The organism is Nocardiopsis salina YIM 90010, from assembly GCF_000341025.1.
GTDB classification, from domain to species: domain Bacteria; phylum Actinomycetota; class Actinomycetes; order Streptosporangiales; family Streptosporangiaceae; genus Nocardiopsis; species Nocardiopsis salina.
Map to the genome: position 1 here is coordinate 1 of NZ_ANBF01000035.1, position 54,854 is coordinate 54,854.

The 54,854-nt window shown below is 71.2% G+C and carries 46 protein-coding genes; 28 read left to right on the forward strand and 18 right to left on the reverse strand.

Annotated elements, in window-relative coordinates; genetic code table 11:
• From D474_RS0103930 to hisS, 3 genes are all read right to left on the reverse strand, one after another.
• Positions 1-1,980 (reverse strand): ATP-binding protein (locus D474_RS0103930; protein ID WP_193373965.1); only part of this gene is annotated, 1,980 nt, incomplete at its 3' end.
• Positions 1,981-2,128: 148 nt separating this feature from the next.
• Positions 2,129-4,588 (reverse strand): LuxR C-terminal-related transcriptional regulator, encoded by a 2,460-nt coding sequence (locus tag D474_RS0103935; RefSeq protein ID WP_017612298.1) that lies wholly within the window; start codon positions 4,586-4,588, stop codon positions 2,129-2,131.
• Positions 4,589-4,817: 229 nt separating this feature from the next.
• Positions 4,818-6,131, reverse strand: a complete 1,314-nt coding sequence (gene hisS / locus D474_RS0103940; RefSeq protein WP_017612299.1) for a histidine--tRNA ligase — start codon at positions 6,129-6,131, stop codon at positions 4,818-4,820.
• Between the two features lie 730 nt (positions 6,132-6,861).
• On the opposite strand from hisS, the gene D474_RS0103945 reads away from it, so the two are divergent.
• From D474_RS0103945 to D474_RS0103960, 4 genes are all read left to right on the forward strand, one after another.
• The gene (locus tag D474_RS0103945; RefSeq protein WP_017612300.1) at positions 6,862-7,479 is read left to right on the forward strand and encodes a GTP-binding protein; all 618 of its coding nucleotides are present in this window, start codon (positions 6,862-6,864) and stop codon (positions 7,477-7,479) included.
• A 127-nt stretch (positions 7,480-7,606) separates the two neighbouring features.
• Positions 7,607-10,207, forward strand: coding sequence for an accessory Sec system translocase SecA2 (gene secA2, locus D474_RS27570; RefSeq protein ID WP_026118141.1), 2,601 nt, complete (start codon positions 7,607-7,609; stop codon positions 10,205-10,207).
• A 184-nt stretch (positions 10,208-10,391) separates the two neighbouring features.
• Positions 10,392-10,661 carry a DUF6406 domain-containing protein gene (locus tag D474_RS0103955; RefSeq protein WP_026118142.1) on the forward strand — a complete coding sequence of 90 codons (270 nt, stop codon included), beginning with the start codon at positions 10,392-10,394 and terminating at the stop codon, positions 10,659-10,661.
• Between the two features lie 422 nt (positions 10,662-11,083).
• The gene (locus tag D474_RS0103960; RefSeq protein ID WP_026118143.1) at positions 11,084-11,383 is read left to right on the forward strand and encodes a Dabb family protein; all 300 of its coding nucleotides are present in this window, start codon (positions 11,084-11,086) and stop codon (positions 11,381-11,383) included.
• A gap of 401 nt (positions 11,384-11,784) precedes the next feature.
• Here D474_RS0103960 and D474_RS0103965 read toward each other — a convergent pair whose 3' ends face one another.
• The 3 genes from D474_RS0103965 to D474_RS0103975 form a co-directional block, all read right to left on the reverse strand.
• A complete protein-coding gene (locus tag D474_RS0103965; protein ID WP_026118144.1) occupies positions 11,785-12,111 on the reverse strand; it encodes a hypothetical protein in 327 nt (108 codons plus the stop codon).
• 417 nt (positions 12,112-12,528) lie between these two features.
• A complete protein-coding gene (locus D474_RS33155; protein ID WP_017612305.1) occupies positions 12,529-12,870 on the reverse strand; it encodes a hypothetical protein in 342 nt (113 codons plus the stop codon).
• A gap of 253 nt (positions 12,871-13,123) precedes the next feature.
• Positions 13,124-13,981 carry a spermidine synthase gene (locus tag D474_RS0103975; protein WP_017612306.1) on the reverse strand — a complete coding sequence of 286 codons (858 nt, stop codon included), beginning with the start codon at positions 13,979-13,981 and terminating at the stop codon, positions 13,124-13,126.
• A 373-nt stretch (positions 13,982-14,354) separates the two neighbouring features.
• Between D474_RS0103975 and D474_RS0103980 the strand changes: the two genes are divergently transcribed.
• Complete coding sequence (locus D474_RS0103980) at positions 14,355-16,091, forward strand: proline--tRNA ligase (protein WP_017612307.1); 1,737 nt, start codon at positions 14,355-14,357, stop codon at positions 16,089-16,091.
• Positions 16,092-16,141: 50 nt separating this feature from the next.
• On the opposite strand, the gene D474_RS0103985 is transcribed toward D474_RS0103980, so the two are convergent.
• Both D474_RS0103985 and D474_RS0103990 read right to left on the reverse strand, forming a co-directional pair.
• Positions 16,142-16,546 (reverse strand): ferritin-like domain-containing protein, encoded by a 405-nt coding sequence (locus tag D474_RS0103985; RefSeq protein ID WP_017612308.1) that lies wholly within the window; start codon positions 16,544-16,546, stop codon positions 16,142-16,144.
• Between the two features lie 89 nt (positions 16,547-16,635).
• Positions 16,636-17,148 carry a hypothetical protein gene (locus D474_RS0103990; protein ID WP_017612309.1) on the reverse strand — a complete coding sequence of 171 codons (513 nt, stop codon included), beginning with the start codon at positions 17,146-17,148 and terminating at the stop codon, positions 16,636-16,638.
• 321 nt (positions 17,149-17,469) lie between these two features.
• Between D474_RS0103990 and rimP the strand changes: the two genes are divergently transcribed.
• The 11 genes from rimP to D474_RS0104040 all read left to right on the forward strand — a co-directional run bounded on the left by rimP (position 17,470) and on the right by D474_RS0104040 (position 30,116).
• Entirely contained in the window at positions 17,470-17,946 is a 477-nt protein-coding gene (gene rimP, locus D474_RS0103995) for a ribosome maturation factor RimP (protein ID WP_017612310.1), read from the forward strand.
• A 24-nt stretch (positions 17,947-17,970) separates the two neighbouring features.
• Positions 17,971-18,984: a transcription termination factor NusA gene (gene nusA, locus D474_RS0104000; protein ID WP_017612311.1), complete on the forward strand. Its 1,014-nt coding sequence runs from the start codon at positions 17,971-17,973 to the stop codon at positions 18,982-18,984.
• Positions 18,985-19,012: 28 nt separating this feature from the next.
• Positions 19,013-19,327 carry a YlxR family protein gene (locus D474_RS30840; protein WP_193373966.1) on the forward strand — a complete coding sequence of 105 codons (315 nt, stop codon included), beginning with the start codon at positions 19,013-19,015 and terminating at the stop codon, positions 19,325-19,327.
• A gap of 214 nt (positions 19,328-19,541) precedes the next feature.
• Entirely contained in the window at positions 19,542-22,496 is a 2,955-nt protein-coding gene (gene infB / locus D474_RS30845; protein WP_026118145.1) for a translation initiation factor IF-2, read from the forward strand.
• A 103-nt stretch (positions 22,497-22,599) separates the two neighbouring features.
• Entirely contained in the window at positions 22,600-22,896 is a 297-nt protein-coding gene (locus D474_RS0104010) for a DUF503 domain-containing protein (protein WP_026118146.1), read from the forward strand.
• 2 nt (positions 22,897-22,898) lie between these two features.
• Positions 22,899-23,339 carry a 30S ribosome-binding factor RbfA gene (gene rbfA, locus D474_RS0104015; RefSeq protein ID WP_017612314.1) on the forward strand — a complete coding sequence of 147 codons (441 nt, stop codon included), beginning with the start codon at positions 22,899-22,901 and terminating at the stop codon, positions 23,337-23,339.
• A gap of 48 nt (positions 23,340-23,387) precedes the next feature.
• On the forward strand, positions 23,388-24,275 hold the full coding sequence (gene truB / locus D474_RS0104020; protein ID WP_017612315.1) for a tRNA pseudouridine(55) synthase TruB: 888 nt from the start codon (positions 23,388-23,390) through the stop codon (positions 24,273-24,275).
• A gap of 270 nt (positions 24,276-24,545) precedes the next feature.
• The gene (locus tag D474_RS0104025; RefSeq protein WP_017612316.1) at positions 24,546-25,496 is read left to right on the forward strand and encodes a bifunctional riboflavin kinase/FAD synthetase; all 951 of its coding nucleotides are present in this window, start codon (positions 24,546-24,548) and stop codon (positions 25,494-25,496) included.
• A 267-nt stretch (positions 25,497-25,763) separates the two neighbouring features.
• On the forward strand, positions 25,764-26,033 hold the full coding sequence (rpsO, locus tag D474_RS0104030) for a 30S ribosomal protein S15 (RefSeq protein WP_017612317.1): 270 nt from the start codon (positions 25,764-25,766) through the stop codon (positions 26,031-26,033).
• Between the two features lie 335 nt (positions 26,034-26,368).
• Positions 26,369-28,651 (forward strand): polyribonucleotide nucleotidyltransferase, encoded by a 2,283-nt coding sequence (locus D474_RS0104035; protein ID WP_017612318.1) that lies wholly within the window; start codon positions 26,369-26,371, stop codon positions 28,649-28,651.
• A gap of 130 nt (positions 28,652-28,781) precedes the next feature.
• Entirely contained in the window at positions 28,782-30,116 is a 1,335-nt protein-coding gene (locus D474_RS0104040) for a M16 family metallopeptidase (RefSeq protein ID WP_026118147.1), read from the forward strand.
• 109 nt (positions 30,117-30,225) lie between these two features.
• On the opposite strand, the gene D474_RS0104045 is transcribed toward D474_RS0104040, so the two are convergent.
• From D474_RS0104045 to D474_RS0104055, 3 genes are all read right to left on the reverse strand, one after another.
• A complete protein-coding gene (locus tag D474_RS0104045; protein ID WP_017612320.1) occupies positions 30,226-30,690 on the reverse strand; it encodes an Hsp20/alpha crystallin family protein in 465 nt (154 codons plus the stop codon).
• Positions 30,691-30,748: 58 nt separating this feature from the next.
• Positions 30,749-32,296, reverse strand: a complete 1,548-nt coding sequence (locus D474_RS27585) for a BCCT family transporter (RefSeq protein WP_083931730.1) — start codon at positions 32,294-32,296, stop codon at positions 30,749-30,751.
• 591 nt (positions 32,297-32,887) lie between these two features.
• Positions 32,888-33,679: an aminotransferase class IV family protein gene (locus tag D474_RS0104055; RefSeq protein ID WP_017612322.1), complete on the reverse strand. Its 792-nt coding sequence runs from the start codon at positions 33,677-33,679 to the stop codon at positions 32,888-32,890.
• Between the two features lie 243 nt (positions 33,680-33,922).
• Here D474_RS0104055 and D474_RS0104060 point away from each other — a divergent pair, with 243 nt between their 5' ends.
• The 5 genes from D474_RS0104060 to D474_RS27600 all read left to right on the forward strand — a co-directional run bounded on the left by D474_RS0104060 (position 33,923) and on the right by D474_RS27600 (position 39,032).
• Positions 33,923-35,173, forward strand: a complete 1,251-nt coding sequence (locus D474_RS0104060; protein ID WP_017612323.1) for an NRAMP family divalent metal transporter — start codon at positions 33,923-33,925, stop codon at positions 35,171-35,173.
• A 229-nt stretch (positions 35,174-35,402) separates the two neighbouring features.
• Positions 35,403-36,173, forward strand: a complete 771-nt coding sequence (locus D474_RS0104065; RefSeq protein WP_017612324.1) for a LamB/YcsF family protein — start codon at positions 35,403-35,405, stop codon at positions 36,171-36,173.
• Positions 36,173-36,811 carry a 5-oxoprolinase subunit B family protein gene (locus D474_RS0104070; RefSeq protein ID WP_017612325.1) on the forward strand — a complete coding sequence of 213 codons (639 nt, stop codon included), beginning with the start codon at positions 36,173-36,175 and terminating at the stop codon, positions 36,809-36,811. The genes D474_RS0104065 and D474_RS0104070 overlap by 1 nt, the downstream gene beginning before the upstream one ends.
• On the forward strand, positions 36,808-37,680 hold the full coding sequence (locus D474_RS27590; protein WP_017612326.1) for a 5-oxoprolinase subunit C family protein: 873 nt from the start codon (positions 36,808-36,810) through the stop codon (positions 37,678-37,680). The genes D474_RS0104070 and D474_RS27590 overlap by 4 nt, the downstream gene beginning before the upstream one ends.
• A gap of 71 nt (positions 37,681-37,751) precedes the next feature.
• Complete coding sequence (locus tag D474_RS27600; RefSeq protein ID WP_017612327.1) at positions 37,752-39,032, forward strand: endonuclease/exonuclease/phosphatase family protein; 1,281 nt, start codon at positions 37,752-37,754, stop codon at positions 39,030-39,032.
• An 88-nt stretch (positions 39,033-39,120) separates the two neighbouring features.
• Here the strand turns inward: D474_RS27600 and D474_RS0104085 are convergent, their stop codons facing one another.
• On the reverse strand, positions 39,121-39,801 hold the full coding sequence (locus D474_RS0104085; protein WP_017612328.1) for an ABC transporter ATP-binding protein: 681 nt from the start codon (positions 39,799-39,801) through the stop codon (positions 39,121-39,123).
• Positions 39,798-40,889 (reverse strand): ABC transporter permease, encoded by a 1,092-nt coding sequence (locus D474_RS0104090; RefSeq protein ID WP_017612329.1) that lies wholly within the window; start codon positions 40,887-40,889, stop codon positions 39,798-39,800. The genes D474_RS0104085 and D474_RS0104090 overlap by 4 nt, the downstream gene beginning before the upstream one ends.
• A 162-nt stretch (positions 40,890-41,051) precedes the next feature.
• Here D474_RS0104090 and D474_RS0104095 point away from each other — a divergent pair, with 162 nt between their 5' ends.
• A complete protein-coding gene (locus D474_RS0104095) occupies positions 41,052-42,326 on the forward strand; it encodes a sensor histidine kinase (RefSeq protein WP_026118149.1) in 1,275 nt (424 codons plus the stop codon).
• Positions 42,323-43,012, forward strand: a complete 690-nt coding sequence (locus D474_RS0104100) for a response regulator (protein ID WP_017612331.1) — start codon at positions 42,323-42,325, stop codon at positions 43,010-43,012. Before D474_RS0104095 ends, D474_RS0104100 begins: the two co-directional genes overlap by 4 nt.
• 45 nt (positions 43,013-43,057) lie before the next feature.
• Here D474_RS0104100 and D474_RS0104105 read toward each other — a convergent pair whose 3' ends face one another.
• Positions 43,058-44,038, reverse strand: coding sequence for a GlxA family transcriptional regulator (locus tag D474_RS0104105; protein WP_017612332.1), 981 nt, complete (start codon positions 44,036-44,038; stop codon positions 43,058-43,060).
• Between the two features lie 71 nt (positions 44,039-44,109).
• On the opposite strand from D474_RS0104105, the gene D474_RS0104110 reads away from it, so the two are divergent.
• From D474_RS0104110 to D474_RS0104120, 3 genes are read left to right on the forward strand one after another with little or no spacing between them, the layout of a single operon-like run.
• Positions 44,110-45,423 carry an MFS transporter gene (locus tag D474_RS0104110; protein ID WP_017612333.1) on the forward strand — a complete coding sequence of 438 codons (1,314 nt, stop codon included), beginning with the start codon at positions 44,110-44,112 and terminating at the stop codon, positions 45,421-45,423.
• Complete coding sequence (locus D474_RS0104115; RefSeq protein ID WP_239646997.1) at positions 45,423-45,926, forward strand: hypothetical protein; 504 nt, start codon at positions 45,423-45,425, stop codon at positions 45,924-45,926. Before D474_RS0104110 ends, D474_RS0104115 begins: the two co-directional genes overlap by 1 nt.
• Before the next feature lie 37 nt (positions 45,927-45,963).
• Entirely contained in the window at positions 45,964-46,833 is an 870-nt protein-coding gene (locus D474_RS0104120) for a class I SAM-dependent methyltransferase (protein ID WP_017612335.1), read from the forward strand.
• A 55-nt stretch (positions 46,834-46,888) separates the two neighbouring features.
• Here the strand turns inward: D474_RS0104120 and D474_RS0104125 are convergent, their stop codons facing one another.
• Both D474_RS0104125 and D474_RS33160 read right to left on the reverse strand, forming a co-directional pair.
• Positions 46,889-47,527: a TetR/AcrR family transcriptional regulator gene (locus D474_RS0104125; RefSeq protein ID WP_017612336.1), complete on the reverse strand. Its 639-nt coding sequence runs from the start codon at positions 47,525-47,527 to the stop codon at positions 46,889-46,891.
• A 1-nt stretch (position 47,528) separates the two neighbouring features.
• Complete coding sequence (locus D474_RS33160; protein ID WP_017612337.1) at positions 47,529-51,656, reverse strand: MFS transporter; 4,128 nt, start codon at positions 51,654-51,656, stop codon at positions 47,529-47,531.
• 245 nt (positions 51,657-51,901) lie between these two features.
• Between D474_RS33160 and D474_RS0104140 the strand changes: the two genes are divergently transcribed.
• Positions 51,902-52,384, forward strand: coding sequence for a DUF1269 domain-containing protein (locus D474_RS0104140; RefSeq protein WP_017612338.1), 483 nt, complete (start codon positions 51,902-51,904; stop codon positions 52,382-52,384).
• 218 nt (positions 52,385-52,602) lie between these two features.
• A complete protein-coding gene (locus D474_RS0104145; protein WP_017612339.1) occupies positions 52,603-54,348 on the forward strand; it encodes an alkyl/aryl-sulfatase in 1,746 nt (581 codons plus the stop codon).
• On the opposite strand, the gene D474_RS32575 is transcribed toward D474_RS0104145, so the two are convergent.
• Complete coding sequence (locus D474_RS32575) at positions 54,338-54,490, reverse strand: hypothetical protein (RefSeq protein ID WP_017612340.1); 153 nt, start codon at positions 54,488-54,490, stop codon at positions 54,338-54,340. The two genes, D474_RS0104145 and D474_RS32575, sit on opposite strands and share 11 nt — an antisense overlap.
• Before the next feature lie 120 nt (positions 54,491-54,610).
• Positions 54,611-54,854: HAD-IA family hydrolase (locus D474_RS0104160; protein WP_017612342.1), on the reverse strand; the 244-nt coding region annotated here is incomplete at its 5' end.

The following is a 54,854-nucleotide window of genomic DNA, read 5'->3' on the forward strand; positions in this document are numbered from 1 at the left end:
CAGCCCCTGGCTGAAGGCAACCCGCGCGATCGAGGTCAGCGAGCGCAGCGCTGCCCAGCGCTGGCCCGTGCCCAGGCCCAGCACCAGCCCCTCGGAGAGGTAGTCGTAGGCCTGGCCGGTGTGGCCCTGCGCCTGCGCGACCCGGCCGATCCCCGCCAGGCAGCGGGCCTCCTCACCGGTCGCGCCGATCAGCCGCTGGGTGTCCAGGGCCTCGCGGTAACAGCGGTCCGCGGTCATGAGGTCGGCCGCGGCCTCGGCCGCACTGGCCTGGCCGATGAGCGTGACTCCCACGCCCCACCGGTGGTCCATGCCGCGCAGCAGGGTCAGGGCCGCGTTGTAGTGCTGTTCGGCTGTGGGGAAGTCGCCCTGCTGCGCCACCAGCGCCGCACGGGTCCCCAGTGAGATCGCTTCGCCCCAGTGGTCGCCGGTCTCCCGGCACAGGCGCAGAGCCTCCTCCACGTGCACGGACGCACGCTCGGGCAGATGCTCACGCACTTCCACCAGGGCCAGGAGGTTCAGGGCCGTGCGTACGAAGACGTCGTCGCCGGACTCCCGCGAGAGGCGCAGGCCCTCCTCACCCAGCGCCACAGCCTGCTCGTGGTCGCGCTGCACGCGCGCCAACTGCGCCCGTGCCACGAGTGCCCGCGCCAGGGACGGGGCCTTGGCCGCCTCGTCCAGTGCCAGGAGCCCGTCCATCCAGTGCGCACCCTCGGCATAGCTGTTGTGGCTGACCCAGTGCGCGACCAGGTTCACGCACAGGCGCATGCCGTCCTCGGCCGCTCCGGTGTCCAGCGCACGGCTGATCAGGGCGCGGACGGTGTCGTACTCGGTCAGCACCCGCTGCCGGCCCTCGTCGCGCTCGGACCACGGCATCGTGCGGCTGGACTCCAGCTGCCGCGCCAGGTGCTCGACCAGGTCCAGCATCCGGTCCATGAGGCGGCGCTGCAACAGGTCGCTCTCCCCGGCCTCCGCCAGACGTCCAGAGGCGAACGCGCGCACCGCGTCCGGCAGCCGGTACCGCACCCGGCCCTCGTACTCGCCGGTGACCGTGATCAGGGCCCGGTTCAGCAGCGATGTGAGCAGGTCCAGGACCGCACCCTCCGACAAGAGGTCGTCGGCGCACACCCGCTCGGCCAGTTCCAGGTCCCACCCCCGGAAGACCGACAGTCGGCGCAACAGCACCTGCTCGGGCTCGGAGAGGCCCAGATAGGCGTGTTCCAGGACCAGCGGCAGCACCTGGCTGCGCGAGACCGCCTGTCCGGGGCCGGGGCGGGCCGAGGGCGAGGACAGGTGGGCCCGCAGGTTCTCGGCCAGGCGCTGGGGACCGGTCTCCGGGGCGCTCGCCCCCAGGACCTCCACGCCCAGTGGCACCCCGCCGGCCATGTCGCACAGCAACGCGATCTCCTCCAGATCCTCCGGGGAGGCGGAAAAACGCGGGTCGCGGGTGCGGGCGCGGTCCAGGAACAGGCGCACGGCCTCGGCCCGGGCCGGGTCCGGCGGGGGAGCGTTGCGCGCCGCGACCGGCAGCGCCATCGGCGNNCTGGTCAGCAGCAACGAAACCTGAGGGCAGGACGCCAACAACGCCCGGCCGACCTCGTCCACGGCATCCTCGATGTGCCCGCACCCGTCCAGCACGAGCAGCAGGCGGCGGTGGCGCAGGGCCTCGGTGACGGTCGTGGCCAGCGCCTGTCCAGGTTCCTCAACCACACCCACGGCGGCGGCGATCCGGGCGAACACGTCCAACGCGGTACGGGTGTCACCGAGGTCGGCGAACCACACCCCGTCGGGGAAGGACACCGTGGACTGCTCGGCCACACGCAGGGCGAGACGGGTCTTGCCCATCCCGTCCGGGCCGCACAGGGTCACGGAGCGGCTGGAGTCGAGGAGGCGGAGCAGGTCGCTCAGGTCCCGCTCGCGACCGACGAAACCCGTATTGGGTCTCGGGAGGTTGTGTCGCGCCGGGGCGGTCAGAGGTGCCATGGCCTTCACATGTCTTCAGGGGCAGGTGGGGGTCCACACCCGCACGGGGGTGTGCGGGCGGCCGGTCACGTCGGGGATGGGTGGAGGGGCTGGGATTCCTGTCTTAGCGGGTGCACGCGCACTGTGCAAGTGCTACAGCGGGTTGCGGTCACGGTGGTCCCGCCTCTCCGCGGGACACCCAGCCGGTCAGCTGCCTCCTCGAGGAGATCGAGAGCTTGCGGAAGATGTTCGCGATGTGGCGCGCCGCCGTGGACTGACTGATGCTCAGGCGGGAACCGATCTCACGGTTGGACAACCCCTGGCCGGCCAGCTCGGCGATCTCGCTCTCGCGCCGGGTCAGCTCCTCGACCCGGGGCTCGTCCTCGCCGGCGACGGGGAAGGCCAGCGCCCGGTCGCGCACCTGTTCCAGGGGCAGGGAACGCCAGGCCTCCCACCCCTCGGCCGCGCGCGTGTGCCCGACCGCGCGCTCGACCGCCGACCGCAGGCGCACGGTCTCGGCGGACGGGCGCTGCAGGGACGCCCGCAGCTCGGCGGCGGACCCCACCAGGGCGGCGGCGCGCTCGGCCTCCTCCTCGGCCAGGGCCAGCTCCGCGAGAGCCTCCAGCGCGCGGGCCACTGCGATGCGCTGACCCGAGGCGAAGCTCACCCGAAGCGACGTCGCCAAGGGCTCGCGTGCATCCACCGGCCGGCCCTCCGACAGGTGCAGGCGTCCCAGGGCCCGCGAGCACCGCGCCGCTGCAGGGTTGGCCTCCAGGTGCGTGAATATCTCCAGGCCCTCCTCCATGAGAGTGCGGGCGGGACCGAATTCGCGCCGCTCGGCCGCGAGCACGCCGAGCAGATGCAGGCCCCGGGCCCGGCTCCACTGGTCGTCGAGCTCCTCGGCGCGGGCGGTGCGGCGTTTGAGGTGGAGCAGGGCGGTGTCGCCGTCGCCGCGCCTCCGGGCCAGGAGCGCGGAGACCTCGAGGGCCGCCCCCTCGGTGACCGGGTCGCGGGAACGCTCCGCCCACGCCCAGGCCGCTGTGGCGTGTCGCTCGCTCTCGTCGAGCTCGCCGCTGCGCAGGGCCAGCTGCGCAAGGATCGTCAGCGCCGTGGCGGCGGCCTCCGGTGCCCGGCAGGCGCGTGCGGACTCCAGCGCGCAGCGGGCCAGAGCGGTGACCTGCGTCGGCGGGTCCAGGTCGAGGCGCAGCTCGGCGTGCAGGGCAAGGGCCAGGGCACGCAGGTGCGGGTCCTGGTCGTCCGCACCGGTGTCCAGACAGCGTTCGATGAGCCAGCTGCCCTCGGCGGCCAGGCCGCGCACGTTCCAATGGGTGCGCAGACCGGTGACCAGGCGCAGGGCGTCGTCGGGGCGGCCGTGGGACAGCGCCCATCCGACCAGGCGGCCGATGTTGTCGCGGTGGTGGTCGTACAGGCGCAGGCGCCCGACCCGTTCGGGCCAGGGCTGGGGATCGCGCACGCGTCGCACGTCCCGTTGGACCTGTCCGACGGCGTAGTCGAGGTAGCGCCCCCAGTAGAGCTCGGCGTCGCCCTCGGCGGCCAGCTGTTCGGCCGCGTAGGCGCGCACGGTCTCCGGCAGACGGTAGTGGGTGCGCCCGTCCAGCTCCACGTCCATGACGATGAGCGACTTGTCGAGGAGCGAGAAGTGCAGGGGAAGCACCTCGGTGGGGTCCACGCCCTCACCCGAGCACACCTCCTCGGCCGCCTCGAGGTACCAGGTCGTGAAGGCCGACAACCGGTGCAGCAGCAGGCGTTCGGGTTCGCTCAGCAGCTCGTGGCTCCACGACAGAACGGCGCGCAGGGTGCGCTGGCGGGGCGGGAGCGCGTCGGATCCGTCACTGGTCAGGAGCTGGAACCGGTCGTCGAGGCGGCGCAGGATCTGCTGCACCGAAAGCACGCGCACCCGGGCAGCGGCCAGTTCGATCGCCAGCGGCATACCGTCGAGCATCCGACAGATCTCAGCGACGTACCCGGAGTTCTCGCGTGTCATCTCGAAGCCCGACCGTGCCGCGTGCGCGCGTGTGACGAACAGGCGCACCGACTCGTAGCGCTGGATGTCGCGGCGTGGGAGCGGGGCGGGTGAGGACGCGTACGGGTCGGTGGGGGTGGGGCGGGTGGGCAGCGACAGCGGCGGCACCCGCCAGATGTTCTCCTCGGGCACGTGCAGGGGCTGGCGGCTCGTGACCAGGATGCGCACCCTGGGGCAGTCGCGCAGGATCGCCTGGCACAGCTGGGCCATCGGACCGATCGCGTATTCGCAGGTGTCCAGTAGCAGGAGTGTGTTCTGTGTGCGCAGGGCGGTGATGATCGACTCGGTGACCGTACGGGCGTCGTCCTCCACGGCCTGGAGACCGTTGGCGACCGTGCGCAGGGCCTGTTCGTGACAGGTGGACTCGCTGAGGTCGATGAAGCGGGTTCCGTCGGGGAACCGGCGCAGCAGGCGTTCGGCCACGTGCAGGGCCAGGCGGGTCTTGCCGATGCCGCCGGTACCGGTGAGCGTGACCAGCCGTGCGGTGCCGAGGAGTCGGCACAGGTCGACGATGTCGCGTTCACGGCCGACGAAGCGGAGGAACTCGCCGGTGGACAGCGGCAGGGTGTGGCGGGGGTGGGACATGGCCTCGTTCGCTTGGACGCCGGGACGGGGCGCCCCGTCGTCCGTGGTCGGGGACGGGGTGAATCCTTGGGGAAGTGTCCCACCCGAAGGGCGCGTTGTCTCGGGAATGGCCGGTTCCGGCAGCGGGGTACCTGGTTCCACTGTGTCCTCGGGCCCGGGTCGGGGGATGCGGGGGAGCGGGAAGAGAACGCGGGGCCCCGGGCGCCGGGACCCCGCGCAGGGCGTCGTGTCAGGCCTGCGGGCTCCAGGAAGCCGGGTCGGCCGGACCCTGCTCCCCGGCGGCCATGTCCTTGACCTCGTGGGTGCCCTCGTCGTCGAAGGGCGGGAACCACACGAACGGAATCCCCTTCTTCGACGCGTACTGGATCTGCTTTCCCACCTTCGAGGTGGAGTGGAAGACCTCGGTGTTGAACCCGCGCGCACGCAGCTCCTCACCGGTGCGCAGGGCCGCCGCACGCCGCTCGGCGCTGGGCACGACGACCATCACGTCGGTGGGGCACTTGGGGCCCTCCTCGATGCGGCCCTCGGCTGCCAGCTTGGCGAAGATGCGTGTCAGGCCGATGGAGATACCGACACCGGGCAGCTTGCGGCGGATGAACTGGCCGGCCAGGTTCTCGTACCGGCCGCCCGCGCAGATGCTGCCGTACCCGGGGTCGTCGTCGAAGGAGGCTTCGTAGACGGTGCCGGTGTAGTAGTCCAGACCGCGCGCGATGGACAGGTCCGCGACCACGTTCGGCACGTCGGCGAGGTCCTCCAGGACGAAGGTCAGCTCGTCGAGCCCCTCCTCGAGCAGTTCCGAGGTGACCCCGAGCTCGCGCACCTGATCGGCCACGCCGGTACCGGTGCTCTTGATGCGGGCCAGGCGCAGGCACGCGTCGGCTTGCTCGCTGTCCAGGCCCTCGGAGAGGAGGATCTCGCGCACCCCGTCGTCACCGATCTTGTGCAGCTTGTCGACGGCACGGATGACCGCGATCGGCTCCTTGATGCCCAGGCCCTCGTAGAAGCCCTGCAAGACCTTGCGGTTGTTGAGGTTGAGTGTCCAGGCGGGGATGTCCAGCGGCGCGAGCACCCGGTGCACGATGCGCGGGAGCTCGGCGTCGAAGTGCAGGGGCACCGAGTCCACGTTGATGACGTCGATGTCGCACTGCGTGAACTCCCGGAAACGGCCCTCCTGCGGCCGCTCGCCCCGCCACACGCGCTGCATCTGGTAGCGCTTGAACGGGAACGTGAGCTCGTTGAAGTGCTGCGCGACGTAACGCGCGAACGGCACCGTGAGGTCGAAGTGCAGACCCAGCTTCGCGTCGGAGTCGTCATCGGCGTCGTCCTGGAGACGGTGAAGGGTGTAGACCTCCTGCGAGGTCTCGCCCTTTGCCATGAGCACGTCCAGGTTCTCCACCGACGGCGTCTCCACCGAGGCGAAACCGAAGGACTCGAAACCCGCGCGGATATGGTCCAGCCAGCGCTGCTCCACGGCCCGGACCTGAGGGGTCCACTCGGGGAAACCGCTGATCGGAGTGGGGCGGACGACGCGCTGATCGGACATGGGTGGTTCTCGGCTCCCTCGGGAGAGGTACGGCGTTCGGTCGCTCCCCGCCGTGCGCCGCAGCAGCACGCGCCGCGGCCGGTCGGACTCGGGGAGAACCACCATCCTAGGCCCTCCGCAACGGGGGCAGAGGGTGCCATGACGAACTCCACCGGCCCACGTGGACGGGAGTGGGCCGGTGGGGTCCGGTCGACGGCCCCGCGCTCGCGGTGCCGACGCCGAAGAGCGAGACGTCGGCGCTCCGGGGCGCGCGGGTGGGCCGTCAGGGCCCCGCGGCGCTCGCGTCCTCGTGCCAGGAGTCCGTTGTGCGGTCGAAGCGGTGCCCTGTCTCCACCGTAGGCTTCCGTGTCCTCGGCGGACAGAGATCGGCGCGGCCGAAAGCGGCCGAAAACGGTCACTCACAATGTCGTAAAATCGCCCTCCGAGGGTAGTGCTCTGTGCTTACCTGGTCACGGTGCGTCCCGCAGTGGGGCAAATCCCACCATTCGGTGGCCGCAGGCGCCCCCTCCGTTCCATGCCTGGTCGCCGCAGCGCACCGATGCGTCCGCGCCCCGTGCCGACCACCGGCCCGGGGGCTAGTCTCCGGCAACCGCTCTCCCGAACCGCCTTCCGGTGTTAGGTTCCAGAAGCGGCCGCTCCCGGGGTGGTTCGGCACCGGGGCCGCCGCGCCCCTCCCGTCCGGGCCGAGCGACCACGCCAGTGAGGCCCGGCACTCCCGCTAGGACTAACTGTGATCGATCCAGCCAACAGCACGCCCAATCTTCAGGCGCCCTCCGAACTGTCCACCAAGATCATCGTCGCCGGCGGGTTCGGGGTCGGGAAGACCACGTTCGTCGGTGCCGTCTCGGAGATCCCCCCGGTCCGTACCGAGGCGGCAGTGACCTCGGCCAGTGCCGGGGTCGACGACCTCAGCCACACCCCGGACAAGACGAGCACGACCGTGGCGATGGACTTCGGCCGCATCTCGCTGGAGACCGACCTGACCCTGTTCCTGTTCGGCACCCCGGGACAGCAGCGCTTCTGGTTCATGTGGGACGACCTCGTGCGCGGCGCTCTCGGGGCGGTCGTCCTCGCCGACGTGCGCCGTCTGGAGGACACCTTCCAGGCCCTGGACTACTTCGAGCGCCAGTACCGCATGCCGTTCGTCGTGGCGGTCAACGAGTTCGACCCGGATCCGCCCTACGGCACAGAGGAACTGCGCGACGCCCTCGACCTGCCCGGCGAGGTACCCATCGTGCACTGCGACGCCCGAGACAAGTCGTCGGTGGTCCGCGTCCTGGTCACGCTGGTCAAGCACGCCATGGCCATGGAGGCCCGCCAGCGCGGGGGGAATCGCGTCGCCCAGTGACCCGCACCGGGGTCCGGAGCTCCGGACCCCGAAAGACCCCCTGCGCTCGTGCAGAGGGAACGCTGTGCCCCTGCACGGGGAACGAACGGGTTGTGTCCGGCGTTACTCTGGCGTGGTGTTCGGACGAATGGCGGAAAGCGTCCGCCGCCTCCTGGGCAAGCCCGGTGCGGTGGACCTGCGGCCCTATACCAAGCTCCTGTCGGCGATCGAGGCCGAGGAGGATGGTCTTCGCGAGCTCAGCGACGCCGAGCTGAACGAGAAGGCCATCGAACTCGGCAACGCGGAACTCCCCTACGAGCGTGGCGACCTCGTCATGCTGTGCGCGGTCGGCCGCGAGGCCGCACGGCGCACCCTGGACGAGCGTCCCTACGACGTCCAGCTGCTCGGCGTCATGGCCCTGCTCGACAGCCACGTGGCCGAGATGGCCACCGGTGAGGGCAAGACGCTCTCCGGCGCACTGGCCGCGGCCGGGTTCGCGCTGCGCGGCCAACGCGTGCACCTGCTGAGCGTCAACGACTACCTGGCCAAACGTGACGCCGAGTGGATGCGCCCCCTGTACGACCTGCTCGGCGTGACCGTCGGGTGGATCAACGAGGACTCCACCCCCGATGAGCGCCGCGAGGCCTACTCCCAGGACATCACCTACGCGGCCGTGAGCGAGCTCGGGTTCGACGTGCTGCGCGACCGTATGGTCACCGATGCCGCGGACCGCGTGGTGCCCCCGCCCGCGGTCGCGATCATCGACGAGGCGGACTCCGTGCTGGTCGACGAGGCGCGTGTGCCGCTGGTGCTGGCCGGCGCCGCCGAGAGCGCCGCGGCCGACATGGAGATGGCCGACATCGTGCGCACCCTCAAACCGCGCCTCGACTACGAGGTCGACGGGGAGGGGCGCAACGTCCAGCTGACCGACGCCGGCATCGACCGGGTCGAGAAGGCCCTGGGAGGGGTCGACCTGTACGCGGAGGACGAGGAGTCCCGTCTGCCCGAGGTCAACCTCGCCCTGCACGCGCACGTGCTGCTCCAGCGCGACATCCATTACGTGGTCCGCGACGGCGAGGTGCGCATCATCAACGAGTCGCGGGGCCGCATCGCCCTCCTCCAGCGCTGGCCCGACGGCCTCCAGGCCGCCGTGGAGGCCAAGGAGAAGCTCGACGTCAGCGAGACCGGCGAGGTCCTCGACTCGATCACCGTGCAGTCGCTGGTACTGCGCTACCCGACCCTGGCCGGCATGACCGGTACGGCGATGGCGGTGGCAGAGCAGCTGCGCGAGTTCTACGAGCTCGAGGTCGCGGTCGTGCCCTCCAACAAGCCGGACATCCGCGAGGACCACGGCACCCGCCTGTACGCCACGCGGGAGGAGAAGGAGGACGCGCTCGTCGCCGAGGTCGAGGAGGTGCACGAGACCGGCCGCCCGGTACTGATCGGCACGCAGGACGTCGCCGAGTCCGAGCTCCTGGCCGAGCGTCTGCGCAAGGCCGGCCTGGAGTGCGTGGTCCTCAACGCCAAGAACGACGCCGACGAGGCCGCGATCATCGCCGAGGCGGGGACGCACGGCGCCATCACCGTCTCCACGCAGATGGCCGGCCGCGGAACCGACATCCGGCTGGGCGGCAGCGACATGTCCGACCGCGAGCGCGTGGTCGACAGCGGTGGCCTGTTCGTCATGGGCTTCGGCCGTTACCCCAGCAGCCGCCTGGACGGCCAGCTGCGCGGCCGGGCCGGGCGCCAGGGCGACCCGGGCGACTCCCTGTTCTTCGTGAGCATGGACGACGACCTGCTCGTCAACAATGCCCCCGAGACCACCGGTTACCAGGCGGGCGACGACGGCGAGATCACCGAGGAGAGCTGGCTGGCGATGGTCGGCCACGCCCAGCGTGTGGCCGAGGGCCAGCTGCTGGAGGTGCACCGCAACACCTGGCGCTACAACCAGCTCATCGACGTGCAGCGCGAAGTGGTCCTGGAACACCGGGAGCTCGTGCTGACCGGTGACGAGGGCGACCGCCACATCCGCAAGGACCGCCCGAGCCGGCACGGCGAACTCGTCGAGCAGGTCGCCCGCGATTTGGCCGCGATCGAGGCCGGGGTCGAACCGCCCTCCGCCGCCCGCGCGGCCGCGGAGGCCGCCGAGCGGGACGCAGAGGAGAAGGCCCTTGCGGCGAGCTCCGAGGGCGAGGACACCGGGTCCGAGGACGAGGGTGGCGCCGCCGAGGAGAAGCCGGAGGAGGACGCCGACGCGAAGGACGCGAGGCCGGCGGACGGGGCGGGCGAGGAGACGGACACGGACTCCGGCTCCGACGACGAGGCCGACGAGGTGCCCGAGTACGAGGGCCCCGAGCCCACCGAGGAACACGAGGAACAGGCGCGTGAGCAGGTGCGCAAGGCCGCCCGGCTCATCACCCTGTACCACCTCGACCGCGGCTGGACCGACCACAATGCGTTCCTGTCGGAGCTGCGCGAGGGCATCCACCTGCGATTCCTGGGTCGGCGCGACCCGCTGGACGAGTTCAACCGCGAGGCGGTCCCGGTCTTCAAGGGCTTCCTCGACGAGGCGCGCTCGCGCGCGGCCGAGACCTTCGAGGAGGTCCGGGTGCACGACGGGCAGATCGACGTCGGCGAGGTCGGGGTCAAGCGCCCGTCCATGACGTGGACGTACATGGTGCACGACCACCCGTTCAGTTCTCCGATCGAGACACTCGCCGGGAAACTCAAGGGCAGCAAGAACGACTGACCGGTAAATCCTCTGGTGAGATCCTTGCGCGGGTCGGGACTTTGGTCCCGGCTCGCGCATTACTTTTGTCCGGACGTCAGAAATGGCATTGATCGGGCGGCCGAGTCCCCGGTGTAATGGTCGCGGCGGCGTTACGATGGCTGCGTTTTCCGTTGTCGGCGACATACATGGGGATGAAAAAACGGTGGTTCACGAAGTGGGCGCTGAGGAGAAGATCACGTACGGGCGCAACGACCGGTTCCACGGCGGGCCGGTGGGTGGAGGGCACTTCTGGATCGACGACGGCGGGGCGCCCGTCGCGAAGATCGGAGGTCCCAAGGAGTGGCGTCCCCGCCCCATGATCGACGTCCGTCAGGGTGACACCTTCAGTGTCGGCGGACAGGTCTGGAGGGTTACCGAGATCATCGGGGCCGACACCCCGGACGCATATCTGCTCGCCACGCGGGTGAGCTGACTCCCTTTTCGAATGGTCAGGGGGCTTTCCGGGTGCATCGGTGATTGCAACCCACGGCAACCTTTTGCGTCGAAGTGCCGGTGTTTCTTTTCGGGGTGGGACTTCCGTCTGCCGCTCATGTTCGGCAGCGGGGTCCCGCCGTTGTTGTGTCGGGGCTCACTGCAGGAATGGGAACTGTGTTGATCGAGATCCTCCGGTTACCCGTTCGGGGGTACCGGCGTTACCGCCGCTTCGTTAGCGTCGTACTCGGCGGTACGCGCCCCGGGCTGTGGGGGAGGGGCTCACTCTCGTTTCGAGAGCCACGGGACGCTGCGTACCGAGCCCCGAGGTCGGACCCAGGGGCTGTCCCCCGCCCCTGGGCCCGGTCGCCGTGTGTGCCGGCGGCCGTGGTGACCATCCTCGGAGGCCAGTAGCGTCGTGCCATGACACTTCGACACATTGCACTCTTCCGCTGGCAGGACGGCGTGGACGACGCCCGGATCGCAGAGGTCGAGCGGCTGCTCGGCGCTCTCCCCGGCGTCGTCCCCGAACTGCGTTCCTACAGCTTCGGCCGGGACGCCGGCGTGAGTGAGGGCGCCTTCGACTTCGCCGTGGTCGCCGACGTCGACGACGAGGCCGGGTTCGCCGCCTATCGTGACCACCCCGACCACCAGGCCGCGCTCGCGGTGATCCGTCCGCTGCTGGCCGACCGTGCCGCGCTCCAGTACCGGCTTCCCGGCTAGGGCCTGTTCGGCGAACACCGATTACCTGCTGCGCGGTGCCCCAGCGGCACTCTCGCTGCGTTCTCATCGGTCGACGGCACATCCGGGCCGACTCCTTCTTCGGCCTTGCGACAGCACCACTGGCTGCGCCGCTCGCAACGGAAGGCGTCCACCGATAGGCCTGGATAGATCGTGTTTCAGGGGGCGTGCGCGCGTGTTGGCTCCCGTTCAGAAAGGGAGAACTGGGTCACACCGACCCTTGCGGTAGAACGCGTTCCACAACTACAGTCCCTGTATGCCTGAACGGGCCGGGGCACCCGACAGTTCGGCCGTGGGGTGCTTTCGGGCCGCAGGTGAGAGATGAACGCCGCCCGTTGGAGCCGGATCGCGCCCCGGCTCCGGCGGGCGGCGTGCCTTCTGGTTCAGGAGAGCAGTCGGGCGATCTCGGTGAAGGTCGCGCACGGCCAAGGTCCGGAGCAACTCGCGCAGTGCTCCTCGCGGTCGGGGTGGTGCAGGCGCACCAGGTGCGCGCACACGGCGGCCAGGGCCGAGACCTCGTCGCGGGCGTGCGCGTAGAAGGCCACGTCGTTGATACGGGAGAGCGCGCTGGGGGAAGTGGGGTCGGGCAGCCCGACGGTGTCGGGTTCCCAGGGGGCCGCCCGGCTGCAGCGTTCCTGGATGCCCTGGACACACCGCAGCAACCTCGTGTGTTCGGACAATTGTGCGGTGGAACGGGCGCTCGAGGGCATCGCTGATCCCCCAATGGGTCGATACGCAGCACGTGATCACATAGCGTATACCCATCGTCGCAGAATGTCGCGACACACGAGCCTCGTGGTGGGAAGCGGGCTGCCCCCAAGGGGAGGGGCAGCCCGCGCGGAAGGGGAAGGGCTCGGGTTCCCGGGGTCGGCGGGCCCGGGACGCGGCCCTGCGCCGGTCAGCTGCAGTTGCCCCCGCAGCTGCAGGAGCCGCCGCTCTGGCANTGGTCAGGTGGGTCACGGTCCCTCCTCAGGGCTCGGTGCGACGCCCGCCTGCGATCGGCGCCGAGGAGCCTCCCGGGGGAGCGGCGCGGCGGGCGAGTTTCCCGAACCATGACCTGCCCGGCCCCCGGCTTTCCGAACCCGGGGAACGCAGCTTACCCTACAGTTACTCACCGTGAGGGGTGGTCAGGGCCCGGACTCCCCCTTGGTGACCTGGGGTTCTTCCGGTCGGCGCCACGCGAAGAAAGTCACCGGACCCGCCGGGCGCCGGGTCATTCGGTAGAGCCGAACCTGTCCCGGGAGCATGACCGGAACGCACGGGAAGAGGCTCGTCCATACGAAGACGCTGGTCGTCGCAGGGGCCGGGCCACCGGAAGTTCCGCCACCAGCGCCACGGGGCTCACCCACCAGGTGCTCGGCGATCTCCTCGTTCGGCATGCCCGCCTGTGCAGCCCGCTCGTGCTGGTCGCCGGCCAGGTACAGCGCGGTCCCGGGCTGCACTTCGACGAGGGAGGTGCTGGGCGCCACGGTCTCCGCCCGGGATCCAGCTGAATGGGGACTCGGGCATGCACCTACTCCGGCCGGAGCAGGGAAGTGCCCGACGGGATGAGGTCCGGGGCGCCCGGCTGGGGGTCCGGGCGCCCGGTACCAATGGGGGTGGCGCGCACGAGCACCACGGTAGAGGTTCCGGGGCCCGCTCGGGGGAGAATGTCCACTTCCGGCCACGCCCTTGTCTCCGGCGTACGTCACACCCGGACGCGGGCGGACTGTCGCGGGGCGCTCAGAACACACCCACCGGCGGTTCGGGGGAGTCCTCGGCGTCGGCGTCATGCACCGGGGCGGCACCGTCGGCGAACCGGTCGAGTTCCTCGCCGGAGAGCATACGCGCCATCTCCAGGTCCCGGTGGGCCAGCCGCCCGAGTTCGTCCTCCGGGAGCGTGTGGTGGCCGGCCACCAGCACCAGGTTCCCGAACCGGCGTCCGCGCATGATCCCCGGCTCCGCGGTGAGTACCACGTGCGGCAACACCGACCGCAACGTCGCCACCTGCCTGCGTGTGTGCCGCAGCGCGTACCCGTCCCCGATGTTGACGACCAGGAACCCGCCCGGTCGCAGCACCCGGGCCGCCTCGGCATAGAACTCCACCGACGTGAGCGAGGCCGGGGTGCGCGCACCCGCGAACACGTCGCTCACCACCAGATCGGAGCTGTCGGTGTGCCGGTCGCCGATCCATTCGCGCGCGTGCCCGATGCCCACCCGCAGCTGTGCCCTGCGATCCCACGGAAGGTGGCGCCGGACCAGCTCCACCAGCGCCGCATCCGAGTCCACCGCCCGCTGGCGCGAACCCGGACGCGTGTGCGCCACGTACCGCGCCAGCGACAGCGCGCCGGCGCCCAGGTGCAGGGCCTCGATCGGCCGGCGCTCGGGCGCCACCAGGTCGGCGGCGTGCGCGATCCGGCGCATGTACGAGAAGTCCAGGTAGGAGGGGTCGGCCAGGTCCACGTGCGACTGCGGGGTGCCCTCCACGACCAGGAACCAGGAATCGGCCCGGTCGGCGTCGGCCAACAGTTCCACACCCGGGACCCGTGCCTCGTCGAGCACGTCCTCGCCCCGTTCGCGCGCCCCGCGCCGTCGTCCCATGGCTCTGCCCCCGTCCGTCGATCGTCCCAAGGGTAAGCTGCGTTTTCGGGCCTCGCTCCGCTCGGCCGCCACCAACCCTCGACGGACGCCTCCGGCGCAGCACTTCCGGATGCGCCCCGAGGAGGCAGGAACCTTCGGCCCACTCCGGCGCCGCCTCGTTCCTCGGCTGGTGCCCACGGGGCCTCCAGAACCCTGCCCGTGGCCCTGCGCCCGAACCCCCTCGAGCACGGGCAGAGCTTATGAACAGGGCGGGACCCCTGCCGACACGAACCCTGGGCGAAGGCCCTCCCACAGCCGTTAGCCTGGGGTTCCCCGAATATGACGACCGCGCCCCCACGGGCGCATGCACCGAGGAGTGGCCGTGCTACTGCGGATGTCGACCCTGTTCCTGCGCACCCTGCGTGAGGACCCGGCGGACGCCGAGGTGCCGAGCCACAAGCTCATGGTGCGCGGCGGATACGTGCGCCGTGCCGCGCCCGGCATCTACTCCTGGCTCCCCCTGGGCAAGATCGTGCTGGAGAACGTCTCCGGCATCGTGCGCGAGGAGATGAACGCGATCGGCGGTCAGGAGCTCCTCCTCCCGGCTCTGCTGCCCCGCGAGTACTACGAGGCGACAGGCCGCTGGGAGGACTACGGCGACACCCTCTTCCGCCTCCAGGACCGCAAGGGCGCCGACTACCTGCTCGGCCCCACGCACGAGGAGGTCTTCGCCGGCCTCGTCAAGGGCGAGTACACCTCCTACAAGGACTTCCCGGTCTGGCTGTACCAGATCCAGGAGAAGTTCCGCGACGAGGCCCGACCCCGCGCGGGCGTGCTGCGCGGGCGCGAGTTCCACATGAAGGACGCCTACTCCTTCGACATCGACGACGAGGGCCTGGCCGCCTCCTACGAGCGATTCCGCGCCGCCTACGTACGCATCTTCGAGCGCCTGGGCCTGGATTACGTCGTCGTCTCGGCGACCGCCGGCGCGATGGGCGGGTCCAAGTCCGAGGAGTTCCTGGCCGTGGCCCCCTCGGGCGAGGACACCTTCGTGCGCAGCACCGGGTCGGACTACGCCGCCAACGTCGAGGCCGTGGAGGTGCCCGCCCCCGAGGCGCTGCCGATCGAGGGGCTGCCCGAGGCCGTGGACCACCACACCCCGGACACGGCCACGATCCGCACCCTCGTGGACTTCCTGAACGCCGCCGGCCTGGGGCGCGACTTCAGTGAGGCCGACACCCTCAAGAACGTGATGGTCAAGACCCGTGAACCCGGCGCGAAGGACTGGGAGCTCCTCGCGGTCGGCGTGCCCGGCGACCGCGAGGTCGACATGAAGCGCCTGGAGGCCGCGCTGGAGCCGGCCGAGGTCGCCGTCGTCGACGAGAAGGACTTCGAGGCCAACCCGTTCCTGGTCAAGGGCTACATCGGCCCGCGCGCCCTGCTCGACAACAAGGTGCGCTACCTCGTCGACCCGCGTGTGGTCACCGGGACCCGTTGGGTGACCGGGGCCGACCGACCCGATCACCACGTCGTCGACCTCGTCGCCGGGCGCGACTTCACACCGGACGGCACCATCGACGTGGCCGACGTGCGCGACGGCGACCCCTCGCCCGATGGTCAGGGCACGCTCTACACCGCGCGCGGTATCGAGATCGGCCACGTCTTCCAGCTCGGCCGCAAGTACACCGACGCGATCGAGCTCGACGCCCTGGGGCCCGACGGCAAGCCCAAGCGCGTGACCATGGGCTCCTACGGCATCGGCGTCTCGCGTGTGGTGGCCTCGATCGTGGAGCAGTCGCACGACGACAAGGGCATCGTGTGGCCGCGCGCCGTCGCGCCCGCCGACGTGCACGTGGTCGGCACCGGCAAGGGCGACCAGATCGAGGAGGCCCTGCGCATCGCCGACGAGCTCGAGGAACGCGGCCTGCGGGTGCTGGTCGACGACCGCAAGGGTGTGTCCCCGGGTGTGAAGTTCACCGACGCCGAGCTGTTGGGTATCCCCACGACCGTCATCGTGGGCCGTGGCCTCAAGGACGGCGTCGTGGAGCTGCGCGACCGGGCTGACGGCGCGCGCGACGAGGTCGCGCTGGCCGACGTCGTCGAGCGCACCGTACAGGCCTGCACCGCCTGACGCCGCGGGGTCCGGGCCGAGCCCCGGGCCCCGCCCACGGCCCGGGCGGGTCAGCGGGTCTCGTGGCCCGGGAGGGCGTCCAGCTCTCCGCCCCACTCCAGAGCGCGGACGGTGGCCTGCTGCAGCAGGCGCGCGCCGGTCAGGCGCAGGTCCGTGTCATCGGCGGCCGTCAACCACAGGGCCGCGTGCGCGCACGTGTTCTCCACACCGACCGCGAAGTCGTCGAGTGTCTCCCCGTCCCGCCCGGACGGCAGGGGATAGGTGGGCTCCACCGCCGGGGGACTGCCCTCCCGGTCGAGGATCGCCTGCCGCAGCTCCGCCCGCGTCACCTTGTGTTCGCTCGCCAGCGCCAGGCCGTGCTCGCTCCGATCGTCGTCAACGGCCGCCCCGGCCACGAACTCGTACGCGTACACCGCCGCGTTCTCGGCCCGCAGCGCCTCCGCCAGCGCCGACATCCCGTCACCGGCGGCCTCCGGCTNCCTCGCTCCCGCTCGGTGCCTCGCTCACCCGTCACAGCTCCTCGCCATTCGTGGTCCGTCGGTGTTCACGCGTCGTCGAGCTGGTGCGCGTGCCCCGCCTCGCAAGCCCCGATCGACCCGATCAGCTGGGCCAGTCCCCGGTCGGTGACGGCCGCCGCCTGCTCCGGGCGCATCCCCGCGGCGGAGGCCTCCAGTGCCCGCAGCGCCGACGGCGACGGCATCTCGGCGAGATCGGGGTCCTCGTCCGCCGCGACAGGCGAAGACCCGTCCTCTTCCGGCGGGGTGGGCTCGGCGTCCTCGGGGAGGGCGTCCAACAGCGCATCCAGGTGGGTGCGGTGGTTCTCCAACACCCGCTCCAACAGGTCCGAGGGGCCCGACCCGTCCGCGAGCGCGTTCTCGTACCGAACGACGGTTCGCTCCTTCTCCTGCAGGAGCGAACGCAGCACGTGCTCGTCCGGTGTGGTGTCCGAGGGATACCAGTCGACGGTTCCGCACCCCGCCAGGGCGGTGACCGAAGCACCGGCCACCGTCGCCCCCAGGAGCGCACGCCTGCTGACACCATCCGCTGCCTGGCCCACGCGGTCTCCTCCCCGTCGTCCCCGTCCCATCTTTCCACGCCCGCACTCCGGGACGATCCACCGCTGGCCCCGCCACGCGGGCGATCGAGGCCCTCCCGGAGCACGCGCCGACGCGCCCCGGCCACGGACGGCGACCTGGGCAGCTCTCAGAAGTGGATACCCTTGCTGCACAGCCGCCGTCGTACGCGACGCGCGGCGGGTTCGCGTCCCCCCTGGGAAGCGGGCCGATTCGTCGAATTACGTACAGAGCTGGACCGCCCCGATCACAGGCCACAAGGCCTTCGCGGGCGGAATTTCGCCGTTGTGAGGGGCAAACACGACATGGGAGCGCAGGAGCGTGACGAGCGCATCGTCGAGCTGCTGGAGCCGGTCCTGGCACAGTCCGGGCTGGACCTCGAAGGCATCGAACTCACCCCGGCCGGCAAACGCCGGGTCCTGCGCGTGACCGTCGACTCCGACAACGGGGTCGACCTGGACACCATCGGTGACGTCACCCAGGAGATCTCCAACGTCCTGGACTCCTCCGACGTCATGGGACAGACGCCCTACGTCCTCGAGGTCACCTCGCCGGGAGCCGAGCGCTTGCTGACCCTGCCCAGGCACTGGCGTCGTTCCCAGGGCCGTCTGGTCAAGGTCGACCTCGCCGAGGGCGGGAAGGTCAACGGCCGTGTCGTCGACTCCGACGAACAGGGCGCCACCCTGGACGTCAAGGGTCGGTCCCGGACCATCGCCTACGCAGACATCGCCAAGGCCAAGGTCCAGGTGGAATTCCGCCGCGACAACGACGCGGCGGACTAGAGGGGGAGCCCCGTGGACATTGACATGAGCGTCCTGCGCAGCCTGGAGCGCGAGAAGGACATCGCGGTCGAGCTCGTGGCCAAGGCCATCGAGGACGCACTGCTGATCGCCTACCACCGCGAGGCGGGCACCGACAAGCGTGCCCGAGTGGAGCTGAACCGGCAGAGCGGCCACGTGACCGTGTGGGTCTCCGAGACCGACGACGAGGGCCGGTCGGTCGGTGAGTACGACGGCACCCCCACCGGGTTCGGACGCATCGCGACCTCCACCGCCAAGCAGGTGATCCTCCAGCGCCTTCGGGACGCCGAGGACGAACTGACCCTGGGGGAGTTCGCCGGCCGCGAGCACGACATCGTCTCCGGCATCATCCAGCAGGGCAAGGACCCGCGGAACGTCCTGGTCGACCTGGGCAAGGTCGAGGCGGTCCTGCCGCCGCAGGAGCAGGTTCCCACCGAGGAGTACGTGCACGGTGAGCGGTTGCGCGCCTACGTGGTCCAGGTCCGCAAGGGCCACCGCGGCCCGTCGGTGACTCTGTCGCGTACCCACCCCAACCTGGTGCGCAAGCTCTTCGAGCTGGAGGTCCCCGAGATCGCCGACGGCACCGTCGAGATCTCCTCGATCGCCCGTGAGGCCGGGCACCGCACCAAGATGGCGGTGCACTCCCACCGTGGCGGCGTCAACGCCAAGGGTGCCTGCATCGGCCCGCTCGGCAGCCGGGTCCGCAACGTGATGGCCGAACTGCACGGCGAGAAGATCGACATCGTCGACCACTCCGACGACCCCGCGGACTTCGTCGCCAACTCGCTCTCGCCGGCGCGGGTGAACTCGGTGGAGATCCTCGACCTGGCTGCGCGCGTGGCCCGCGTCGTCGTCCCCGACTACCAGCAGTCTCTCGCCATCGGCAAGGAGGGGCAGAACGCCCGCCTGGCCGCGCGGCTCACCGGATGGCGCATCGACATCCGTTCGGACGCCGAGCCCGAGGGCGAGGGCGTGGGCGAGATCGCCGATCCCTCCGATCTGCCCCCGTCGGCGGGCTGATCGGATCGCACCCATGCGTGGACACGATATGGTGGGGCCGGACGGCTCCGGCCGCCCAGTGCGTACCTGCGTCGGGTGCCGCACCCGTGCCGCGAAGGCAGATCTGGTGCGGCTCGTCGACGACCATGGGCGCGTCACGCCCGACACCCGGGGAGGGATGCCCGGGCGGGGCGCACACCTACATCCGGACCGGCGCTGTCTGGAGTTGGCGCAACGCCGTCGAGCCTGGTCGCGGGCGTTCCGTACCGCGGCTCCGAGGGGCGCTGACGGGTGGGACGACTCACTCGTGGCCGCTCTGGTGGGCTCGACCCCGCGTGACTCAGCGGCCCAACGATCCGGATAGGGTTGGAATGTCTGGGCCGGCTTCAGGGTTGACATCACCGAGGCCGGCGAAACGGTGCTGCGTGGGCATGCAGAACCGGCCCATTGTTGTGTAGCGATGAGGAAGCAGGTCGAGATTGCGATGAGCGCCTGATGAGTACGCAGCGATGAGTAGTAACTCAAGCTAACGACGGTCCGGTACGTGCCCAGTCCCGGACCGAAGCTGAAGGAGAGTAGTGGCGAAGGTCCGGGTGTACGAACTCGCCAAGGAGTTCGGAGTAGAGAGCAAGGCCGTCCTGGCCAAGCTCAATGACATGGGCGAATTCGTCCGATCGGCGTCCTCGACGATAGAGGCCCCGGTCGTGCGACGCCTGAAGGAAGCGTTCAACGAGTCCGGCGACGGTGGTAACGGCGGCGAAAGCGCCGAGGCCGGTGCCGAGACCAAGAAGAAGCCCGCCCCGAAGCCGGGCCCCAAGCCGGGTCCTCAGGGCGAGGCTCCCAAGCCGGGTCCGAAGCCGGGTCCCAAGCCCGGCCCGCAGGGTGACGCGCCCAAGCCCGGTCCGGTGGAGGAAGAGGCTGCCAAGCCCGCCCCGAAGCCGGGTCCTCAGGGCGAGGCTCCCAAGCCGGGTCCGAAGCCGGGTCCCAAGCCCGGCCCGCAGGGTGACGCGCCCAAGCCCGGTCCGAAGCCGGGTCCTCAGGGCGGCCGTCCCCCGCGTGGCGAGCAGCGCGGTGACCAGCGCGGCCGAGGCCCGAAGCCGGGTCCGCGTCCGAGCGGCCCGCGTCCGGGCAACAACCCGTTCGCGTCCAACGCCTCCGGCATGGGCACACCGAAGCCCGCGCCGAAGCCGGGTCCGAAGCCGGGTCCGAAGCCCGGCCCGAAGCCGGGTCCGCAGCAGCAGGGCGGCGGTGAGCAGCGTGCCCCGCGCCCCGGCGGCAACGCCCCGAAGCCCGGTCCGCGTCCGGGCCCGCCCGGTGGCGCTTCCGGTGGTGCCCCGCGTCCCGGTGGCGGCAGCGGCAGTGGCAGCGGCAGCGGTGCCCCGAAGCCGGGCCCGCGCCCCGGTGGTCCCCGTCCCAGCCCGATGAACATGCCGGCCTCGCGCCCGACCCCGCCTCCCGGCGGTGGCCGCGGCGGCGGTGGCGGTCGTCCCGGTGGCGGCGGTGGCCGCGGTCGTGGCGGCGGTGCTCCCGCAGGCCCGCGTCCGGGCGGCGGCGGTCGTCCCGGAGGGTTCGGCGGCCGTCCCGGCGGCCGTGGCCGCGGTGGCGGTACCGCCGGTGCGTTCGGACGCCCCGGTGGCCGTCCGGGCCGCGCCCGCAAGTCCAAGAAGCAGCGGCGCCAAGAGTTCCACGACTTCCAGGCACCGTCCTTCGGCGGCGTGAAGATCCCGAGCGGCAACAACCAGACGATCCGTCTGTCGCGCGGCGCCTCGCTATCGGACTTCGGCGACAAGATCGACGTCAACCCGGCGTCGCTGGTCCAGGTCATGATGCACCTGGGCGAGATGGTCACCGCGACCCAGTCCCTGCCGGACGAGACGCTCGTCCTGCTCGGTGACGAGCTCAAGTACCGCGTCGAGGTCGTCAGTCCCGAGGACGAGGACCGCGAGCTGCTGGAGTCCTTCTCCATCGACTTCGGTGAGGACAAGGGCAGTGACGAGGACCTGCGTCCGCGTCCGCCGGTGGTCACCGTCATGGGTCACGTCGACCACGGCAAGACCCGACTGCTGGACACCATCCGCAGGTCCAACGTCGTCAGCGGCGAGGCCGGCGGGATCACCCAGCACATCGGTGCCTACCAGGTCGCGACCGAGGTCGACGATGCCGAGCGCAAGCTCACCTTCATCGACACCCCTGGTCACGAGGCGTTCACTGCCATGCGTGCCCGTGGTGCGAAGGCCACCGACATCGCGGTGCTGGTCGTGGCCGCCGACGACGGCGTCAAGCCGCAGACGGCGGAGGCCATCGACCACGCCAAGGCCGCCGAGGTCCCGATCGTGGTCGCGGTCAACAAGATCGACGTCGAAGGTGCGGACCCGCAGAAGGTCCGTGCCCAGATGACCGAGTACGGTCTCGTCGCCGAGGAGTTCGGTGGCGACGTGCAGTTCGTCGACATCTCCGCCCTGAAGGGCCAGAACATCGACGACCTGCTCGAGTCGGTCGTGCTGACCTCCGACGCCGCGCTCGACCTCAAGGCGAACCCGCGTATGGAGGCCCAGGGCATCGCGATCGAGGCCTACCTCGACCGCGGCCGTGGTTCGATGGCCACCGTCCTGGTCCAGCGCGGAACGCTCAACGTCGGTGACTCGATCGTCTGCGGCGACGCGCACGGCCGCGTGCGGGCCATGCTCGACGAGCACGGCAAGAACGTGCAGAGCGCCGAACCGTCCCGCCCGGTGCAGGTGCTGGGTCTGACGAACGTGCCCAGCGCCGGCGACAACTTCCTGGTGGTCAAGGACGACCGTGTTGCGCGGCAGATCGCCCAGCAGCGCGAGGCGCGCGAGCGTTTCGCCCAGCAGGCGCGTTCGGCCCGCCGTGTCACCCTCGACACCTGGCAGGACCACCTCAAGGAGGGCGAGCGCTCCGAGCTGCTCCTCCTCATCAAGGGTGACACCTCCGGCTCGGTCGAGGCCCTGGAAGAGTCGTTGCTCAAGATCGACGCCGGCGGTGACGAGGTCAGCATCCGCGTCATCGGCCGCGGTGTCGGTGCGATCACGCAGAACGACATCAACCTGGCGACGTCCGCGGACGCGATCATCGTCGGCTTCAACGTTCGGCCCGAGGGCAAGAACAGCCAGCTGGCGGACCGCATGGGCGTGGACATCCGGTACTACTCGGTCATCTACCAGGCCATCGACGAGGTCGAAGCCGCCGTCAAGGGTCTCCTCAAGCCCATCTACGAGGAGGTCCAGCTCGGCAGCGCCGAGATCCGCGAGGTCTTCAAGGTGCCGAAGATCGGAAACGTCGCCGGCTCGATCGTCCGCAGCGGCCTCATCCGCCGCAACGCGAAGGCGCGCCTCATCCGCGAGGGTGTGGTCATCTCCGAGAACCTCAACGTGGAATCCCTGCGCAGGTTCAAGGACGACGCCACCGAGGTCCGCGAGGGCTTCGAGTGCGGTATCGGCCTGACCTACAACGACCTCAAGGTCGAGGACGTCATCGAGACCTACGAGATGCGGGAGAAGCCCCGCGACTAGCGGCGCACTCCGGGCTCACGGAGCCCGAATCCGTGAGGGGCCCCGGCCGGCACACGGCCGGGGCCCCGCCTTTGACGGTTCACACACACGACGGGTGATCGACTTGTACGTTGGGGCGCTGACCCTGGACGTCCTTCTCGGTGACGTCCATTCGCTCAAGCAGAAGCGTTCGCTGGTCCGTCCCGTCCTGTCGGAACTGCGCCGGAAATTCTCGGTGTCGGTCTCGGAAGTAGGCGATCAGGACCTCTACCGGCGGACCAAGATCGGTGTCGCGGTGGTGGCACCGTCGGCCGCGCACGCCACGGACCAGATGGACAGCTGCGAACGCTTCGTCGCGGCCCGTCCCGAACTGGAGCTGCTGTCCGCCAGGCAGCGGCTCTTCAACGAAGAGGAAGACTGACGATGGTTGACGCCGCACGCGCGCGCAGGATCGCCGACCGCATCCAGCGCATCGTCGCCGAGATGCTGGACCGGCGCATCAAGGACCCGCGCCTGGGTTTTGTCACCGTGACCGACGCGCGTATCACCGCTGACCTGCGGGACGCGAAGGTCTACTACACGGTGTTCGGCAGCGAGGAGGAGCGGGCCGCCTCGGCCGCCGCGCTGGAGAGCGCCAAGGGCGTGATCCGCACGGAGGTCGGCCGCCAGACCGGGATCCGGCACACCCCGACCCTGACCTTCGTCGTCGACGAGGTGCACGAGAACGCCCAGCACATCGAGCAGCTGCTGGCCCAGGCGCGCCGCGAGGACGAGGAGAAGGCCGAGCGGGCCTCCGGGGCCACCCCGGTGGGCGAGGCCGACCCCTACAAGACACCGCGAGAGCGCGAAGACGAAGAAGAGTAGTAGCGGCGGTGGCCCCGTGCCGCCGCCCTTTCACCGATGAGGAGCACCATGGCCGACAGCGGTGTCGTGGTCGTCGACAAGCCCGCCGACTGGACCTCGCACGACGTGGTCGCCCGGATGCGCCGACTGGCGGGGACCCGCCGGGTGGGGCACGCCGGGACCCTGGACCCGATGGCGACCGGGGTGCTGGTGCTGGGGGTCGAGAAGGGCACCAAGCTCCTCGGCCACCTGACCCTCACCGAGAAGACCTACGAGGCGACCTTCCGCCTGGGGCTGACCACCAACACCGACGACGCCGAGGGCGAGCCCGGGCAGCGCCGGGACGCGTCGGCCGTCACCGAGGAGGAGGTCCGGGCCGCGACCGCGAAGCTGACCGGGCTCATCCAGCAGGTTCCGCCGCAGGTCAGCGCGATCAAGGTCGATGGCAAGCGCGCCTACAAGTCCGCGCGGGAGGGCAAGGAGGTGGCCCTCGAGCCTCGTGAGATCACGGTGTCGCAGTTCGACGTCACCGGGGTGCGTCCGGTCGAGGACCCGGGCGGCGCCTTCGTCGACGTCGACGCGGTGGTCTCGTGCTCGAGCGGTACCTACATCCGTTCCCTGGCCCGCGACATGGGGCAGGACCTCGGCGTGGGCGGTCACCTGAGCGTGCTGCGGCGCACACGGGTGGGCCCGTACGAGGCGTCGCAGGCACGTACGCTCGACCAGCTCGCCGAGGAGTACACGCAGGTGCCGTTGGCCCACGCCGTGGCCGCCGGGTTCCCGGTGCGCACGATGGACGAGGGCGAGACCAAGCGGATCCGGCACGGCAACCGGATCGGCCCGAGCTCCCTGGGGGACGGCCCCGTCGGCCTGTTCGCCCCCGACGGCACCGTGGTCGCCCTGGGTGAGAACCGGCCGGGCCACATGAAGCCGGTCGTGGTCTTCGACCCCGCCTGACCACCAGGCGTCCCAGCGGAGCCCTGCTTCCTCCAGCTCCTCGCGGACCGCTCGGCCTGCCGGTGGAGCCCCTGCCCGATCCAGCGCCGCATGTGCACGGATGGTTCGACGCCCTCGTCACGGCGGAGTCCCTGACCAGGTCCGTCAAGGGCTCGTGCTCGGGCGGGCAGGGCCGTGAGTGGGGAGGGCCGGGGCTCGTGGCTCCGGCGGGGGTACGAGCGTGGCACGCTTGGGGAGGCAAGCATCGTCGACGAACCAGGGGAGCCGAACGTGCGCCGATGGGACGGGCTGGAGGGCATCCCCTCCGGGTGGGGACGCTCGGTGGTGGCCGTGGGCGTCTTCGACGGGGTGCACCGCGGGCACCGCGCCATCGTCGGGACCGCTGCCGAACGCGGGCGGGACCTCGGCCTGCCCGTGGTCGCGGTGACCTTCGAGCCGCACCCGCAGTCCGTCCTGCGCGGCACGGGGCCCTCCGTGCTCACGCCCGTGGACCGCCGGGTGGAACTGCTCGGGCAGGCCGGGGCCGACGCCGTCGTGGTCCTGCCGTTCACCGAGGACCTCGCGGCCCTGACCCCGGAGGAGTTCGCGCGCCACGTGCTCGTCGACCACCTGCACGCGGCTGCCGTCGTGGTGGGGGAGGACTTCCGGTTCGGGCACCGCGCCGCCGGCACGGTCGACCTGCTCGAGGATCTCGGCTCTGCCCACGGGTTCACTGCGCACGGTGTCCCCCTGGTCTCCGACGACGGCGGCCCGGTCACCTCCACGCGCGTGCGCGGGCTCCTGGCCGAGGGCGACGTCGCCGGGGCCGCCGAGCTCATGGGGCGTCCGCACCGGGTCCAGGGTCCCGTCGTGCACGGGGCCTCGCGCGGGCGCGAGCTGCTCGGGTTCCCCACCGCGAACATGGACCTCGAACCCGGGGCCGCCGTGCCCGACGACGGTGTGTACGCCGGCTGGATGGGTCGCCCGGACGCCCCGGAGGGGGAGGAGTCCCGTTGGCCGGCCGCGGTCTCGGTCGGCACCAACCCCACCTTCGACGGCGTCGAGCGCACCGTGGAGGCCTACGCCCTCGACCGTGACGACCTCGAGCTCTACGGGATCCTCGTGGCCGTCGACTTCACCGTGCACATCCGCGGCCAGGAGCGCTTCGACTCCGTGGACGAGCTCATCACTGCAATGAACCGCGACGTCGACCGGTGCCGGAAGGCCCTCGACGCCGGATAGCTTGCGGTGGGACCGGTGCCTCCCACCGGTCGGCCCGAGCACCGGTCGGCCCGAGCACCGGTCGGCCCGAGCACCGGTCGGCCTGCGGTAGGATTGGAACGTTCACGTGTGCCCCGAGGCCCAGTTCCCGGGGGCGGTTCCCCGGCCCGTTCGGAGCCGGACCGCCCGCACACGCGGCGGTGACTGTTCGTGCGCGCGGTCACCGTGTCCAGACCCCAGGCTCTGTCCCGGGGTCGTCCTGCGTACCGAACCACGAGAAGGAGCGACGTGTCGATCGACGCCGCCACCAAACAGAAGATCATCCAGGAGTACGGCACCACCGAGGGTGACACCGGCTCCCCCGAGGTCCAGGTCGCGGTGATGACCCACCGCATCACCCAGCTGACCGAGCACCTCAAGACGCACAAGCAGGACCACCACAGCCGCCGCGGCCTGCTGCTGATGGTCGGCCGCCGCCGCCGTCTGCTCAAGTACGTCGCCAAGCAGGACATCAACCGTTACCGCTCGCTCATCGAGCGTCTCGGCCTGCGCCGCTAGAACGTACGCCCGGGTCCGGGACGAAACCCGGGCCCGGGCGCGTTGTGGGAGGGAGTGGCCGCGGCCACTCCCTCTTTGTTAGTAAGGTGTGGCACGGCCCGCCCAGGTGGGCCGCGTCGCAACCGCACACGACGCTGAACACGCCCGTGATCTGCTCCCTCGGCCGCAGAGTCGAGGCCGGTCCTCGGTAGTGGTCCCCGGCGCACGTCCGCCGTGGGCTTCGATCGATGACCGGTCGTCATCAACTCCGGGGCACGGACACGGGCAACCGACCCGATGTTTCGGCGGGCAACACGGCCCGTCCGGCATGAAGAACGTGTAGTAGGAGGTCGCCCATGGAGGGCGTTTACTCGGCTGAGGCCGTCATCGACAACGGTGGCTTCGGCACCCGCACCATCCGCTTCGAGACCGGNGTCTACCTCGACGACGAGACCGTCGTCCTGTCGGCCACCACCGCCTCGAAGCGCCCCAAGGACAACCTCGACTTCTTCCCCCTCACGGTGGACGTCGAGGAGCGCATGTACGCTGCCGGCCGCATCCCCGGCTCCTTCTTCCGCCGCGAGGGCCGGCCCTCCGAGGACGCCGTCCTCACGTGCCGCCTCATTGACCGCCCGCTGCGCCCGTCCTTCAAGAAGGGCCTGCGCAACGAGATCCAGGTCGTCGAGACCGTGCTCGCCCTGCACCCCGAGCACCTGTACGACGTCGTGGCCATCAACGCCGCCTCGATGTCCACACAGATCTCCGGCATCCCCTTCTCCGGCCCGATCGGCGGCGTGCGCGTCGCCCTGATCGACGGCCAGTGGGTCGGCTTCCCGAGCCACACCGAGCTGCAGAACGCCACCTTCGACATGGTCGTGGCCGGCCGTGTGCTCGATGACGGCGACGTGGCCATCATGATGGTCGAGGCCGAGTCCACCCCGCAGACCCTCGACCTGGTCTCCGAGGGCGCCGTCGGCCCCAACGAGCAGACCATTGCCGAGGGCCTCGAGGCCGCCAAGCCCTTCATCAAGGTCCTCTGCAAGGCCCAGGCCGCTGTGGCCGAACAGGCCGCACCCGAGACCGCCGAGTTCCCGATCTTCCTCGACCACGAGGACGACGTCTACGAGGCCGTCGACTCCTCCGTCCGCGAGGACTTGTCCAAGGCGCTCACGATCGCCGACAAGCAGGACCGCGAGAACAAGCTCGACGAGGTCAAGAACGAGGTCGCCGAGCGCCTGGCCGAGCAGTTCGAGGGCCGTGAGAAGGAGATCGGCGCCGCTTTCCGCTCGCTGAGCAAGCAGCTCATGCGCGAGCGCGTCCTGCGCGACCAGGTCCGCATCGACGGCCGCGGCCCCAAGGACATCCGCCAGCTCAGCGCCGAGGTCGGCGTGCTGCCGCGGGTGCACGGATCCTCCCTCTTCGAGCGCGGTGAGACCCAGATCATGGGCGTCACCACGCTGAACATGCTGCGCATGGAGCAGACGGTCGACACTCTCAACCCCGAGAAGACCAAGCGCTACATGCACAACTACAACTTCCCGCCCTACTCCACCGGTGAGACCGGCCGGGTGGGCTCGCCCAAGCGGCGCGAGATCGGGCACGGCGCCCTCGCCGAGCGCGCCCTGCTGCCGGTCCTGCCCTCGCGCGAGGAGTTCCCCTACGCGATCCGGCAGGTCTCCGAGGCACTGGGCTCCAACGGCTCCACGTCGATGGGGTCGGTCTGCGCCTCGACCATGTCCCTTATGGCGGCCGGTGTGCCGCTCAAGGAGATGGTCTCCGGCATCGCGATGGGGCTGATCAGCGATGGCGACGAGTTCGTCACGCTGACCGACATCCTCGGCGCCGAGGACGCGTTCGGCGACATGGACTTCAAGGTCGCCGGTACCCGGGAGCTCATCACCGCACTGCAGCTGGACACCAAGCTCGACGGGATCCCCGCGGAGCAGCTCTCCCTGGCCCTGCAGCAGGCCCGCGGCGCCCGCCTGGCGATCCTCGACGTCATGCAGGAGGCCATCGAGCGCCCGGCCGAGATGAGCCCGAACGCTCCGCGCATCCTCACCGTCCAGGTCCCGACCGAGAAGATCGGTGAGGTCATCGGCCCCAAGGGCAAGATGATCAACTCGATCCAGGACGACACCGGCGCCGACATCACCATCGAGGACGACGGCACGATCTACATCGGTGCCACCGACGGCCCGTCCGCCGAGGCCGCCCGGGACACCATCAACCAGATCGCCAACCCGACGATGCCCGAGGTCGGCGACCGTTACCTGGGCACGGTCGTCAAGACGACCACGTTCGGTGCGTTCGTCTCGCTGCTGCCCGGCAAGGACGGCCTGCTGCACATCTCGCAGATCCGCAAGCTGCACGGCGGCAAGCGCATCGAGAACCTCGACGACGTCATCGGCATCGGTGAGAAGATCCAGGTCGAGATCCGCGAGATCGACGACCGCGGCAAGCTGTCGCTGGCCCCGGTCGAGGTCGTCGATGAGGAGGCCGCCAAGGCCGCCAAGGCCGAGGAGCCCTCCGCCGAGGACGGCAAGAAGGACGACGACGGTGACAACGGCGACGACAAGGGCGAGGACGCCGCTCCGCGCCGCCGTCGCCGCCGAAACACGAACCGCTCCGAGAACACCTGATCGACGGGCACCGACCGCGGGGGCGGCCGTATCCGAAAGGGGTACGGCCGCCCCCGCGGCGTATGCTGCACCACGCCATCGGCGCGAGACAGCGCCGGAACGTCCCCCCGAGACACGTAGAAGAGGTTTCATGAGCTCTGTGCCCATCGCCGCCGAACAGGAGCCGGATTCCACCGTCACTCTGATGGAGCCCACCGGCGGCTCCGGCCTGATCCAGCGCACCGTGCTGCCCGGCGGCCTGCGGGTGGTCTCCGAGAGTGTCCCAGGTGTGCGGTCGGCGGCGTTCGGCATCTCGGCGACCACCGGTTCGCGTGACGAGGACTCCGCGCACGCCGGTTCCGCGCACTTCCTGGAGCACCTGCTCTTCAAGGGGACCCGGCGGCGTTCCCCGCTCGACATCGCCGCCGAGCTCGACAGTGTGGGCGCCGACCACAACGCCTACACCACCAAGGAGCACACCTGCTACTACGCGAAGGTGCTCGACCGCGACCTGCCGTTGGCCGTCGACGTCATCGGTGACATGGTCGCCAACTCCACCCTCGACGCGGAGGAGGTGGAGACCGAGCGCGGGGTGATCCTCGAGGAGATCGCCATGTACGAGGACGAGCCGGCCGACCTGGTCGACGACGTCTTCGCCGAGAAGTTCTTCGGCGACTCCCCGCTGGCCCGCCCGATCCTCGGAACCATCGACACGATCCGGGACCTGCCGCGCGAGCGCATCCTGGAGCAGTACCGGGACGCCTACGTTCCCGGCGAGCTCGTGGTCACTGCCGCCGGCAGCCTGGACCACGCGGAACTGGTCGAGCGGGTACGCACGATGTTCGCCGACCAGCTCGCCGCTGCCGGGGACGCCCGGCCCTCCCGCCCGCGCTCGGCCGACACGTCCGTCCCGGTGCACGGGGGGACCGTCCTGCGCTCGCGTGAGACGGAGCAGGCGCACCTGCTGATGGGCATGGAGGGGATGACCCGCCTGGACCCGCGCTGGTACGCCCTGAGGCTTCTCAGCGCCGCCCTGGGCGGCGGCATGTCCTCGCGTCTCTTCCAGGAGGTCCGGGAGAAGCGCGGGCTGGCCTACGCGGTTCACGCCTTCCACATGGCCCACTCCGACACCGGCTCGTTCCAGATCTACGCGGGCTGCCTCCCGGAGAAGATCGACGAGGTCATCGGGGTGTGTCGCGAGGAGCTCGGCAAGGTCGCCTCCTCCGGGCTCACCTCCGAGGAACTCGGCCGTGCCAAGGGGCAGATCCAGGGCGGGATGGTTCTCGGCAGCGAGGGCACCAATGCCCGCATGGGCCGCATCCTCTCGCACGAGCTCAACCAGCCCCGCCATTACTCGATCGACGAGGACCTGGCCCGCCTGGACGCGGTCACCGACGCCGACGTCGCCGAGGTCGCCGCCGACCTGCTCAACCGCCCACGCGCGCTCGCGGTCATCGGTCCCTACGACGAGGGCCGCGAGTTCTAGGAACACGGCACCTCCGTCACAGGGGCCGGGGCCCGCACCCCGGCGCAGGAGACGAACGAAGGCGCCCCCGGTCGCTCGACCGGGGGCGCCTTCGTGTTGCGGGGCCGCGTCAGCGCTTGCGGCGCTTCACGGTGATCTCGCGGGGGGCGGCGCTGTCGGCCGCGCCGCGGACGACGACCACGAGGAGGCCCTCGCCGTAGGTGGCCTCGATGTCGGCGGGCTTGACGTCCTCCGGGACGCTGATGTCGCGGCGGAACGTGCCCATGAACCGCTCCGAGGAGTAGTACTCGACATCGTCCTCGTCACGGCGCCGCTCACCGCTGATGGTGAGGACGCTGTGGTTGAAGCTGATGTCGATGTCCTCCTCGTAGACACCGGGGACCTCGCAGCGCACGATGAGGTCGCGCCCGCTGGCGAGGATGTCCGTGGGCGGGCTCCACGCGTCGGAGTGACCGCGCTCGCGCTCACCCGCCTGGTTGCTCTCGATCGAGGACATGGTGTCGGAGATCCGGTTCATCTCGGTGATCATGTCCACGACCCCGTTGAAGGGGTTGCGGAATCGCTTCGGTGCCATGCCTCCTCCTTCCTGTCACTGGTCCTGATGGCTGGTTGTCGTCGGGCGGCTGACGGAATCAGCTGCGGTCCGGGCGCGGAGCGGGGCGGTAGTCCTCCGCACGGACCGTCTTGGGTTCACCCGGCTTGCGTTCCTTGGACAGAGCCATGAACAGACCGAGCAACATGAACACCAGGACGACCGCGAAGGGGAGTCCGGTGGAGACGGAAGCGGCTTGGAGCGCTGTGAGTGCGTCCTCTCCGCCCAGTACGAGCAGGATCAGCGTCACGGCACCCATACTGACGGCCCAGAAGGCGCGCTGGGCGCGGACCGGCTTGGTGGTACCGCCGTTGGTCAGCATGTCCACCACCAGCGAGCCGGAGTCGGCGGAGGTGATGAAGAAGATCGTGACCACCACGATCAGGAACAGCGATGCCAGCGTGGCGACGATCGGTGCCAGCGGCAGGACGTTCATCAACTGGTAGGTGGCCTCGGCCTCGTCGTCCAGGTTGAACCCGGCGAAGCCCTCGCCGAAGAGCTCGTAGTAGGCGCCCGCGCCACCGAAGACGCCGAACCACAGGACAGAGATGACGGCGGGGGCGAAGAGGGCACCGAGGACGAACTCGCGGATCTTGCGGCCGTAGGAGATCCGGGCCAGGAAGATGCCGACAAAGGGCGACCAGGAGATCCACCAGCCCCAGTAGAAGAGCGTCCAGTCGGTGGAGAAGGCTGCGGCCGTCGCATCGGCCATCGGGCTGGGGAAGGACAGGCTCCACGGGACGATGTTGGCCAGGTACTCACCGGCGCCGGTGAACATCGCGCTCGTCATCCACAGCTTCGGGCCGACCAGGAAGACGAAGAACATCAGGAGGAAGGCCAGCCCCAGGTTGAGCACCGAGAGGCGGCGGAGGCCCTTGTCGATGCCCGACATCACGCTGAAGAGGGTGATCGCGATGATGACGCAGATGATGACCGTCTGCGAGAGCCCGCTCACGGGGATCCCGAAGACGTGGTTCAGACCGCTGTTGATCTGCATCGTGCCCAGGCCGAGCGAAGTGGCCAGACCGAAGATGGTGCCGAAGACCGCGAGGATGTCGACGAGGTTGCCGATCCACCCGAAGGCGCGGTCGCCCAGGAGGGGGTAGAGCGCCGACGCGGGGCGAAGGGGGAGGCCCTTGCGGAAGGCGAAGTAACCGAGCGACAGGCCCAGGGCGATGTAGATGGCCCAGGGGTGGAAGCTCCAGTGGAAGAGGGTGGAGGCGAAGGCCTCACCCACGGCCTCGGGCTCGCCGGCGGCGAGTTCCTCGGAGCGGGGGGTGTTCAGGTGCGTGACGGGCTCGGCGACCCCGAAGAACACCAGGCCGATGCCCATGCCCGTGGTGAAGAGCATGGCGAACCAGGCCAGGGTGCTGAATTCCGGGCGGGAGTCGTCCGGTCCGAGCCGGATGTTCCCGAATCGGCTGAACAGGAGCAAAAGTGCTGCGACGAGGAAGAACGTCGTGGCCAGCATGTAGAGCCAGCCGAAGTTCTCGCCGATGCCCGCCTGGATACCTTCGGTGACGGGCCCCAACTGGTCGGTGAAGGCAACACCGAGGATGATGAAGGCGAGGATGACGATCCCCGAGATCCCGAAGACCCAAGGGTTGGTGTGTTCACGGATATAGGTGCGCAGGGATGAGATGGTGGCTCCTTCCCAGCCCCGATCGGTAAGTGATCCCTTGAACGGGTGATCTGGTTGCGGGCCGGCCTGCTACCGGCAGAGTGTGGTCCGGAGGGATATTAGATCTCCTGGTCTCAGACGTAAAGCGCGAGGTTGAGCGCGGAGTGTTCGGGATTTGACCGACATGGACGGGGTTCCGGGGCCTCTCGGACGAGGTGGAGGCAAGGGGATCCCGGTGCTGGTTCCGCGCCGACGAGGGCGAACCCGCTCCCTCCTGCGGAAAGTCCGTGCGCTGCACCGGAGCGGCGCCGGCGGGCCCCGGAAGGCAGCACGAGGGGTGAACATTGCCTCAACACACGGGGGCGTGCACGGGAACCAGCAGGGCTGGCCGGTTCCGGCCCCGAAGGGGCGATCGAGTGCGCTTCCGGGGCGGTTCCACCGACCGTGTCGCTGCCGGATGGTGATGCCCCCGTTATGTACGGGGAGGGGAGCGCCGCTGGGTAGGCATCGAGAGCGGGGGCCGCCCACGAGCTCCGTACTCGACCACCGCAGGGGCGTTCAGAGGGGATCGCCCGGAATCGACGTGTAGGCCGCCGCCAGCTTGCGCACCAGACCCGACTGGGGCAGCTGCACCCCGTCCACCGACGACACCGTGCGCACACCCGTGGCCGCGTTGGTGACGAACGCGCCCCCCATCCGTGTGCATGCAGCGTGTGCGATCGGCCTGGTGCGCACCGGTACCCCCAGGGAATCGGCGGCGTGGTCCACCAGCCGGGCGGTGATCCCCGGAAGGCTCGGTGCCTGCGGCCACGCCACACCCTCTCCGTCCAGGAACCCGATGTTCCAGGTCGGTCCCTCCGAGATCCGGCCGTCCACCCCGCTGAACAGGGCGTCGTCGAACCCGTCCAGCTGGGCCGATCTGCGCTGGCGCAACGCCCCGAACATCGCCGTGCTCTTGATCTGCGGGGTGTCGCGCGCGTACAGGCGCGTGCCCAGGCGCACGGGCGGGGGAGGGACCGCCGGGTCCGGGGCCGGCCGGGTCGTCACCAGGATCTGCGGGCGCGCTCGCGACCCCGGCCGCCCCAGGTCCATCTGCGGGTCGAACACGGTCACACGCACGACCGACGGCGAGGGGTGCTCGCGCGCCGAGCGCCGGGCCAGCTCGCGCACGCGAGGAAGGTCCAGGTCGGTGCCGAACAGGGCGTGGCAGTCCCGGTGCAACCGGTCCATGTGCCATTGGAGCCCGCGGACCCTGAGGCCGTCGACGAGCATGGTCGTGAAGTGCCCGTAGCCGTACAGGGCCAGGCTCGCGAGTTCCCCGGTGCTGACGGGGCGTCCGTTCAGTTCCATCGCCAAGCCATGATGGCACCTCGGGGGTCGGCGCGGAGCGCATACCCGCCCACAACAGCGGTCCGTACCGGCCACCCGCCGAGTGGCCCATGCCAAGCACCGGTGTCAGGATTCGCACTTCGCCCCCGAGCGGGCTCTGCGGGGCACCCATGGATCCGGACGCTCGAGTAGTGTGCGGCGATCCCACGTCGTCAGGGGCGTTCCACCAGGTCGCCCCGCTTTTTGTGTGCTTGGAGCCAACCCATGGGCGAAGCCCCCCACGCACCCACGAAGGTGCGTCTCAGAGTCGGTCGCATCACGGTGAGCAGCAGCCTGCTGGGCGCGATGTTCCTCATGGCCATCAGCGCGGTCGGCCCCGGCTTCATCGCTCAGACCACGACCTTCACCGCGCAGCTCGGCGCGACCTTCGCCTTCGCGATCTTCCTGTCGATCCTGGTCGACATCGCCGTCCAGCTCAACATCTGGCGGGTCGTCGGGGTCGCGAACATGCGGGCGCAGGACCTGGCCAACAGGGTTCTGCCCGGGGCCGGCTACCTGCTCGCTGCGCTCATCCTCTTCGGCGGGCTCGTCTTCAACGTCGGCAACATCGCCGGGACCGGCCTGGGGCTCAACGCGATGCTCGGTATGGACGCCCGGATCGCGGCGGTGCTCTCGGCCGCCCTGGCCGTTGTCATCCTGGCGGTCAAGAGCCTCGGCGTGGCCCTGGACCGCATCTTGGTCGGTCTCGGCGTGCTGATGATCCTTCTGACGCTCTACGTCGCGATCGTCTCGCAGCCGCCCGTGGGCGAGGCGCTGCGCCAGTCGGTCATGCCCGAGACGCTCGGCACCGACGTCTTCCTCGCCACCGTCACGATCATCGGCGGCACCATCGGCGGTTACATCACCTACGCAGGCGCGCACCGCCTCATCGAGAACGGGCAGGGAGGCAAGGAGAACGTCTCCGCGATCACGAAGACATCGGTCACCGGGATCCTCGTGACAGGGTTGATCCGGGTACTGCTGTTCCTGGCGATCCTCGGCGTCGTCGCCGGCGGTGTGGCCGTGATGGAGGCGGACAACCCGCCGGCCGAGGCCTTCCACCAGGCCGCCGGCGAGGTCGGGCTGCGCCTGTTCGGGCTCATCATGTGGGCGGCCGCGGTCAGTTCCGTCATCGGTGCCGCCTACACCTCGATCTCGTTCGTGACGACGTTCCACCCGCTGTTGGAGAAGTGGCGCGGCAGTCTGGTGACGACCTTCATCGGGATCTCGCTGGCCGTCTTCCTGGTCTCCGGCCAGGCTCCCGACACTCTGCTCGTGCTCGCGGGCGCCCTCAACGGTGTGATCCTGCCCGTGGGCCTCGGCATCATGCTGTGGGTGGCCGCACGCCGCTCCCACGACCTGCTGCACGGTTACCGGTACCCCAAGTGGCTCGTGGTGATCGGTGTGGCCGCCTGGGCGCTGACCGTGTTCATGGCGCTGCAGTCGCTCGGAGGGATCGCCGAACTGTGGCAGTGATCCGGCGCTGACCGGCCGGTGTACGCGGCGAGGGGCGGGGCGGCCGAGTGCCGCGCCCGCCCTCTCCTTATCCTGGTCCCAGGGCCTGTTCGGTGGACGCCTTCCGTCGCTCCGGTCAGCCACCGCGCCGCGAGGCGTCCGTTGGCGGCGTGTGCGGGCGTTCGCAGAGCCGGCCCCGGTGAGGGAACGGGAACGGCCTGTTCAGCCGATGCAGAGACCGAGGACCGCGATGCCGCGAATCGACCTCAACGCCGACCTGGGGGAGGGGTTCGGACGGTGGGAACTGGGTGACGACCAGGCGCTCCTGGCCACCGTGACCAGTGCCAACGTCGCCTGCGGGTTCCACGCCGGCGACCCCACGGTGCTGCGCCGCAGCACCGCCGGCGCCGCAGAACGCGGTGTGGCCGTCGGGGCGCAGGTCGGCTACCGCGACCTCGCGGGGTTCGGGCGCCGTTTCCTCGACGTGCCGCCGGACGAGCTGACCGACGAGATCGTCTACCAGATCGGGGCGCTGAGCGCGTTCACGCACCTGGTCGGCGACCGTGTGCGCTACGTCAAACCGCACGGGGCCCTGTACAACGCGATCGTGCGCCACACGGGACAGGCGCGCGCCGTCGTCGAGGCCGTACGCGCCTACGACCCGGACCTGCCCGTTCTGGGGCTGCCCGGGTCGGAGTTCCTGCGCCTGGCCGAGGAGGCTGGGCTGCGGGTGTACCGCGAGGCCTTCGCCGACCGCGCCTACACACCCGAGGGGACCCTCGTTCCCCGGCGGGAGGAGGGTGCGCTCCTGCACGACCCGGCCGAGGTCGCCGATCGGTGTCTGCGCATCGCCCGCGGGGAGCCCGTGCGGGCGGTCGACGGCACGGAACTGCACCTGGAAGCCGACTCCCTGTGCGTGCACGGCGACAGCCCCGGAGCGGTGGAAGTCGCCCGCACCGTGGCCGCCCGCCTGCGCGAGGACGGCGTGGACCTGCGTCCCTTCAGCCGGGCGGATGCCTGATGTCTGCCGGGGACGGGGGATTCGACCTGCGGGTCCTGCGGTGCGCCGACCGGGGTCTCCTGCTCGAGGTCGCCGACCTCGACGAGGTCGTGGCGCTCCACGCCGCCCTGGCCGAGTGCATCCCGGAGGGCGTGACCGACGTCGTCCCGGCTGCGCGCACCGTCCTGTTGCGGCTGGAGACCGGCACCGACACCGAAAGCGTGGTCTCCTCCCTCGGCGACCTGCGCCGGCCCACCGGGACCGGGACGGCGCGCGGCGAGACCCTCACGGTTCCGGTCCACTACGACGGCGAGGACCTCGACGACATCGCCGACCACACCGGGCTGAGCCCCCGCGAGGTGGTGTCCGCCCACACCGGAACACCGTGGACCGTCGCCTTCTGCGGCTTCTCACCGGGCTTCGGCTACCTCATGGGCGGAGACCCGCGCCTCGACGTGCCCCGGCGCTCCGAGCCGCGCACCCGCGTACCTGCCGGGGCCGTCGCGCTGGCCGGAACGTTCACCGGGGTCTACCCGCGCGTCTCGCCGGGCGGTTGGCAGTTGCTGGGCCGTACCGAGGCCCGCATCTGGGACCCCGACCGCGACCCGCCCGGACTGCTTCGCCCCGGGGTCCGTGTGCGGTTCGAGGAGGCCTCGTGAGCGCGCTGGAGGTACTGGCCGCCGGACCGTTGACCACGGTCCAGGACCGGGGCAGGACCGGCCACGCCGCCCTCGGCGTGGGCCCCTCCGGGGCAGCCGACCTGGACTCCCACACCCTTGCCAACCGGCTCGTCGCGAACCCGCCCGGGGCCGCCGGGCTGGAGGCCACCCTGGGCGGGCTGCGCCTGCGCGCCCACGGGAACGTCGTCCTCGCCGTCACCGGGGCGCCCGCACCCCTCACGCTGGACGGGCACACCGCGGCGCTCAACTCGGTCCTGCATCTGGCCGACGGGTCCGAACTGTCCCTGGGCACCCCTGACCTGGGTCTGCGCACGTACGTGGCGGTCCGTGGCGGCATCGACGTCCCGCCGGTGCTGGGATCGCGCAGCACCGACGTGCTCGCCGGGCTCGGGCCGGACGTGCCCGCACCCGGAACCAGTCTTCCGGTAGGACCCGCGCCCGAGGGCATGCCCGGCATCGACCAGGCCCCCGTCCGCGCGGTCGGCGCGCCCGAGGTGGTGCTGCGTGCTGAACCCGGGCCGCGCGCGGACTGGTTCACCGAGGCCGCGCTGGAGACCCTGTTCACCGGGGCCTTCGAAGTCACCCCGCGCAGCGACCGGGTGGGTGCGCGCCTGTCCGGGCCGGTGCTGGAACGTGCGCGCGAGGGCGAGCTGCCGAGCGAGGGCATGGTCGCCGGTGCGCTCCAGGTACCGCCCGGGGGAGAGCCGGTGCTGTTCCTGGCGGACCACCCGGCGACCGGCGGGTACCCCGTCGTCGNAGGCCCGGCCCGGAACGCGGATGCGGTTCCAGGAGCACGGCCCCGGGAGGTGAGGGCTGTCGGGCGGGGCGTTCCGGAGCTCGTGTCATGAATCGCCGTTGCACTCCCCCGGTTCCGGGGAAGGTGTGCTTGCACATATTCATCGACAGAACCGAGGCCCGGATGCGTGTCCGATTCCTGATCCCTGCGGCGGTCGCCGCGTTGTTCCTGAACGTGGGCGCACACCCCCTCTCTGCCGAACCGCGGGACACCCCGGCTCCGGACGGCCCGCTCTCCTTCCCGGTCGATGAGGCCACCTTGCACAACGCCCGCCAGGGCCAGGACTACGGGGCGGAGCTCGGTGGCCTGCTCTCCGGAGGCGACCGGGAGACGGAGTTCTCGAAGGTCGACGGGGACGACTGGATCCAGGTCTCACCCGACGGCGCTCTCTCGGGTACCCCGCAGGACCCGGCCGAGGGCGGCCCGCCGTCGGAGGGCTCCGGACCCGGAGGCTCCTCGGCCGGGGCAACGGTGGAGGCGACCGCCGCCGACGGTTCCTCCGCGCGCCTGGAGGTGGACATCCCTGTGCGCGGGCACGACGAGCCGCTCGTCGAAGAGCTGGGTGTGATGAGCTTCAACACCTGGCACGGCGGCACCCAGGTGGACGGTCACCACGAGAAGCAGGTCCGGTTCCTGTTGGAGAGCGGGGCCGACGTCGTGGGGCTGCAGGAGACCGCGGGCGAGCACGCCGAACGGTTGGCCGAGGCCCTGGGTTGGTATCACTGGCAGGGCTCCGACAGCCTCGGGGTGATCAGCCGGTACCCGATCGCGGAGGAGTACGGCGAGGTCAACGCCTCGGGCGGGGTCCGGATCGAGCTCGACGGTGAAGAATCCCAGGTCAACCTGTGGAACGTCCACCTCGGGTACACCCCGTACGGGCCCTACGACTTCTGCTTCGACGGGATGGACGTGGAGGAGGTCCTGGACCGGGAGGCCGAGTCGGGCCGCACACCTGAGATCACCGACACCCTCGACGCGATGTCGGACCAGGTCGAGCAGGCCGACGATGTACCGGTGCTGCTCGTCGGTGACTTCAACGCGCCCTCCCACCTGGACTGGACCGAGGAGCTGCGTGAGGAGAACTGCGGCTACGCCGACGTCCCCTGGCCGACATCGACACTGCCGGCCGAGGCGGGGTTCACCGACTCCTACCGTGTGGCCCGCCCCGACCCTGCGGAGGAACCCGGCCACACCTGGTCCCCCCTGTTCCCCTACCACGAGGGGTCGACCGGGCCCGAGGAACCGCAGGACCGGATCGACTTCGTCTACCACGCGGGCGATCTCACGGTTCGGGATTCGCACGACCTGGTGGTCGGGGACCCCGCTCCGTCCCCGGACCACGAGGACAACGAATGGACCAGCGACCACGCGGCCGTACTCACCACCTACTCGCTCCCGTCCTGACCCGCCGGTCCCTGTGCGGCTCCGGGCAGGGACCGGGGGCGAACTGCCCGGCCCGGCCGCCGGTCGGGCCGGGCAGCTCGGGGCGGGATCAGGCGGTCTCGCGGGCGCCCAACCGCCCGTCGCGCATCTCGAGCACCTGCTTCGCGGCCCCGAGGTACTCGGTGTCGTGGGTGACCAGCAGTGTCGCCACGTCGAACGTGCGCGTGGCCTCGCTCAACAGGTCCACGATCCGGGCCCCGCGCTCGTGGTCCAGCGCCGCCGTGGGCTCGTCCACCAGAAGCGCGTCCGGCCGCGACGACAGCGCACGAGCGATGTTGACCCGTTGGCGTTCACCTCCGGACAGCTGGTGCGGGCGCCGGTGCTCCTTGCCGTCCAGCCCCACCGACGCCAGCGTCTCCAACGCCGTGCGCCGGGCCTCCCGCAGCGGGCGGGCCCGCATGTGCTCGGTGACCATCAACTGCTCCACCGCGGTGAGCGCGCTGATCAGGTTCGGCTGCTGGAAGACGATCCCGATCCGGTTCAGCCGTAGTTCCGACAGTTCCCGCGGGCGCATGCCGAGCGTGTCGGTCCCGCCCACCACGACCCGGCCCGAGGCGGGGCGGATCAGCGTCGCGGCCACGGCCAGCAGGCTCGACTTGCCCGAACCGGACGGCCCCACGACCGCTGCCAGCTCTCCGGGCTGCACACGCACCGACACGTCGTCCAGCGCCGTGACGACACCGTCGCCGTCGGGGTAGGTCAGGCTCACGTCGTTCAGTTCCAGGCTCATCGCACGCCTCCCAGGGCGGTCAGTGGGTCGACGGAGGTGATCCGGCGCACGGCCAGCGCGGCGCCCAGCATTCCCAGGACGATCAGCGCCAGGACCGGACCGATCGTCGTTCCGGCGGTCAGGGCGAACGGCAGCACCCCGGCGGCCAGGGCACCCACCCCGACACCGACGGCGCCGCCCAGCGCGGTCCCGGCCACGAGCACGATCAGCGCCTGGGCCAGAGCATCGCGCAGCAGGTACTTGGTCGAACCGCCCAGCGCCTTGAGGATCGCCACGTCACCGCTGCGCTGGATGGTCCACACGGTCAGGAACGCGCCCACGACCAGCGCCGAGATCGCGTACAGGAACCCCTGCATCGCCACCAGCGAGCTGTTCTCCGACGAGAACGAACCGACCGCGTGCATGCTGTCGTCCAGCGGTGAGGAAACCGTCCCCGCATCGGCGTCGGCGGCCTCGGCGGCCCCGTCGTCGGCGGCGCCGGCGGCGACCACGTTCGCGACCGGGGCGTCGGCCCCCTCCGCGTGGCGGACCGCCGGGTCCAGCCCGCGCCAGGTCTCCACGTCGGTCCACACCGCGGGCGTGTGGCTGTAGAACTCGTCGGGAACCACCGCGGCGACCTCCAGGTCCTGGCCGCTGACGGTGAGGGCCCGGCCCTCCTCCAGACCGAAGGTTTCGGCGATCTCCTCGCTCACGGCCAGGAAGTCCCCGGACGGCATTGCGTCGGGCGCCAACCTCCCCTCCGGCACGACGCCGAACACGGCCACGGCCGTGGAATTGCCGTCGGGGGCCTCCGCGCGGGTCTGGGTGATGCCGACCGGCTCGGCCCACTCGGCCGCGTCCGACCAGGTGTCGAGCTGGCCGTCGGTCACGGTGCTGTCGGCGTAGGACTCCTCGACGTCACCGTCACCGGAGGTCCCGAAGGCCACGTTCTCGGCCTCGAGGTTGCGCACCGCCGACGTGGACTGGTCGGCCAACCCCGCTGTCAGTCCGGACAGCAGAACGATCAGCAGCGTGATGAGGGCGACGACGGAGCCCATCAGCGCGAACCGCCCCTTGGCGAAGCGGATGTCACGAAGGGCGACGAACACGGCGGCCCTCCTTTCTCGAAGAAGTGGAACGCCCCCAGACTCGTCCGCGCACCCCCTCCGCCACATCGGGGGAACGGAGTGCCCCGCGGGGCGGAAGGTTGCGCGCCACGATCCACCGAACGGTTGATGACCCTCCGTCGGCACGCGGCGTACGCTGCCCTGATGCGCTACGGAGATCCGCCCGGCGCCGACACCGTCCTTTGGGTGCTGCGCCTGCTGCTGCACGCGAGCTTCCTGTTCCTGCTCGCGGTCGGCCTCGTGCAGTACACACTCACCGAGATCGACGCCCCGGCCCCCGATCACCCGCGTTGGACGCACTGGGCGATCACCACCGGAGCGTTCCTGCTCGGGCTCCTGTACATGGCCGGGGCGGTGCTGGCCCGACCCGGCGCCCGGCGTCCGGGCGCCCTCGTGTGGTTGGGCGCGGTCACCGCGCTGTGGGCCCTGCTGGCCTGGGGCGGGTCGGAGTTCGTGTGGGTCGCGTTCCCGCTGTTCTTCCTGCACCTGAACCTCCTGCGGGGGATCCACTCCCTCGTGGCGGTCCTGGTCATCACCGTCTCCGTGGTCGCCGGCCAGGTGCTGCACACCGGGGACCTCACCGCCGGAATGGTGCTCGGGCCGATCCTCGGTGCGGCCTTCGCCGTCGCCATCGCGATCGGGTACCGGGCCCTGAGCCACGAGAGCCAACAGCGCCTGGAACTCATCGACACCCTGACTCGCACGCGGGACGAACTCGCCGAGTCGCAGCGGCGCACCGGGATCCTCGACGAGCGCCAACGCCTGTCGCGCGAGATCCACGACACCCTCGCGCAGGGGTTGTCCAGCATCGTGCTGCTGTTGCGGTCGGCCGAGAACGCCATGCCCGACGAGCCCGGCCTGGCCGCCACGCGTGTGGCCGAGGCACGCGAGAGCGCGTCGACCAACCTGGAGGAGGCCCGCCGGTTCGTGCGCGACCTCGCTCCGCCCTCCCTGGCCGGCGGTGACCTGCCCGAGGCGTTGCGGCGGCTGTGCGAACGCGGGGTCGGTGGGACGGCTGGGAGCCTCGGGGCCGCAGGTGGGGCCGACACGGCCGGTGAGGGGGTCGACTGCCGGTTCCGGCTGGACGGCACCCCCGTTCGGCTGCCGTCCGAGTACGATGTCGCCCTCCTGCGCGCCGCCCAGGCCAGCCTGGGGAACGTCGCCGCGCATGCGCGTGCCTCGACCGCCGTGGTCACCCTCGGCTACCTCGACGACCAGGTCACCCTGGACGTGTACGACGACGGGACCGGGTTCCGTCCGGAGGAGGTGCGTTCCCGCCCCGACGGCACCGGGTACGGGCTCGCCGCGCTGCGGGAGCGGGTCGCCGCGCTGGGCGGGCGGCTCGACGTGGAGTCCGCGCCCGGTGAGGGGACCGCTGTCGCCGTCCGTCTGCCGCTCACCCGTGAGGAGTCACTGTGACCGAGAGCCCGCTGCGCATCCTCCTGGTGGACGACCACCCTGTCGTCCGCCACGGGCTCAAGGCCATGTTCGCCGAGCAACCCGGGATGGAGGTGGTGGCCGAGGCGCCGGACGGTCGTGCCGCGCTCGAACTGCTCGGCGGGGAAGAGGAGAGCAGGTCCGGTGGCGGCGGTGGTGGTGCCGACGGCGCGTCGGCCGGGATCGACGTGGTGCTCATGGACCTGCGCATGGGCGGGGGCATGGACGGGGTGAGCGCGATCCGGCGCATCGTCCGGCTGCCGTCGCCGCCGCCCGTGCTGGTGCTGACCACCTACGACAGCGACGCCGACATCCTGGCCGCCGTCGAGGCAGGGGCGACCGGGTACATGCTGAAGGACGCCCCGCCGGACCAGCTGTGCGAGGCGGTGCGGTCGGCCGCGCAGGGGCAGACGGCGCTCGCGCCGGACGTGGCCAACCGGCTCATGGACCGGCTGCGCTCGCCCCGGCCGGCGTTGAGCGGGCGGGAGTTGGAGATTCTCGGACTGCTGGCGCGGGGGATGTCCAACCGGGCGATCTCGCGGGAGCTGTTCATCAGCGAGGCCACCGTCAAGACCCACTTGGTGCACATCTTCGACAAGCTCGGGGTGGACAACCGGACCGCCGCCATCACCACGGCGCTCCAGCGGGGCATCATCCGCGTGGAATGAGCGGGTGCCCGCGGGGCCGGCCCGCCCTCACGGCCGGGCCCGGGCTCAGCCCCCGAAGGTGCGCCGGTAGTCGCCGGGGGAGACACCGAGCTCGGCGCGCATGTGCTGTCGCAGTGACGCCCCCGTCCCGAACCCCGTCTCGTGCGCGATGCGGTCGACCGGCATGTCCGTGCCCTCCAACAGCTCCCTCGCCCGGTCCAACCGGCGCGCGGTCAGCCACCGGCCCGGCGACACCCCCGTCTCCTCCCGGAACCGGCGCGTGAAAGTCCGCACGCTCATCGACGCCACCTCCGCCATCCGCGCCAGCGTGGGCCGCTCGTCCAGGTGAGCCACGGCCCACGCCCGCGCCGCGCCGGTCGCGGTCCCCTCGGGTTCGGGTACGGGGCGGCGCACGTACTGGGCCTGGCCCCCGTCCCGGTGCGGCGGAACCACCGTGCCCCGCGCGACCTCGTTGGCGACCGCCGCCCCGTGGTCCCGCCGGATCATGTACAGGCTCAGGTCGATCCCGGACGCCACCCCCGCGGCGGTCAGCACCCGCCCGTTGTCCGTGTACAGCACGTCCGGGTCCAGGTCGATGTGCGGGTACATCGCGCGGAAGAAGCCCGTGGACCGCCAGTGTGTGGTCACCCGGCACCCGTCCAACCACCCCAACGCGGCCAGCACGAACGCCGCCGAGCAGACCGAGGCCACCCGCGCCCCCGGCCGCACCCGCCCCAGCGCGTCGGCCAGATCCGGGGCGAGCGGGTCGTGCGGGCGCTCGACGTAGTCCTCCTCGGCCGCGGGCACCAGCACCGTGTCGGCCTCCGCCAGGGGAGCGGGCCCGTGCGGAACCGTGAACCCGAGATCGGTGTCGGTGCGCACCGGCCCGGACGCGAGCGCACACGTGACCACCTCGTACAGCGGCCGCCCGCCGGCGTCCCGGGCCTGCCCGAACAGCCGGTGCACGATCCCGGTCTCGATCGGCAGAGCCCCGTCGCGCACGAACACCGCCACCCGGTGCGGCGCGGCCCCGCGAAAAGCATCCATGGCCGGATCCTTGCACATGTTGGCATCCGAGCCACTGCCGGGGGGACACCCCCGCGGCGGACGCTGGAGCCATGAGCATCGAAGACACACCCGACACCGCCCGCACACGCCGGCCCGGACCCGGTACCGACCGCCCCCGCCCCCGCCTCCGCCTCCACCGCGCCTGGTGGGTGGCCGCGGTCGCGGCCCTGGTGGTCGTGGGCGCCGCGGTCCTCACCGCCGTGCCCGGCCTGCTCGTGGAGCCCCTCCACGCCGAGTACGCCTGGTCGCGCTCCTCGATCGCGCTGGCCGCGTCGGTCAACATGGTCCTGTACGGCGCCGTCGCACCCTTCGCCGCCGCGCTCATGGACCGCTTCGGCCTGCACCGCGTCGCCGTGGCCGCCCTCGCCGTGGTCGGAACCGGAACGCTCCTGACCACCGTCATGTCCGCGTCCTGGCAACTCACCCTCTACTGGGGCCTGCTCGTCGGGGCCGGAACGGGATCGGTGGCGATGACCTTCGCCGCGACCGTCGCCCGGCGCTGGTTCACCGTCCGGCGCGGACTCGTGCTCGGAACCCTGACCGGCGCGAGCGCGTTCGGGCAGCTCGCCTTTCTCCCGGCCGTGGCATGGACCGTGGACCACCAGGGATGGCGTCCCGCCCTGGTCACCCTCGCACTGACCGTGTTCGCCCTGGTCCTGCGCGACCGCCCCGAGGACATCGGCCTGGCACCGTACGGCCACGGTTCCGCGGACCCCGAGTCCCCACCCGAGCCCCGTCCCGCACCGGGCGCCGCCCGCCGCACCGTCGCCGTGCTCACCGCGGCCCTGCGCGACCCCCGGTTCGTCCTGCTCGCGGGGGTGTTCGCGGTCTGCGGGGCGTCCACCAACGGGCTCATGTGGACCCACTTCGTGCCCGCCGCCCAGGACCACGGCATGGCCGCCACCGTCGCCGCCGCGCTCGTCTCCGGGATCGGCGTGTTCTCCCTGCTCGGAACCGTGGCCTCCGGCTGGCTCACCGACCGCGCCGACCCGCGGTGGCTGCTCGCCGGGTACTTCGCCGGACGTGCGCTGCTGCTGGCCGCCCTGCCCGTGCTCCTCGGCCCGCACCCCGGCCCCGCGCTCCTGGCGTTCGTCGTCGCCTTCGGGCTGCTGGATGTGGCGACCGTCCCGCCGGTCATCGAGCTCTGCACCCGCTACTTCGGCCGCGACGGGGCGATCGTCTTCGGCTGGGTCAATGCCGCACACCAGCTCGGGGCAGGTGCCGCGGCGGTCCTGGGCGGGACGGTCCGGGACACCACCGGCGGGTACGCGCCGCTGTGGGTGTTCGCCGCGCTCCTGTGCGTGCTCGCGGTCGCCATGGTCCGCCGGATGCCGTCGCGCGGCGGGACGGAGGTGGAGCGGTGATGCGTTCAGGAGACGAGCCCCGTGCCCGGGGCCGCGGCGGGCGCCCCGGTCCGCGCCGCCCGCGCTTCAGCGCATTCGGAACGGTCCTGGCGCTCCTGGCCGCGCTGGTGGGTTGGATCGCGCTGACCGGTCTGGAACAGGATCTGCGCTCCGCCCGCGGCGAGGGCGCACCGGGGGTCTTCGTGCCGACCGGGGCGGTCTGCGTGCAGCACCCCGGGCACGAGTCCTGCACCTGCCACGGAACGTTCACCGGACCGGACGCCGAGCCGCGCGAGACCGTCCTGCACGCCGCCGGACGCGACGACTGCGTCCCGGAGACCGGGGTGGCCGCGGTCGACACCGGGGCGTCCGGCCGGGTGTACGGGCCGGACGGCTCCCGCGAGTGGCTGTTGTCCGGGGGCCTGATCGCGGCCTCGGCCCTCGTACTCACCGTCACCGCGGTCCGCACCTTCCGCCCCGCAGGAAGGACGTGCCCACCGTCCCCGGCCCCCGGGGCGCAGTAGGATCGGTCGTGCCGCGACCCCAGCGCGAGGAGCCCCCGTGAGCAGCGACCGCACGCAGGCCTTCGAGGGCCTCACCGAGGCGTACCGCCGTTTCCGTCCCGGTTACCCCGAGGTGCTGCTCGACCGGCTGCACGAACACGTGCTGGCCGGCGCGACCGCCTCCTGGCCCGACCCGTGGCTGTTGCTGGACGTCGGCGCCGGGACGGGGATCTCCACCCGCACTCTGCGCCGTGTCTTCGACCCCGGGCCCCGGGTGGTGGGGGTCGAGCCGGGGCGCGACATGCTCGCCACCGCCCGGGGCGGCGAGCACGGTGGGAACGGCGGTCCCGGTGCAACCCCGCACTCCGCCCCGGCCTCGAGCGCGCCGGCCGACGACCCCGCCCGCGCCGCCGTCGAGTACGTGGCCGGCCGGGCCGAGCACCTGCCCTTCCCCGACTCCTCCGCCTCCCTGGTCCTGGTCGCGCAGGCCGTGCACTGGTTCGACCGCCCCGCGTTCTACGCCGAGGCCGCCCGGGTCCTGGTGCCCGGCGGCACGATCGCCGTGCTCAACAACGACCGCGACCACCGCGCGAGCGCCTACCTCGACGCCTACGAGCGGCTCATGGAGGACCACGGCGACCACCACTACCGGCGTGACTACCGCGAGTACGACACTGTCGCGGAGATGACCGCGCAGCCGGGGCTCTCGGAGGGGGCCGTGTCGACCGCGGGCTGGGTGCGCGAGCTCGACACCGATCAGGTGCTGGGCATGGCCATGTCCTCCAGCAGGATGGCGGCCGTGGTCCGGAACCTGGGGGAGGAGCGCACCCGCGCGGAACTGACCGCACTGGTCGGCGAACACTTCCCCGACGGCGTCGCCACCATCCCGTACGTGACGCGGCTCTTCACCGCCCGCCGCACCGCTTGACACGCGCAGTCCCTGCCCGGCCGGCGGGCCTTGCGCGTGAGACCGGCCGAACCCCTCAGGTTCCGGCTCCGCCCTCCTCGGGCACGGAGCGGAACAGCGGCAGCAGGACCGTGTCCACGATCTCCACGATCATCGCGTCCTGGATCGGTTCGTGGTGGAACAGGAAGTGGTTGCGCAGCAGCGCTTGCCCCACGTCCAGCCTGCGCGGGCGAACGGCGGCGGGTTCGATCTCTCCGCGCTCGACCGCCCGTTGCACGACCTCGCCCATGGTCTGCCGCCCCAGTCCCTGCGTGTGGGCGCGCACCTCCCGTGTGCGCTCGGGGTCGGGCAGGATCTCGGCCATCAGACCGCGGAGCGCCTCACCTGCCGGCCCCGACAGGGTCACCGCGGTCCGGCGCAGCACGTACAGCAGGTCTTCGCGCAGGCTTCCGCCGTCGGGGACGATCTCGGGGCGGGGCGCGATACTGTACGCCGCGTCCAACACGAGTTCGGCGCGTGTGGGCCAGCGCCGGTAGAGGGAGGCCTTGCTCGCCTTGGCCCGCTCGGCGACCTTCTCCATCGTCAGCGCCGCGTACCCGTGATCCTCGAGTTCCGCGATGGTCGCCTCGAGGATGGCCGCGACCAGGGCCTCGCCCCTGCGGCGGGGCCGTCTGCGGTGGTCGGTGCTCTCGGGGTCGGCGGACATGTCCCGCATTCTACGGAGCCCCCATGACGCGGCCGGATCCTCCGTCGACGGTGACGCGCTCCCCGTCGGTGAGGATGCTCGTGCCGCTGCCCGATCCCATCACCGCCGGTATCCCGTACTCGCGTGCCACGATCGCTGCGTGCGAGCCGACGGACCCGGTGTCCACGACCACCGCCGCGGCCCGTTGGAACAGCGGTGTCCACGACGGGTTGGTGTAGGGGCACACCAGGACGTCCCCGCTCCTCAGCCGGTGGAAGTCGGCGGCCCCGTGGATCACCCGGACCGTTCCCGTCGCCGTTCCGGAGCCTGCCGGCGCGCCGGTGACCAGGGCGTCCCCGGCCTCCTCGGCCGGAAAGACCCGGGCGGGGTCTATCAGGCGCACCCCGGCCAGCTCGGCGCGCTTGGCCGCACGGGAACGCACCAGTGAGCGCAGCCTCTCGACCTGTGCCACGGGAACGTCCGCCGGATCGGCCACTTCCCGCACCTCCTCCATACGCAGGTGGAACACGTCGAAGGCCTCCTCCACCACGCCGACGTCGCGCAGGCGCGCACCCATCTCCAGCAGACTGCGGCGCAGCGCGGGCAGCGGGGCGGTGAAGTAGAAGTGCGAGTCCTCGCGGAAGGCCGTACCGCGCTGGGCAGCCCTCACCCACCGGGTGACCCGGTCACGGGCACGCCGGCTCCTCAGCAGCGGATGGTCCATCAGCGAAGCCAGAGCACGGTCCGATCGGGAACCCGGGTCCTCCGTCCGGGGCCGGTCGACCAGGACCTGCACCAGGCCGATCACGGTCTCCGGCGACTCGGCCAGGGTGGGCGGGCTGACCATCAGGGGGGTGGCGGTCTCCCGGCGCCCGAACTCCCGCAGGAAGGCCGCCAGGCGGTCGCCGAACCCCCGGTCGGCGCCGTCTCGCACGGCGGCGAGGACCTGAGCCGGCTCGGCCGAGGTGAACAAGGCGCGCAGTTCCGGGTCGGAGCGGACGAGGTCGGCCAGGTCCTGGAGCGCCAGGTTGGCGTCCTCGGTACGGGTACGGGCGCCGCCGAGCAGGTCGCCGAGCACGGAGCGGCGCCGCAGCAGGGTCAGGGCTGCAGTCAGGCGGAGCACAGCGAGGCCGGACCCCGGCAGGTAGTCCCGGCGCAGTTCCATGTTGGGGTCGAGCAGTTCGAGCGCCCGTTCCGGTACCCGGAGCAGCTCCGTCCAGGAGAGCGCGGCCGGGTCGAGGGTGTCGAGCTCGTCCGCGCGGCGCAGGAACCCGGTGAAGCGGGGATCCCGCTGCCAGAGCCGGACGTCGAACCGGTGTGCCTTTCCGGCCAAACGCAGCGGGGTGAACAGCATGCGCGGGGTCGGACGGGGGTTCGGGGGCCGCAACTCGACGACCACGCCGTCCTCCTCCACCAGGAAGTCCTGGAACGCACCGGACAGGCCGTAGTACTCGGCGATCCCGCGCATCAACCTGGCCGGCCCGTGACCCAGCCAGGTACTGACGTCCATGGGGTAGGGGCGGATGGGCACGTACTCGGTCAGGATCGAGGCCTGGAGCCGCTGGAACCGGTCGAGCGGGACCGACGGCGGCGGCAGCGCCGTCATCGGGCGGGCCTGGACGATGTGGACCCCGCGCTCGTCGACGCTCCACTCGATGTCCTGGGGTCGGCCGAAGTGGTCGGCGATCGTGCGTGCGTGCGCAGCCAGCACCGACAACTGGGTGTCGGAGAGCAACCGTGCGGCCCCGTTCCTGCTCACGGCGCCGGTGTCGACTGCAACCCCGGTTCCGCCGGCACCACTGCCACCGGTCCCGGCCGGCAGCTCGTCGGCGGTCTCCTCGTGGAGGACCCCGTCACCGGAGCCCGGGCGCAGAACGACTTCGCCGCGGCCCGGGGTCCAGTCCAACAGGTTCCCCTGCTCGTCGAGGACGTAGTGGTCGGGGGTGACCAGACCGGAGACCACCGCCTCACCGAGCCCGGACCCGGCATCGACCAGGACACGGTCGCGGGCACCGGTCACCGGGTCGGCGGTGAACGCGACCCCGGCGACCTCCGAATCCACCATGGCTTGCACGACCACGGCGATACGCACCTCGGCCGGGTCGATGGAGCGCTCGCGCCGGTAGGCGACGGCCCGGTCGGTCCACAGCGACGCCCAGCAGCGGCGGACCGCCGAGACGACGGCGTCGGCGCCGACCACGTCGAGGTAGGTGTCCTGTTGCCCGGCGAACGCGGCACCGGGCAGGTCCTCGGCCGTGGCGCTCGAACGCACCGCCACGGGGACGTCGGGGCCCAGGGCCGTGTAGGCGTCGACGACTGCGGTGCGCAGGTCCTCGGGGACGGGCGTGTTCTCGAGGTCGGCGCGCAGCGCGGCGGGGTCGGTGGTCCCGGCGTGTGCGCGGACCCGTGCGTCGATGCCCGCCGCACGCGCGACGGCGGCGTAGGCGCCGGTGGTCACGACGAACCCGGGCGGTACGGGGATCCCCTCTCGCAGGAGTTCGCCCAGGTTGGCGGCTTTGCCGCCGACTTCGGCCAGGTCCTGGGCCCCGAAGGCGTCCAAGGGTGCGACCAGTCTGTCGTGTGTCATGCGTTCTCCCTGCGGTGTCGGGCCGACGGTCGGGGCCGGGCCCCGGTCGGCGGGAACGCTCCGGGCGTCGTCGGTTGGGGAGTCGGGTGAGGTCTCGTCGGGGTCGCTGTGTGCCGTGGTGCGCAGCGGCAGTGCGGGGAGGGCGAGCGTCAGAAGGAAGGCCAGCCCGAGCATCGGTGCCATGGCCAGGAGGGCCGAGGGCAGGGCCGCTCCGTACGCCGCCTCCACGAGTTCGCGCGTGGGAGTGGGCAGGGCGGCGATCGCCTCGGGGGTGAGGGCCCGGGGATCGGCCACGCCCTCGGGGGCACGTGTGCTGAACCCGGCAGTGATCAGGGCACCCACTGCGGCCACCCCGGCGCTCGCGCCGATCTGGCGCATGAAGAGCACGGCGGAGGTGGCGGCGCCGAGGTCGGTGCGGCCGACGGCGTTCTGGGCGGCGAGCACGACCACTTGCATCACCATGCCGATACCCAGGCCGATCAGCACCAGCAACGCGACCAGCAACCCGGCGTCCAGCCGGGATCCGAGCAGGCCCAGCGACACCGTTCCCACCGTTGCGAGTGCGGTGCCTGCCACCGGGTAGCGACGGTACCGGCCGGTCCGGGTGATCAACCGTCCGGACACGACGGTGGAGACCAGCGCCCCGGCCATCATGGCGGTCACCATCAGTCCCGCCCGGGTCGCCGTGGTGCCGAGCGCGATCTGGGCGAACGCGGGGACGTAGGTGAGAGTGCCGAACAGGCCGAAGCCGATGAGGAAGCTGACAGCCACTGGCAGGGCGAACGCGCGGTCGCGGAGCAGCCGCGGAGGCAGGACGGGGTCGTGCGCCAGCCGTGCGGTGAAGGCCCAGACGGCCAGGGCGACCAGGGTGCATGCGCCCAACGCGGGCATGGTCCAGCCGGGGTGGCTTCCGGGGCGGCCCAGGGCGTCGGCGAGGAGCACGGTACCCACGACCGAGGCGGCCAGGGCAGCTGCCCCTGCGTAGTCCACGGGCGGCCCGGGTCGGGGGCGCGGTAGGTGAAGGGTGAGGCTGAGGGCGGCGAGCGCGGCCAGGCCCAGAGGCGGGTGGAGGGCGAAGATCCACCGCCAGGAGAGCTGGTCGACCAGCACCCCGCCGACCAGCGGCCCGCCGACCGCGGCGAGCACGTACACCGCCCCGAACAGGCCCAGATAGCGGCCGCGTTCGCGGGGACTGACGATCTCTCCGACGATGGCCTGCGCGCCGATCATCAGTCCGCCGCCGCCGATCCCCTGGATGATCCGTGCGGTGACGAACGCGGCCAGGGTGGTGGAGAAGGCGGCGATCACCGCTCCGAGAACGAAGAGGACGACGGCGGCCTGGATGAGGGGCTTGCGGCCGTAGCGGTCTCCGAGCTTCCCGTAGAGCGGCATGACGGCCGTGGCGGCGACCAGGTAGGCGGTGACGACCGTGGGCATCCGTTCCAGCCCGCCCAGGTCGCCCGCGATCTCGGGTAGGGCCGGGGCCATGGACGTCTGGTCCAGGGCGGCGAGCAGCAGGGCCAGCATCAGCCCGGGGAACGCGAACACCACGGAGGTGGGTCGCTGTGCCATGGCTCCCACCTCCTTAAGAAACGATCCGTTCTCTAATGGAGGCTAGCTCCGAACGTCAGGGGGCGCAACGGGGTCCACCGAGGCAGGCGACGAAGTCCTGATCCGAGTCGGCGGGCTGGGTCTGATTTGGGCGTTTTGCGTGTTCTGTCGCCTCTGTTGGTGCTAACCCGGCGCCCGCTCGGGAAAGCTCCGCCCGGACACGGCCCGTACGGGACCGGCACCGATCACCGGGGGTACACGCACACATGCCGCAGCTCATCGTGCTCGGGGTCCAGGACCGCGACACCGCCGACCACGCGCTCGAGATCGCCGCCGACCTCGACAAACGCGAGCTCCTCCACCTGTCCGACGCCGCCTACGCCTACCAGGACGAAAAGGGGCGCCCCCGCATCCACCAGACCGTCAACACCACGGGCATGGGCGCCGCCGGCGGGGCGCTGTGGGGCACGCTGATCGGTCTCATCTTCCTCAACCCGCTCCTGGGCCTGGCCGTCGGCGCCGCCACCGGTGCCGTCGCCGGAAAGCTCACCGACATCGGCATCGACGACGACATGATCCGCCAGATCGGTGGGGAGCTCGAGGGCGGCCGGTGCGCGGTCTTCCTCCTCGCCGAAGTCGAGACGGCCGACCGGGCCGTGGAGGCCTTCAAGCCCCTGGGCCCCACCGTGATCCAGACCAACCTGTCCAAGGAGAACGAGCAGGAGCTCGTCGAAGCCCTGCGGTCGTAGGACGTCCCGGAGCGACCGGTGCACTGCGAGCACTTGCCGCTCCGCCCACCCGGGCCCGCGGCTCCGCCCACGCGGCTCCGGGTCCGTGCTCGAGCAACGGAGGGTGAGATGACCGGACCTGCCACCGGACCGGACCCCGGCACCGCCGCCGGACCGGCCGCAGCGCGCGCCCGCGCCGATGCCGACGCCGCCGCCGACAGGTTCGTGNCCGCGGCCTCGTGGCGCGCCTGGAACCCGGTCAGGTGCACGACGCCGACGGCCGGGTGGTGTGGGACGCCGATGCCAACGCCTTCCTCGACGCACCCTGCCCCGACACCGTCCACCCCGGCCTGTGGCGGCAGTCGCAGCTGTGCGCTCGCCAGGGGCTGTACCGGGTCGCCGACGGCATCTTCCAGATCCGCGGCCTCGACCTGTCGAACATGACGCTGGTGGAGGGCGACGAGGGCGTGGTCGTCGTGGACCCGCTCATGTCCGCCGAGACCGCCGCAGCGGGCCTGGGACTGTACCGGGAGCACCGCGGGGCCCGGCCCGTGAGCGCGGTCGTCTACACCCACTCGCACGTGGACCACTTCGGGGGCGTGGGCGGTGTGACCGACGGGGGTGTGCCGATCCTGGCGCCGTCCGGGTTCATGGAGAACGCCGTCTCGGAGAACGTGCACGCGGGACCGGCGATGTCTCGGCGCAGCGTCTTCCACATGGGCGCGCACCTGCCCTCGGGGCCGGAGGGGCGCGTCGGTATCGGGCTGGGTCAGGGGGCGTCCTCGGGCACCGTCACCCTCATCGCCCCCAACCGCACCATCACGCGCACAGGACAGGAGGAGGTCGTCGACGGGGTCCGACTCGTATTCCAGCTCACACCCGGGACCGAGGCGCCGTCGGAGATGAACTTCCTGCTGCCCGACCATCGGGCCCTGTGCATGGCCGAGAACGCCACGCACACGCTGCACAACATCCTCACCCTGCGCGGCGCGAAGGTCCGCGACGCCCGCGTGTGGTCGCGCTACCTCGACGAGTCGCTGCACCGGTTCGCCCACGACGTCGACGTGCTCTTCGCATCCCACCACTGGCCGACCTGGGGGACGGAGAACATCGTCGCGTTCCTCACCGAGCAGCGCGACCTGTACGCCTACCTGCACGACCAGACCCTGCGCATGATGAACCAGGGCATGGTGGGATCGGAGATCGCCGAACGGTTCCGGATGCCGCCCGCCCTGGAGCGCCGCCGCCACACGCACGGCTACTACGGTGCGGTGAGCCACAACGTCAAGGCGGTCTACCAGCACTACATGGGCTGGTTCGACGGCAACCCCGCGCACCTGTGGGAACATCCCCCGCGGGAGAGTGCGCTGCGGTACGTCGACTGCATGGGCGGTCTGGACGAGGTCGTGCGCAAGGCCGAGCGCTACCGGGACGAGGGCGACGCCCGTTTCGCCGTCACCCTGCTCAACCACGCGGTCTTCGCCGAACCCGGCCACCGGAAGGCCCGCGAGACCCTCGCCGCCGTCTACGACCAACTGGGGCGCGGCGCCGAGTGCGGGACGTGGCGCAACTTCTACCTGCAGGGCGCGGCCGAGCTGCGGGGGCGGACCCCCGAGGGGCCCTCCAACACCGGGCTCATGGGTGTCTCGCGCGGGCTGCCCGTCGAGCAGTTCTTCGAGTCCCTGTCCATCCGGGTCGACGGCCCGCGCGCGTGGGGTGAGGCCTTCGCGATCGACTGGGTGTTGACCGACCAGGGCACGACCTATCGGACACAGCTGTCCAACGGGGCACTGATCACCACCGAGAACCCGCGCGCGGACGAGGTCGGTCTGAAGGTCACGCTCACCCGGCGCGAGCTGCCAGGTCTGCTCGTGGGGCGCCTGGACATCGCGCACATGGACACCGAGGGGGACCCGTCACTGCTCGACCGGCTCCTGGGGCTGCTCGACCCCCCGGACTACGGGTTCCCGATCGTCACACCCTGACCTGCGTCCAGATCGAGCTCCAGTCCTGGCCGACGAGGTCGTGCCCGAAGCTGTGGTGTGGCTGCTCGGACACGAGCCGGAACCCCGCACCCCGGTAGATGCGCCGGGCCGAGGAGAGGACACCGTTCGTCCACAACGTCATGCGTGCGTTCCCGGACACCCGCGCAAGGTCTCCTCGACCTCCTCGCGGCCGGTGATGCCGAACGCGTCACGGCCGCGGTGCGCGACGACATCGCGGCCCTGGAGTGACGGAGGCCGAGGCTCAGAGGAGAAGCCGACCGGCAGTGGGGACGTCGGGCACGACGGCAGTGGCGTGGGTGAGTTCGGCGGGGTCGCTCGTGGTCGCGACCGCCACTACCGGCATGCCCGCGGCGACACCCGCGGCCGCGCCGTTGGGGGAGTCCTCCACCACCACGCAGTCGGCCGGGGGAGCGCCCACACGTTCGGCGCCCAACAGGTACGGGCCCGGATCCGGCTTCCCCGCCGCGACGTCGTCGGCGGTGACC

Bases quoted from the DNA above. Each gene is read 5' to 3' on its own strand.
- D474_RS0103935 (WP_017612298.1), bottom strand. From the start codon at position 4,588: ATGTCCCACCCCCGCCACACCCTGCCGCTGTCCACCGGCGAGTTCCTC.
- hisS (WP_017612299.1), bottom strand. From the start codon at position 6,131: ATGTCCGATCAGCGCGTCGTCCGCCCCACTCCGATCAGCGGTTTCCCC.
- secA2 (WP_026118141.1), top strand. From the start codon at position 7,607: ATGGCGGAAAGCGTCCGCCGCCTCCTGGGCAAGCCCGGTGCGGTGGAC.
- D474_RS0103960 (WP_026118143.1), top strand. From the start codon at position 11,084: ATGACACTTCGACACATTGCACTCTTCCGCTGGCAGGACGGCGTGGAC.
- D474_RS0103965 (WP_026118144.1), bottom strand. From the start codon at position 12,111: ATGCCCTCGAGCGCCCGTTCCACCGCACAATTGTCCGAACACACGAGG.
- D474_RS0103975 (WP_017612306.1), bottom strand. From the start codon at position 13,981: ATGGGACGACGGCGCGGGGCGCGCGAACGGGGCGAGGACGTGCTCGAC.
- D474_RS0103980 (WP_017612307.1), top strand. From the start codon at position 14,355: ATGTCGACCCTGTTCCTGCGCACCCTGCGTGAGGACCCGGCGGACGCC.
- D474_RS0103985 (WP_017612308.1), bottom strand. From the start codon at position 16,546: ATGTCGGCGCTGGCGGAGGCGCTGCGGGCCGAGAACGCGGCGGTGTAC.
- rimP (WP_017612310.1), top strand. From the start codon at position 17,470: ATGGGAGCGCAGGAGCGTGACGAGCGCATCGTCGAGCTGCTGGAGCCG.
- nusA (WP_017612311.1), top strand. From the start codon at position 17,971: ATGAGCGTCCTGCGCAGCCTGGAGCGCGAGAAGGACATCGCGGTCGAG.
- D474_RS30840 (WP_193373966.1), top strand. From the start codon at position 19,013: ATGGTGGGGCCGGACGGCTCCGGCCGCCCAGTGCGTACCTGCGTCGGG.
- rbfA (WP_017612314.1), top strand. From the start codon at position 22,899: ATGGTTGACGCCGCACGCGCGCGCAGGATCGCCGACCGCATCCAGCGC.
- truB (WP_017612315.1), top strand. From the start codon at position 23,388: ATGGCCGACAGCGGTGTCGTGGTCGTCGACAAGCCCGCCGACTGGACC.
- D474_RS0104040 (WP_026118147.1), top strand. From the start codon at position 28,782: ATGAGCTCTGTGCCCATCGCCGCCGAACAGGAGCCGGATTCCACCGTC.
- D474_RS0104045 (WP_017612320.1), bottom strand. From the start codon at position 30,690: ATGGCACCGAAGCGATTCCGCAACCCCTTCAACGGGGTCGTGGACATG.
- D474_RS0104055 (WP_017612322.1), bottom strand. From the start codon at position 33,679: ATGGAACTGAACGGACGCCCCGTCAGCACCGGGGAACTCGCGAGCCTG.
- D474_RS0104060 (WP_017612323.1), top strand. From the start codon at position 33,923: ATGGGCGAAGCCCCCCACGCACCCACGAAGGTGCGTCTCAGAGTCGGT.
- D474_RS0104065 (WP_017612324.1), top strand. From the start codon at position 35,403: ATGCCGCGAATCGACCTCAACGCCGACCTGGGGGAGGGGTTCGGACGG.
- D474_RS0104070 (WP_017612325.1), top strand. From the start codon at position 36,173: ATGTCTGCCGGGGACGGGGGATTCGACCTGCGGGTCCTGCGGTGCGCC.
- D474_RS27600 (WP_017612327.1), top strand. From the start codon at position 37,752: ATGCGTGTCCGATTCCTGATCCCTGCGGCGGTCGCCGCGTTGTTCCTG.
- D474_RS0104085 (WP_017612328.1), bottom strand. From the start codon at position 39,801: ATGAGCCTGGAACTGAACGACGTGAGCCTGACCTACCCCGACGGCGAC.
- D474_RS0104095 (WP_026118149.1), top strand. From the start codon at position 41,052: ATGCGCTACGGAGATCCGCCCGGCGCCGACACCGTCCTTTGGGTGCTG.
- D474_RS0104105 (WP_017612332.1), bottom strand. From the start codon at position 44,038: ATGGATGCTTTTCGCGGGGCCGCGCCGCACCGGGTGGCGGTGTTCGTG.
- D474_RS0104110 (WP_017612333.1), top strand. From the start codon at position 44,110: ATGAGCATCGAAGACACACCCGACACCGCCCGCACACGCCGGCCCGGA.
- D474_RS0104115 (WP_239646997.1), top strand. From the start codon at position 45,423: ATGCGTTCAGGAGACGAGCCCCGTGCCCGGGGCCGCGGCGGGCGCCCC.
- D474_RS0104125 (WP_017612336.1), bottom strand. From the start codon at position 47,527: ATGCGGGACATGTCCGCCGACCCCGAGAGCACCGACCACCGCAGACGG.
- D474_RS33160 (WP_017612337.1), bottom strand. From the start codon at position 51,656: ATGGCACAGCGACCCACCTCCGTGGTGTTCGCGTTCCCCGGGCTGATG.
- D474_RS0104140 (WP_017612338.1), top strand. From the start codon at position 51,902: ATGCCGCAGCTCATCGTGCTCGGGGTCCAGGACCGCGACACCGCCGAC.
- D474_RS32575 (WP_017612340.1), bottom strand. From the start codon at position 54,490: ATGACGTTGTGGACGAACGGTGTCCTCTCCTCGGCCCGGCGCATCTAC.